Genomic DNA, 56,119 nt, shown 5'->3' on the forward strand with positions numbered 1-56,119 from the left:
CGCGCCAGACAATCCATTTTCGGGCGCGAATGATCGATCCGACAGGACATACCATGCCCGCTAACTGATCAGAAAAAGCGTGATCGCCGGGAACAGAACCAACAAAACCACGCGTGCAAGATCGGACAGAACGAAATAGCCGATCGCCTTGTAGGTCTCGACAATTGGCGTTGTGCTGTCCATCGTGTTGATAACGAACAGGTTCATGCCGACTGGCGGTGTAATCAATCCGACCTCGACAACAATCAGAACGAGAATTCCGAACCAGATGGCGACATGTTCGGCACTCATGCCGAAATCAAGAACAAGGATCACCGGATAGAAGATCGGGACAGTCAGCAATATCATCGACAAGCTGTCCATGAGGCAGCCGAAAATCAGGTAGAAAACAAGGATCAGCGACAGCACCGTCCACGGGCTGTAACCCTGGCTGACGACCAGGTTGGACAATTCCTGCGGAACCTGGGTCAACGCGAGAAATCCGTTATAGAACCCGGCCCCCAATATGATGAAGAAAACCATGGCCGTCGATCTGGCGGTAACGATGAAGCTGTCGATGAGCGACGCCCATGTCAGACCCCCGTTGATCAGCGCGATTGTGCCGGTTCCGAACGCCCCGACGGCCGCACCCTCGGTGGGTGTGAACCAGCCCAGATAGATGCCCCCAACGACCATTCCGAAGACGACAAGTACCGGCCACACATTGACAAGCGCGCGGAACCGGTCCGCCATCGGCACAGGTGGGCGTGTGCCCGCCGCATCCGGATGCAATCGCACATAGATCGAGATTGCGATCACGTATCCGACTGCGGCCAAAACCCCCGGTATCACGGCTGCCAGAAACAGTTTGGCGATATTCTGCTCGGTCAGGATTGCGTAGATCACCAGAACGACCGAGGGCGGGATCAGGATGCCCAGTGTACCCCCCGCGGCCAATGTCGCGGTCGAGAACCCACCCGCATAGCCATATTGCCTGAGTTCGGGCAAAGCGACGCGACCCATTGTGGCCGCGGTCGCAAGGGAGCTGCCGCATATGGCGCCAAACCCAGCGCAGGCGCCGATCGCAGCCATCGCAACACCGCCCCTCCGGTGACCGAGAAACCCTTCGGCGGCTTTGAACAGGGCCGAGCTCATCCCTCCGAGAGTTGCGAAATGCCCCATGAGAAGGAACATGGGCACAATTGTCAGGGAGTAGGAGGAAAATGTCGAATAGGTCTCGCTCTTGAGCCGGGCAAAAGCGATATTGGTCGACCCTGTCACCACCGTCAGCCCGACCAATCCAACAAGAAACATGGCTAGCCCGATCGGAATCCGCCCCAGGATCATCAACATCAAGGCAGGAAAGGACAGGACGCCGATTTCCAGAGGGCTCATGCCTCAGCCTCCGTATCGACCGGAATGATGCGCCGGCCCAAAAGGAACTCGGTTGTCCGGACAGCCGCCATATAAATGCCCGCGACCGCCGCCATAACCGCTCCGAACAGGCTGGCGGCATAGGCCCACCAGATGGGAAATTGCAGAAGAAACGTGGTTTCGCCGTAACTCCGTTTGGACAGCATGCCCTCATAGAGCCGCCAGGCGATCAGGATCAGCACCCCGGCAAACAGAATTTCGGTAATCATGCGCAGGAAACGGTTCACGCGCGCCGGGAGACTTCGCGTTATGATATCCACCGAAGCGTGCCCGGACGTTATCTGACATAGAGGAAGCGAAGCGAAAATGGCAAAGGCGACACCCGCCTCGACCAGTTCGAAATCGCCGAGGATCGGCCCGACGCCGAGGTCCAGAAACCACTGAGACAAATCCGGAAAGTAACCGGCAAACCAACCGTGAAAGAATGTGTTCAACGCCCGGCCCAACACGGAAAGGCAGGTGACGATGATAAGGAACGCCAGAACAAGGCCGCCCAGAATAGCCAGTGCGCGAGCAAGTCGGTCAATCGTTCTGTGCATGGAAAGTTTTCCCAAAGTCCTTTGGCCAGGCGGATTGTTCGCCGTGCCGGCGTGCCGGCACGGCGTTCGGTCCTAGTTGTACTCGGCCATCAGTGCCTTGGCCTGGTCGATAAGGGCCTGCCCATCGATGCCCTTGTCGTTCATTTCGGCAACCCATGCCTCGTAAACCGGGGCCGCTGCGTCTGCCCACACCGCCGATTGCTCCTCGTCCAGGGTGACAATGCTGTTGCCGTTTTCAACCGCCAACTCACGCGAAGGGGCGTCATAGTCCTGCTGGGTTCCGCCGGCGAAGACCGAGAACTTGAGCCCGGAAGCTTCGTCAATCACTGCTTTCAGGTCATCCGGCAGGCTGTTGTACTTGTCGTGGTTCATCGCTAGAACAAAGGTGATTGTGTACATCATCGGGCCGGTGAATTCGGTGTGATTATCGACCAGTTCCGGCACTTTCAGCGCCTTTGTGACCTCCCAGGGGATGGTGGTACCGTCGATCACGCCCTTGGACAACGCCTCGGGCACCGCCGGAACCGGCATCCCGACAGGCGTCGCACCGAGTTCCTTGAGCAATGCGTTGACCTGCCGAGAGGCGCCCCTGATCTTCATTCCGTTGAAGTCCCCCGGCGTCAGGACCGGCTTGTTGGCGTGGATGACGCCGGGCCCGTGCACCCAGACACCCAACACCTTGACATCCTTGAACTCGGTTTCGGCCATATGTTCCTGCATCATCTGCCAATAGGCCGATGAAGCGGCGCGGGCGTCGGTTACCAGAAACGGCAGTTCGAAGACTTCTGTCGATGGGTACCGCCCCGGAGTGTAACCGACGACGTTCCAGGTTATGTCAATCACGCCGTCGATCACCTGATCGATCAGCTCCGGCGGCTTGCCCCCCAATTGCATCGACGCAAAGCGCTGTATCTCGATGCGACCATCAGAGGCCTCCTCGATTTCATCCGCCCATACGTCGATGATCTTGCTGGGAATCGTTGCCTGCGCCGGTAGAAAGCTCTGCAGATTGAACGTGTATTCGGCGGCCATCGCCGAGCCGGATGTCGCGACTGCCAGGGCCGTGCCTGCGACCAGGCCCCGGATTGAGTTGAAAACGGTCATGTTATTTCCTCCCTTGACCTTGGTGATCGGCACCACCAGCCCCCGGAATTTCCTAGGCGCCGGATGGTGCGGTTGATGTCGTTCGATTGAGACGCCGGGCCGAACCGGCTGGTCACCTCGTGCGTGGCGTCTGCCTCATGCGCTGTTGCCGCGACTGCGATCTGGTCCGGCGTCACCCGTGCGATGTCGCGCCCCACGCCTCGGCTGCGGCCCGCGATCAATGTCGCTTTTTCTTCCAAAAGACGCTTCGCCAAGTTCACAGCCTTCCTTCAGATTTCAGTGTCCTCACCGCATTCCCAACAGGTCAGTCAGAGACTGGAAGACCCCGCTGAATGATTCACGGATTGCGCGGCTCACTAAATACGTATATAAGTACTACAATACTTTTAATGGAAACGGAAGTGGTTTGGGAGGCGACCTTCGTGACACAACAAAACCACTACAACGCTGCCCAGGTGATGGTGGACCGCAATGTCACCAGAGGGTTTGGAAACAAATACGCTTTTGTCGACCCAGACTGTTCCTTGACTTATGCGCAGTTGCAGACCGCAACAAATCAGGTTGCCAATCTTCTGACCGGGCTGGGAATTCGCCGCGAGACACGTTTGGCCATTCTGATGCTGGACACGGTGGATTATCCCTGCGTGTTTTGGGGGGCAATACGGGCCGGGATTGTTCCGGTATGCCTCAACACGCTGCTTACGGCGGACCAGTATCTCTACATGCTCGACGACAGCCGCGCTGAGGCATTGTTCGTTTCCGAACCGCTTCTGAGTGTGGTCGAGCCGCTGTTCGAGCAGCTTCCGTTCCTTCGGCACGTGATCGTGGCAGGCGGGGGCGATCACCCGCGCTACCCGGATCTGCACGCGTTGATGGCCAAGGCCGGGGACGATTTCGAAACCGCCCGGACACATCCCGACGAAACCGCCTTCTGGCTCTACTCCTCAGGCTCGACCGGCGCGCCCAAGGGTGTCCGGCACGTTCATACCAGCCCCGCATATGTCGCGGATACCTACGGGCAGAACGTGCTGGGCATTCGTCACGACGACATTTGTTTCAGCGCAGCCAAGCTCTTTTTTGCATATGGGCTGGGGGCAAGCATGGCGATCCCGATGTCGGTCGGGGCGACCACGGCCTTGCTGCCGGACCGGCCCACGCCCGAAACGGTTCTGGGCATGCTGCACCGGTTCAACCCAACTTTGTTCTTTGGCGTTCCGACGCTTTACGCCGCGATGCTGGCAGACCCCTCCTGCCTGCCCGAGAACGGCTCGGATCGACTGCGTTTGTGCATTTCCGCTGGCGAAGGACTGCCCGAAGACGTCGGAAGGAACTGGAAACAGCGCATGGGCGTGGACATTCTCGACGGCATCGGATCGACAGAGATGTTGCATGTCTTTCTGTCGAACCGGCCGGATGACATCCGCTATGGGACATCGGGCCGTGCGTTTCCGGGTTACGAGTTACGCCTTGTCGATGATGACGGCAACGACGTCGAAAACGGCGAATTGGGCGAGCTTCTGGTCTCGGGCGGATCGGCCGGCGACGGCTATTGGAACCAGCGCACCAAGTCCCGAGCCACTTTCATGGGTGAGTGGACCCGGACCGGTGACAAATACGTGCGCGACGATGAGGGGTACTATCACTACTGCGGCCGAACCGACGACATGTTCAAGGTCAGCGGCCGTTGGGTGTCACCGTTCGAGGTCGAACAGGCGATCATCTCGCATCCTTCGGTGATCGAAGCCGCAGTAGTGGCGCAGGAGGATGACGAAGGCCTCGTCAAGCCCAAGGCATTCGTCATCCTCAACAATCCGGCCGAGGCAAACGGTTTGCTTGAAGAGCTGAAAGATCACGTGAAAACCTCGATCGGCGTCTGGAAATACCCCCGCTGGGTCATTGCCGTCGATGAACTTCCCAAGACCGCGACCGGGAAGATCCAGCGCTATAAGCTGCGGAGTTGACCCCCGTGCGAAAACCTGAACTACCGGAGAATGCCATGCTTGAAATCGTGATCCTCGGCCGAGGGGGGCAAGGGGCGCAGACCGCAGGCACGCAATTGGCGCAGGCACTGTTTGCGGAAGGCAACTATGTGCAGACATTTTCCACCTATGGCGGCGCGCGGCGGGGAACTCCGGTGACATCGTCGATCCGGGTCGACAGCCGCCCGATCCGGCAGCGCTGCAACATCACGCACGCCTCTGCCCTTCTGTGTTTCGACGACAGTCTGCTGGACGATGCCTTCTTTCGCCAAGCAGCCGAGGGCGCCGTGGTCGTGGTCAATTCCGCCCTGCGGCCCGAGGCGCTGCCTGCCCCCGGCTGCGTTCAGATCATACCCGTGGACGGCAAGGCCATCGCCCGTCGCAACAACATGGGCAAGGTAGTGAACTCGGCGCTTCTGGGGGCCTTCGCGGCAACGCTCGGCAGACCCGGAATCGACACGATGAGCCGGGTTATCGAAGAGACCGCGCCGGCAAAGATACAGGAAAACCTGGCTGCCTGCCGCGAGGCCTATGAACAGCTTCAGCCCGTCGCCGAGGGGGTATAAGAGATGAACGAACTGCTTTCCCCGCTCTGGACCCACCTGACCAGCGAATACCGGATGACCGGTACGTGGCGCAGCGCGTTGCCGAATTATCAGAACCAACCCTCGCCCTGCCTTGGCGCCTGCCCGGTGAATGGCCGGATAGCCGAATGGATCAAGCAAGTCGACGACGGCGATCTTTACGGTGCCTGGGTCACGCTTGCCGACAACAACCCTTTTCCCGCGATTGCGGGGCGGATCTGTCACCACCCATGCGAAACCGCCTGCAATCGCCAATATATGGACGAGGCCGTCGGCATCTGCAGCCTGGAAAGGTTCGTCGGCGATACGGCGCTGACCGAAGGCTGGCAATTTCCCGCACCGCAGGCAGAGTTGGAGTCAACCGTCGCTATTGTCGGCGGAGGCCCTGCGGGTCTGTCTGCCGCTTACCAGCTGCGTCGCCTCGGGTTTCGGGTGTCGCTGCACGAAACAAAAGAAGAGCTGGGCGGGCTGATGCGTTTCGGCATTCCGTCCTATCGGCTCGACAGGTCGGTTCTGGATGACGAAATCGCCCGTGTCGTCGCAATGGGGATCGACTTGCATCTGGGCGTTCCTCCAGTTGATGCGACCACGCTCGAAACCCTGCGAAACACTCATGACGCAGTGTTTCTCGCAACTGGCGCCAGCCTGTCAAAACATCTTCCTGCGTTGGACTATTCGAAACCCTGGGTCGTCGACAGTGCCCGGTTTCTTGCCGCCCCGCTTGCGGATCAGTCCGGACAAACGGGCGCGCGGGTGGTCGTGATCGGCGGCGGAAGTGCAGCGATGGATGTCGCTCGCACCGCCCGTCGCCTGGGCCGCGCAGTCACGGTTGTGGCGCTGGAGGCCGAAGGCCGGCTACCGGCGCAGGCAACCGAGATCAGGGAAGCCTTAGAGGAAGGTGTCGAGTTCATTTGCGCCACGATGATGCAGGCCGTCGAGCCGGGTCCTGACGGTGTCCTGCTGAAATGCGTCCGCGTGAATTTTTCACCCGGCAAATCTCCGGGCGAGGTCAGCCCTGAACAGTTGGACGGCCCTGGATTCGAGATTGTGGCCGACACGATCATCCCGGCCATCGGACAGGATGCCGATCTTGCGCGTTGGGACGGGGTGCTTGACGCCAATGGGCCTGTGATCGGCACAGATGGCAACTGGCAAACCAACATCCCCGGCCTCTATGCCGGCGGCGACGTCGCCAGCATGAACCGGTTCGTCACCCAGGCCATTGGCATGGGAAAGGAAACGGCGCTGGCAATCGCCGCTGCACTTGCCCCTGGCCACCCCCGGCAAGTTGCCGGTACTATGACAGAGGTCGGGTTCAACCGGATCAACACTGCCTATCAGGACAGGCACGGCCGCATTGATCAGCCCATGGCGGATGTCGACTCGCGGCTCGCCAGCTTCAGCGAAGTCCAACAACCTCTCGGCCGCGACGCCGCCAGATCCGAGGCGGCGCGTTGCTTCAATTGCGGCATGTGTATCCAATGCGACAACTGCTATTTCTATTGCCCGGACATGGCGATCACGAAGCTGGAAAACGGCTATGAGGTGAATTCCGACTATTGCAAGGGCTGCGGCCTTTGCGTGGCCGAGTGCCCCACCGGATCCATTCACATGCAGGAGGAAACCTCGCTATGAATGCGCCCAGCTTCACCGAAAACCTGCAACTGCTGAACGGGAACCATGCCGTTGCCTGGGGCGTTCGGCTGGCCGGACCCGACGTGGCGCCGGTCTATCCGATCACGCCGCAGACGCCGATCCTGGAAAAACTCATCGACTTTCAAAGCAAGGGCGTGTTCGGCGCGGAGTTGCTGACCCCGGAATCGGAACATTCCGCAATGGCCGCCGCAATTGCCGCCTCGGCCACCGGGGCGCGGGTCTTTACGGCGACGTCGTCGCAGGGACTGCTGCTGATGCACGAATTGCTCCACTACGCTGCCGGATCACGCACCCCCATTGTCCTGTTCAACGTGAACCGGACCCCGGCGGCACCCTGGGGGTTCTGGCCGGATCAGATCGACAGCCTGTCGCAACGGGACACCGGGTGGGTTCAGCTCTACTGCGAAAGCCCGCAAGAGTCGCTTGATACAGTGGTTCAGGCTTTTCGGATCGCCGAAACTGTCGAGCTGCCGGTCATTGTCAACCATGATGCCTTTTACGTGTCCCATTCCGTCGAACCGGTCAGCGTTCCGGACGCTAATCTGGTCGCGGCGTTTTTGCCGCGCATCGCGCGCGAGAACCGGCTGGGTGACGGCTCGGGCAAATCTCTGGGGGCGCCCATCGACCAGTCGTCCTGGAATCGGACACGACGGGAGATGGATGTCGCAATGAAACGCGTTGAAGCTGTGACCGATCAAACAGGAAGCGAGTGGGGGCAGCTGACCGGACGCCCCTCGGCACCGCTGGAACTCTATCGCTGCGAGGATGCTGAGGTTGTCTTTGTCACGATGGGCAGCATGTGCGGAACTGTCCGTCAGGCGATTGACCGGTTGCGCGACCGCGGTGTGCCGGCGGGGCTTCTCAAGGTCCGGCTGTTCCGCCCCCTGCCCGCCCTGGCGTTGCGCGAGGCGCTGGCCGGCGTTCCCTGCGCAATTGTACTCGACCGCAACTATTCACCGGGTACGGGCGGCATTTTGCATCAGGAGCTGAAGGCTGCGCTGTTCGGCCTGAGGACCCCGCCACGAATACACGGTTTGCTTGCGGGCGTCGGCGGCGTGAACGTGCCGGTCGAACGTATCGAAGAACTGGCGACGGAGTACCGTCAGGCGGAACAGACCCTGGAACCGATCTGGGTGGAGTGAACCGATGAAAAAAATCAACTACCGCGACGATGGGCAATTCTGTTCGGGGCACGTGGCCTGCGCAGGCTGCGCCGAGGCGCTGTCGATGCGCGTCATTCTGAACGCCGTGGGTCAAGACACTGTCGGTGTGGTCGCTCCGTCATGCTCGGCGGTCATTCTAGGCGGCCATCCGATGAGCGCGGCAAAGATTCCCGTTCTGCACGGAACTCTCGAATCCGCCGCCGCCTCGGCCAGCGGGATCAAGCGCGCGCTCAGGGCGCAGGGGCGGGACGACACCACGGTTTTGTGCCTGGCCGGGGACGGCGGCACCTATGACATCGGGCTGCAGGCACTGTCTTCGGCAGCAGAACGCAACGAGGACATTCTTTACATCTGCTTTGACAACGAAGGTTACATGAACACCGGCGGGCAGAAAAGTTCCTCGACCCCGCGCAACGCCGCCACCGGCAGTACACCTTTGGGCAAAACCACCCACAAGAAGAACCTCATCGAAATCCTGGCCGCGCACCGCATTCCCTATATCGCCACGGCAAGCCCCTCGCATCTGAACGATATGGCCGCCAAGGTCGAAAAGGCCCGGTCGATCCGCGGCACCAAGGTCATCATCGTCCTGATCCCCTGCCTGCCCGGGTGGGGGGTTGCCGACGACTCGGCGGTCAAAACGGCGCGTCTGGCAGTCGAAGCCGGAGTGTTCCCGTTGCTGGAAATCGAAGGCGGTGTCGACTATACCCTGACCGAACCGCACAAGAAGCGCCCCATCGACCGCTACCTTTCCGAACAGAAACGTTATCGAAACCTGAGTGAAAAAGGTCGTGCAGAGCTTCAGGCCGAGGTTGACGACATCTGGTCCCGGTTGTCGGCAAGATCGAAGGGACCCCCTGCTTCATGACGCCCACCGCGCGCTGGTGGCATGTTGATGAAATATGAAGGCAACCCGCCCCCTCGATCCGGTAAGGCGCGAAAACCTCAGCTTTCAGCCGATTCAGCCTGACGTTTCGCGGCCTCGGCATTCTTGCGGCGTTCGATCTGCTTCAGCATTGTCGCGATCGTAATGGAACCGTAGGTCGCCATCGATATCTCATTGATTTCCTTCGAGATGTCGAACAAGGCCCATTCTTCACTGGTGGCCTGTGAAGGATCGGCGAGTTTGCACTTTGTGGCAGTGTCCTCAAACAAACTGATGACATCCAGCAGGTTCAAACGCTTCGCGTTTCCGGAAAAGCTGTAGCCGCCGCCCACACCCCGGGTCGCCCGCACGAGACCAGCGCGGCCAAGGGTCATAAGCACCTTGGCCAGGTGATGTGCCGACACGCGGTATTTCCCCCCGATTTCGGCGGCCGACAGCTGACGGTCCGGGTTGGACGCCAGTTCGATCAATGCGTAAATAGCAAGGCGACTGGATTGCTGCACGTTGGCTCCTCTTTAAATTGCTGCAAAAAGTGACTCTTGGTCAATCATCGGCAAGGCTCATCTCGAACTGAAGATAGGGACCAGCCATCATGCCTTCGCTGCGGAAGAAGGACATGTGCAGCGGGTCCTGCCGTCGCACCATCGTCCGCACCGTGCCGATGCCAATCCGCCTGTATTCGTTGCACAATGCCCGAAACAACGCCTCTCCGATTCCCTGTTGGCGGCAGTCCGGATCGACGGACACCGCAAAAATCCACCCGCAGGGTTCCGAACCGAATTCCCAGCTGCGCACCTCTCCCACAATGGAACCGAGAATGCCGGGATGGGCGGACGGATCCTCGGCCTCGCCGACCAGAAAAAATCTCTGGTCAACGTGGCGCGACGCATAACGTTCGAAGATATCCTGCCAATAGTCGGGTTTAGGCTGCCCAGTGATCCGGGCGTCGAGTTCGGTCACTTGTTCAAGGTCTTCCGACGTCGCCTTGCGGATGTGCAAACCGTTTTCCTGAAACCGTTTTTCCGGCATGTCGGCCATGGCGAGTCCTTGATCGTTGACGCGGTTTGTTTAGTAACAGTACCAGAATGCAGATTTTTAACGGACTGGTCCGGATTTGCAACCATTCCGGCACCTGAGTTGTTCGGCGCCACCTGCCCACGCCCCCTTCTATAAACCTTATGACAAAAAATTCCCTATACTAAAGATCCTTTTTTGGTATATTGGTACCGAATTATCGTTATTCATCGAAAACACGGAAAGGTCCCCGGCATGAAGCGCGTCGTTTGCATGAACATAAACGGTCGCAGCGTGGAAGAAGTGGTACCTGACAACCTTCTACTGATCGACTTCCTGCGCGAAAGGCAAGCCCTGACCGGCGCCAAGAAAGGTTGTGACGGCGGCGAATGCGGCGCCTGCACGGTACTCATGGATGGCCAACCCCGCCTGTCATGCCTGACATTGGCGGCCGGATGCGAAGGCGCCGAGATCGAAACCATTGAAGGGCAAGCCAGAAACGGCCGCCTGTCCGCTCTTCAACGGGCCTTTCACGAGAACCTTGGCGTCCAATGCGGCTTTTGCACACCGGGCATGATCATGGCCGCAGAAGCGCTGCTGCGGGATAATCCCGACCCGGATGAAGATGACATCAAATCTGCGCTGAGTGGCAATCTTTGCCGGTGCACCGGCTATGTGAAGATCATCAAGTCCGTTCAGCTCGCGGCGGAGGAGGCAAGGCAATGAACGTTAAGGCCAGGGTCGTCGGACAACCCGTTCCATTGGTGGACGGAATCGAAAAGGTCACAGGCCGGGCGACCTATACTGCCGATCTGGACAGCCGCGACGCGCTGGTTGGCCGCATCCTGCGCGCCCCGGTCAGCCACGGGCGCATTCTGAGCGTGGACACGTCCCGCGCCGAAGCACTGGAAGGGGTTCGGGCGGTCCTGACCGGTCAAGACTGCGACAAGACCTATGGCGTGATCCCTATCGCGATGAACGAATACCCGTTGGCGCGCGACCGCATACGCTATTGCGGTGAGCCGATCGCTGCTGTGGCTGCCACGGATGCGGCCACCGCGGCGCGGGCGCTGGAACTGATCGAGGTCGAGATCGAAGAGTTGATCCCCTGCTATACCCCGGCCGAGGCCAGAGCGCCGGACGCGCCGCAACTGCACGAGGGAAAGCCCGGCAATCTTGAACGCGAGGTTCACCACAGCTTCGGCGACGTCGCGGCAGGTTTCGCAGAAGCCGATCTGGTGCGCGAAGAGACCTTTGACTGTGCCGAGGTCAATCACGCCCAGATGGAACCTCACGCGGCACTGGCCGAATATGACGCCGAGCGGCACAGGCTCACGTTGCACTCTGTAACGCAGGTTCCATTCTACGTGCATTTGATGCTTGCGCGGTGCCTGGATCTGGATACCTCGCGCATCCGCGTTGTGAAACCATTTGTCGGCGGCGGTTTCGGGGCGCGCACCGAGACGCTGAACTTCGAGATCGTTGCGGCGCTGTTGGCCCGCAAGACCGGCGGCAAAGTGATGATGCAGCTCAACCGGGAAGAAAGCTTTCTTACCCATCGGGGCCGGCCCAACACGCAGGTCAGATTGAAAATCGGCATGACCGATGCGGGAAAGATCACCTCGGCAGAATGCGAAGTCGTGATGAATGGCGGTGCTTATGCCGGTTATGGCATCGTCACGATCCTGTATGCCGGGGCTCTTCTGCATGGGATCTACGACATCGGCAACGTCAAGTATGACGGTTACCGCGTCTATACCAACCAGCCGCCCTGCGGTGCGATGCGTGGTCATGGCACTGTCGATGTGCGCCATTCCTTTGAAACCATGCTCGACCGAATGGCCCGCGAACTGAGGCTCGATCCCTTTGCGGTGCGCCGCGCCAACCTTTTGCAGGCACCGATGTTCACCAGCAATGGGCTGATGGTGAACTCTTACGGGCTGGGCGACTGCCTGAACAAGGTCGAGAAGGCCAGCGGCTGGGCCACGCGCAAGGGCAAGCTGGGCGCGGGACGTGGCCTCGGTATGGCCTGCTCGCACTATGTCTCGGGCGCGGCAAAACCTGTTCACTGGACTGGTGAGCCGCACGCCGTGGTGTCAATGAAACTCGATTTCGACGGTGGCGTGACAATTTTGACCGGAGCATCGGATATCGGTCAGGGCTCGACAACGATCGTCGCGCTGGCGGCGGCCGAGGTGATAGGCATCGATCTGGGCCGCATTCGCGTCGTAACCAACGACAGCGTCATCACGCCTAAGGACAATGGTTCCTATTCCAGCCGGGTGACATTCATGGTCGGCAACGCCGCCATCGAGGCTGCCAAAGCCCTGCGCACGAAACTGGTCGACGCGGCATCCGACCTGTTGGACGCGGCCCCGGACGAGGTTGACTGCGAAGGCGAGACCTTTTTTGTCCGGGGAAGCTCGCAGTCCGAGATTTCCTTCCACGATGTCGCCATCGCGGCGCTCGCCAAGGAAGGCACCATCACGGTGAAAGGCACGTTTTCGACCCCGGTCGAGGCGCAGGGCGGCAATCACCGCGGCGGGGCGGTGGGATCGACAATGGGCTTTTCCTATGCCGCGCAAGTCGTCGAGGTCAGCGTCGATCCGGCCACGGGCCAGATCACCGTGGAACAGGTCTGGGCGGCACTCGATTGCGGCTATGCGATCAACCCGCTGGCAGTCGAGGGTCAGATCGAAGGTTCGGTCTGGATGGGAATGGGTCAGGGCCTGTGCGAGGAAACTCACTATATCAGCGGTTTGCCCGCGCATTCCAACCTCACGGATTACCGATTCCCGACCATGGCGGAATCGCCACCGATCGACGTGCAGATTGTCGAAAGCATCGACCCGCTTGGCCCATTCGGGGCCAAGGAGGCCGGCGAAGGCGCGTTGTCGGGTTTTCCACCCGCCCTGGTGAACGCCGTGGCGGATGCCATTGATCTGGACGTGAATTTTCTGCCCGTTACACCCGACCGCCTGCTTGAGGCACTGATCAAGCACCGACGCGCCAATCGCCGCAGGGAGGCCACGACATGACCGAAGTCCTGCCGAATTTCCGGCTCGTGGAACCCGCCACGGTGAGCGAAGCCGTCGCCGCTTTGAGGTCGGACCCCGATGCACGTCTTTGCGCCGGGGGAACCGACATGATCGTACAGCTTCGCAAGGGGCTGGCCGAAACCGGCACGTTGATCAGCTTGTCCGGAATCACCGCCCTGACGGGGATCGAAGAAACCGGGACTGGCTTACGTATCGGTGCCGGGGTCACGCTTGCCGAAATCGCACGGAACCAAATAATCTCCGGCGGCTATCCCGCCATTGCCAAGTCGGCGCAGAGCGTTGCGGCACCAGGCCACCGGCAGGTTGCGACATTGGGCGGCAACCTTTGCCTCGACACTCGCTGCGTATATTTCAATCAGAGCCATTGGTGGCGCAAGTCCAATGGATTCTGTCTGAAATACCGGGGCGACACCTGCCATGTGGCACCACAGGGCAACCGGTGCAGGGCCGCTTTCAGCGGTGATCTTGCGCCGGCGCTGATGGTGCATGAAGCGGAGGTTGAAATCGCGGGCCCCGAGGGCACCAGGCGTCTGCCGCTGAGCGAATTCTACAATGAGGACGGTGCTGCGCATATCAACCTGGAACCCGGCGAAATCCTCGTCGCCGCGCATCTTCCACCGGCCGGACCCTCATCGGACTACGAAAAGATCCGCGTGCGGGGATCCATCGACTTTCCGCTGGCCGGCGTGGCCGTAGCCTGCAACAGAACACCCGACGGAACACACCGCTTCAAGGTCGCGATCACGGGAACCAACTCCAAGCCGGTATTAGTGGACGTTCCGGGCGACCTGCCGGAAGGCGGTTCTTCGGACGAATTCTTCGCCGCTTTGGAAAAAGCGGTTCAAAAAGCGGTATCCCCTCAGCGCACGACAACGATCGCACCGCATTACAGGCGGCTGTCGGTTGCCGCCCTGACGGTTCGGCTGGCGCAGAGGCTGCTATGACCGCCGACGTGCCCGGGTTGTATTGGCGGGCGGTGGACGGGCTTCATGTCGACACTCGCGGCCTGGACCCGCCCGAGCCGATGGTCGCAATCCTCTGGCATATCGAGAAACCGGACCAGACAGGGCCAATCACCATATATCTGGACCGTGATCCGATCTTTCTTTTCCCCGAGTTGGAAGACCGCGGCTGGCAATGGGAGTACAAGATCCGCAATCCGTCCGAGGTGAGGTTGATCCTGAGGGCAAAGCGATGAGCATGCCCGGCAGCTTTCTCGGCGGGGCACGGGACCGTCTGTTGCCGGCTTCAATTCCGTTCCGCTTCTTCCTTTCGGCGGCACTGTTTCAAGTACTGGCCTGGGCTGTGCTGGGTCTGGCAGCCGGCGACGTAGCCGGGTTTCGAGGCGGCCCGGGTCCGACGCTGGCGGCGATACATCTAGCGACATTGGGCGTTCTTGCCATGACCGCAATTGGGGCCAGCTACCAGCTTTTGCCTGTGGTCACGCGCAGGCCGCTGACGCGCGACTGGCCCCCACGTCTGAGCTTCTGGTTGATTTTCCCCGGGATAGGCCTTCTGACCTTCGGCATGGCGCGGGCCGAACCCAACAGCATGATGGCCGGAGCCGTCCTGGTATGTCTGGGCCTTGCGGTTTTTGCTCTGACAACAGCCGACAACCTGCGGCGCGCAGCCGGCATACCGGTCGTTTCCGCACATGGCTGGCTGGCGCAGGCTTCGATGGCCATAGCCGCCCTTCTCGGCATCCTTCTGGTTTGGGATTTCAGTACCGGGTTTCTTGACGATCATGGCAATCTGGCCGTTATTCATATGGCGATCGCCAGCTTCGGGTTCATGGGGGTGCTGGTGCTGGGTTTCAGTCTGATACTGATACCGATGTTCGTTCTGTCCCGAAGCCTGCCGCAGCGGCCCGGCTGGGCTCAGCTGGTTCTGGCGCTTATGTCCCTTTTGCTGTTTTCGATTGGCGTTTGGATCGGCATCCCACTGTTGCTGTGGACGTCTCTGGCCTTCGCGCTCGCTGCGACCGGCTGTTACCTGTGGTTGATGCACACAGCGCTCAGAACCAGCATGCGCAAGCGGCTGGGGCTTCCTTTTGTGCTGATCCGGGCCTCCTGGGCTTTTCTGATGCTGAGCCTGCTGCTGGCCTGTTCGCTATACGCAGGCCTCGGTATCCCAAACGCACCGGCCCTGACAGGATTCGTCATTCTTGCAGGTTGGCTGCTGACCTTTCTGACTGGTGTGCTGCAGCGCATCATGCCCTTTCTCGCCTCGATGCACGCGGCGGACAAATCAGGTTTTCCACCTCTGTTGTCGGACCTGACGGCGGAACGACCGCTCAGGATTCATGCAGCGTGCCATTTCGCTGCCCTCGCGGCCTGTATCACCGGTATTCTGCTGGAAAAGGTACATCTGGTGCAAATAGGGGCGGCGCTTGGAACCGCCGGAGCCATTTCGTTCGGAGTGTTTGCATTGAATGTCGTCCTGCAGCTCGGTCAACCGAAACCCGAGAGCTGACAGCTTTCGTCATCTCCAAACCATCCTCAAAAAACGTAATTGAGTTTATTTCGGTATAGTGGTACTGTTTTATTACTTTATGATTTCCACATCACAGGCACTGAACCATGTCCTTCGCCCGCCGCACCGCCCAGCTTTTGCATGAAGACCATCAGGCAACAATAGCCGTGATTGAAGCTTTAGACCAACTTCTTGCAAAAACTCGAAAAAAGGCGCCTGACACCAATGACCCGAAGGTCCGAAAGACCTTGGAACAGGCCAGTGGCGCACTTGAAGAAGAAGTAAATCAGCACTTTGCGTTCGAAGAAAACGAACTTTTTACCCGACTCGAAGAAATGGGCGACGTCGGGATCGGAGAACACCTGCGCGACGAGCACCGCGCGCTTTCACCATTGGGAAATTCGGTTGCCGAAATGGCGCGCGATGCGTTGGAAAAAGGGTTCAGCGACGAGTCATGGACCAAATTCCGCAACGTGTCCGCCGAGCTTATCGAACGAATGTATGCCCATATCCAAAAAGAAGAAATGGCGTTGGTTCCGGCACTGGAAGACCTGCTTGACCCGGAAACCGACATGGAATTGTCCGCCGCGTATGCCGGCAACCACTTGGAATAGCGAGCCTGAGATATGACGGAAACATTGGTTCAGCCCTACACAAAGCCCCTGTCCCCCAACGACCTGGAGGCGGTGATCGCCATCGACATGGCCGCCTCGGCAACCCCGCGCCGGAGCTACTTCGAAAAAAGGCTACGGGCGGCGACCGACAATCCCCGCGACTATGTCTTTGTAGGCGTTTTCGACAACGATGTTCTGGCAGGTTTCGCGTTCGCCAAACTCGCCAAGGGTGAATTCGGCAAGGCCGGGGCCAGCGCCTCGCTGGATGCAATCGGCGTGGCGCCGGATCACGGGCTTCAGGGCATTGGGCATATGCTGTTGGAAGAGGTCGAAAGGGTTCTGCGCAACAAGGGTGTGACCGAATTGAACAGCCAGGTCGAGTGGGTCCGCTGGCCGCTGCTCAGCTTCTTTGCTCATTCCGGCTTCGGGATGGCACCGCGCATTGTGCTGGCCCGCACCACCCATGAGATGCCGCACGAGCTTCGGAACGATCCGGCCGAGGATGCAATTGAACTCGATTACAGCTCACCCGACGGCGATGCCGGAAACGCTTTGTCGCGCGATCTCTTTCCGGTGCGCTCGATGAAGGCCGCCGACCTTCCCAGGATCATCGCGATTGACGCGGAAAGTTCAGGCACAGAGCGGACCGACTATTTCGCCCGCAAACAGGATGAAAACCTCAACCGAAGTGGAGTCAGGGTGTCGCTGGTGGCCGAGCAGGACGGGTTTCCGGTGGGATTCATCATGGCGAGGGTGGATTTCGGCGAATTTGGCCGGGCCAGCACCGAAGCGGTCTTGGATTCGATCGGCGTCGAACCCGGGTTCCGAACCCAAGGCATTGGTCGGTTCCTGATGGCAAAGCTGGTGGCCAATCTCAAGGTGTTGCAGGCGGAAACCGTGCGCACCGAGGTCGATTGGGACGACACCGCGTTGATCAGCTTTTTCAGTTCGGTCGGTTTTTCTCCCGCCCAACGGATTTCTCTCACCAAAGCACTCTGATTTGCGTTAGTTGATTGTCGGACGCGTGTCTCCGCAGGCCAGATTCCGCGTTGGGGACAGGCGATCAAGCGGGTGCAACGCCCAATGAATGTAGAATGAAAATGACCGGGAACCCTGTTCCCGGTCCTCGAAATTGCCTCCCCAGCTTCCGCCTTAGTGCAAGGCGTCGTATTTTGCCTGCAGCTCCTCTTCGGTTTCTTCCCAATCCGGGTTCGGCACGATGCACGCTTCCGGGCAAACCAGCTTGCACTGAGGCTCATCTTCTTCCCCGACGCACTCGGTGCATTTCATCGGGTCGATGACATAGTAAGGCTCACCCGCGGTGATGGCCTCGTTGGGGCACACCGGCTCGCAGGCGTCGCAGGCGGTACAGGGGTCAACGATCATAAGTGCCATGGATCTGGTCCTCCTATCAGGTTCTCAGGATGCTTTGAGTATCTGGCCGCCGGCCGCGAGTTTCTCGTATCGGAACGCGCCCCAAAGCGCGGCGCCGATGGCCCCGGCATAGATCGAATCCGGGTGGTTCACGACTTCGGCATCGACGCCTTTCATCTTGGCCAGCTGCTCGCGCATGGCCTGGCAAAGGCCCTCGTCCTGCGCCAGGCCGCCGGTCATCATGATCAGGTCGTTCCTGACACCGATGGATTTAAGCAGACGCGCCAGGCGGCTGGCCATCGACAGGTGAATGCCCTTGAGAATGTTGGGCGCGGTGATGCCGCGCGACACCATGTTGATCACGTCCGTTTCCGCCAGAACCGCGCAGATCGACGAGACTTCTTCAGGGTCGTCGGCCTGCATTGACAGGTTCCCGATCTCGTCCTGCGCGATACCAAGATACCGCGCGATGTTTTCCAGAAACTGCCCCGACCCCGAGGCGCACTGGCTGGTCATCTTGTAATTGGTGACCTTGCCGGCTGCATCGGTGATCATCGCGCGCCCGTGCAAGGCGCCGCAATCGAGGATCGCAATCGATTTCGGGTTGAGGTATCGCGCGCCGCGCGCATGCGACGTCATCGAATAGAAGTGGCCGGTGTGATAGGGAATGGCCTCCCCCTCGCCGGTTGTTGCCACATAATCAAGCTCATCCTCCCGAACGCCCGCGTCTTCCAGCGCGTTCTCGAAAGCTTCACGCGAAAGCTGCATCGGGTCTCTTTGACGGATCCGGAGCGTACAGCGTGACAGCCATTCCTCCTTACCGTGTTCCGCCCTGAAGACGGCTACCTTGACCGCGCCAGTGCCTACGTCGATTCCAGCAGTCAGTGTCATGTTTCTAACCCCTCCATGCGGCCCCCGGCAGCGCGCCGGGCGAATTCGGCGGCGCCTAGGGCACCGGTGTAAATCGAGTCCGGATTGATGTTGATGGTCACGTCGCCGTAATTCTCTTTGATAAGCTTTCTCAGTTCCCGCACCGCGGCTTCGTTCTTCGCCACACCGCCGGTAAAGGTCATCTGATCGCATACACCGCCCGAACGCGACAGGATCGAGACCGCCCGCAGGATGATGGCGCGATGCAGGCCGGCCAGAATGTCCTCGCGCTTTTCGCCCAACGCCAGACGGTCCCGCAACTCGGCACCAGCGAACACGGTGCATGTCGAGTTGATGCGCGCGGGTTTTCCGGATTTCATCGCCAGCGGACCCAACTCGTGCAGACCCATGTTCATCTCGTCGGCTATGTAGCCAAGATAACGTCCACACCCCGCAGCGCAGCGATCGTTCATCTGGAAATTCTCGACGATCCCGTTCGCATCGACCTGAATGCCCTTGGTGTCCTGCCCGCCGATGTCCAGCACCGTGCGGGTTTCGGGGTACATCATGTGCGCCCCGAGCCCGTGGCAGAGAATCTCGGAGCGGATATGTTCCTTGGAAAACGGCAAGGTCACACGGCCGTAGCCGGTTCCAACCAGATAACTTTCCTCCAAGTCGATCCCCAGCGCGTTTTCGGCTTTTTTGCCGAATTCGTCCAGAAGGCCGGACTCTTCCATGGCAACCCGGTCGAGGGCGTTCTTGAATTTTTCATTCAAGCTTCCCGAAGGCGGCCGGTTTTCAACGGCGATGATAGACTTGTCGTAGATGTTCAACAGTATGTCATAAGAGATACCGGCGGCACGCCCGACCTCTTCGGCCACGGCCAGATATCGCGAGCCCGCGATATCACGGAAGAAATCCGACTTGCGCTCGGCGTCCGGCGCGTACATGGCCGGTGCTTCTTCGCGCAGGCGGCGAAACACTTCGGCCAGGGCCGACTTCACCTCGGCGCCGATCTTTTCAAACCGTTCGCCGCGCACCAGACGGGTGCAGGTTTCTTCAAGATCGCTAAGCTGCTCCAGGAACTGCTCCAGCCGGAAGGATCGCTCCAACGCGGCAAGAAATTCCTCGACCTGTGCATCAAGCGTACCAGCACCGCCGAATTCCCGTCGGAACAGGGTGAACCGCGCATCAATCTTGGCCTCTTCGGTAGCCACCGAACAGGCAGTCGCATAGTTCGATCTGGAATTGGTGATGCCGCGTCCCAGAACCTGCTCTTCTTCGTCCAGCAACACGGCCTTGGTGGTGGTGGAACCCAGGTCAATTCCAACAAAGGTCTTCATGCCGCCACTCCTTTTCCGCTACGTTTCTGTTCAACCATCTGGAAATAGCTTTCCAGGCGGTTCTTGACGTTGGCCGCCGAGAAATATCGCGGATCGACCAGGTCGGTTTCGATGAAGGCCGCCGGCTTGCCGGTGCGCTTCTCAACCTCACGCATGATCAGAAGCTGCCCCGCCGAGAAGCTGTTGCAGCTTTTGATCGAGTTGATCAAAAGGCCATCGGCTTCGTATTCGTTGATGTAGTCGGCCAACATGTCGATACGCATCGGCAGGCTGCGGTTGGTGTAGACGCCAAGGCAGTATTCCGCGAGTGATTCCAGCGGCCTGTCCGGGTCATGCCGGAAACCGTAATCATAGGTTCCGCCCACCTTGGTATAGCTCGAAGCGACGACCGTGGCGCCTTCTTCGTAGAACATCTTCCAGAACTGGCGGAAAGAGGTGTAGTTTGGCGGCCCTTCGACGACGAGACGATACTTCTCTTCGCCCATCGGCCCGTCCGGCGTGACCGGCCCTAGACCCTTGAGCAGCCGTTCATCCACCTCTTCTCGCAGGAAGCGGTAGTAGTCGATGGCGTCATCCGTGCCCCGGAAGGCGCCAAAGATCGGGCCGATATAGTAGATGCCGCCGAAATAGGCATCGATCGGGGAGGGTTTGTTCTTGGCACTTTGCAGGATATAGACCAGATCGTCTTCGGCCTGCGCCGATTTCTTCAGATATTCACGCAACCGGTCGATGTCGAACTTAACACCGGACACCTCTTCGAGCGTCGGAATCACGTCCTCCTTGAACTGCTTGACCATGTACTGGATCATGTTCGGCGTGACCTTTCCATCCGCCATATACGGCGTCTGCAGGAAGATGGTCGGGCACTTGTACTGCTCGCGCAGAAGCTCGAACCATTTCAGAAAGGTAAAGCACCCGGTATAGGACAGCAGCAGCACGTCCGGGTTCGGCAACTGCTTGCCGTTGGGTCCGATGTTGCCCTTCATCATCATGCCGATGTCGGACTTTACATAGGTGCATACGTCCTCGGAGTGCCCTGCCCGTTCAGCCTCCATGATATAGGCGCCGCTTTGCTTGCGCAGGCCGCTCTGGATCGCGTTTACCTCTGGCAGGTTGTTGACCAGATCGAAACACATGATCAGTTCGTTGAGGTTGCCCGGTACAAAGGTCGAGGCGACTTTGTCACCGTTTTTCGGAGCGTTGGTCAGCCTATCGTAGTGGTTGGCCATCATCTCCTTCTGCTTGAGCATCGAAGCGTCCTTGAGGACATCCTGAGGCTGCGCCTTGACGACTGGCTGTCTCATGCTGCACTCCACAATTTGATTGAATCCACAAACGTCCCGGCCTGCTCGCGAATGGGCTGCATCTGGCCGGAATTTTCGGCGTATTTGAACGCGATGTAGGGGACGTTCGCATCCTTCAGCACGTTCTGAAGAATCGGGCGGTCCAGCAGTGCGGGATCGCAGAAACTGGTCGAGGCAAAGATCACGCCCTCGGCCCCGGTATCGCGCACCGCGCGCACCAGGAACTGGCCCTTCTCTTCCTGGTTCGGCTCATATTTCGCCGCCGTCGACATGGAACGGTGCAAGAACGCCTGACTGAGGTTGTGAACCGGATCGCCTTCGGTGGGAACGTCACCAAGCAGCCAGCGGCTGACCAGGACGAAATCGTCATCCACGATGTAGCAACCGGACATCTCCAGCGACTTGATCAGGTTCAGCGGTGGCTGTTCGCAGAACATGCCGGTCAAGATCACGCGGCTGTTGTCCTTGAGCGGGCGTTCTTCGCTCGAAGCTGCCGCGATATACTCCCGCACAACACGGGTGTGTTCCTCGACCGGCAGGACCAGTCCCGCGCGGATCACCAGGTAAGCTTCGGACGCCGGGGCCTTCCACGGCTGCGCCGCACGTAAGGCATAGAGGTCATTCACGGCGCGGCGGTTCTCGTTATAGACCTCGATTGAGGCGCGAATGTCGTCATCCGTGATTTCGTGGCCTGCGATACCCTCGAGATCGTGCAGGAATTCGCGCATCTCGTTGGTGTAGAATACCCCCCCGACCTCGTCCTGGTAAGTTTGCGGCACGTCGAAATACTTGGAATAGACATCCGGGAACAGCATCTTCCACATGCCGGACAGGTTCCGGATTACATCGCAGATGGACGGAAACAGCATACCGTCCACGAAATCCATCCGGCCCGATACGCCCAGTTCGATGGTCGAGCGGGGGATACGGCAGATGTAGCTTTGGTAATAGGCGTCGCCGTGGATGACTTCGAGGTTGTCGCCACCGCCCATGATGCCCAGCGGCAGCATACCGGCGGCATGGATAAGCTCTCGCGGGACGTAGACGGGCATGTAGCCGATGACCTTGCGGCCCGGCTCCGCCTCTTTCCATTTGCGCGCCGCCGTAAAATTCAGATCCTCATAGAGGGCCTGACAGTGCGCGACAATTTTGGATACAGGTCTGTCAGTCATCTGTTTTCCCACTTTGCTGGGCGTTTCGCGAGGAATGCTTCAAGCCCCTCCACCGCGTCCCGCGTTGACATGAGTTCACCAAGATACAGCGCCTCGACCTCGTCCAGGCGGGCGATAACTTCGCGGCAGTACCCGGCTCTTGCGGCCCGGACCGCCAACCGCAGGCTGGAGGCGCTTTTGGGTTTGAGGTGCGTTTCGACATAGGCGATGGCGGCGACCTCGGGTTCCGGGTCAACGTCATCGACCAGCCCAATCTCGCCCGCCTTTTCGCCGCTGACCGAGCGGCCCGAACACAGAAGATCTTCGGCCCGTGACTGACCGATCCGACCGGGCAACAGGCAGGAGGCGGCCGGGGCGAACACCCCCAGCATCATTTCCGGCTGGCCGAGATTGGCGTCCGGCGCGGCAAAAATCCTGTGCCCGGCCAATGCCACTTCCAGCCCGCCGCCAAGACACTGTCCGCGCACCGCGACCAGAACCGGCACCGGATAGTCCAGCATCCGCCGCACCAGCGCGTGCAACGACTTCAACATCTGCTCACAAACATCCGGCAGGTGCTCCTCGACAGAGGCTCCAAAGCTGAAATGAGGGCCTTCGGCTTCGATCAACACCGCGACCAGATCAAGATTGTCCTGGTGTGCCGCTAGCGCTCCGTCCAGAGCCGCAATCATCTCGGCATCCACGATATTCGCCTTGGGCCGGTTCAGCCGCAGCCGCAGCAGGGTGCCGTCAAGGGCAAGGGTATGTGCAGCAGCCTCGCTCACTTGCGAACCCCCGGCATCATGCTGTCGACATAGTCGGGGGTCCACTTCGCGCCCTCTGCCAGTTCTTTGCGCAGCAGCGCGAAATCAATCTCGCGCCCGACCTCGCGGTCGCCCTCGTTGAAGGCCCGGAAGCCCATGTTGGCCTCGGTCATCATGTTGCCCGCCAGCCAGGCCCGCGAGTTTTCCTTGTTTGCGTTCCAGGCGTTGAGTTTGGGCTTGCGCAGTTCCTCGACTGACTTGGTGGTGCAATCGGGGAAGGTCAGCAGCAGCTTGCCGCACAGTTCCTCGATCTTTTCGTCCAGCGCGGTCAGGTCCATTTCGCCCCTTTTCAACAGAGCCTTGCCCTCGGCCAGCGCCTCTCCGGTCTTCATCTCGCCGTGCTGGATGCGGCCCCATTCATCGGTGACCATGCGGGTCTCGACCAGCGGGTTGGCAATGTATTTTCCGTCGACCTTCAGGCCCGGAACGATGTCGGTCAGGATGCCCAGCCGCATCGCCTTCTGCGCGGTGAAGCTCTCGCACAGAACGCCTGAGTTCATCGCCTGCTCGCAACCGATCATCAGCGGCAGGAAATCGGTGGAGCCGCCGATTGCCGCGGAGCCGTGTTTTGGGCCGGCCTGACCGAACCGGGCCATGTCCTGGGCAATAGAGAAATCGCAGGCCATGCCGATTTCTTGCCCGCCACCGATCCGCATACCGTTGACACGGCATACTACCGGCTTGTCGCATCCAAGGATCGCCGAGACCATGTCGTTGAACAGCCGCATGTACTGGCGGTATTCATGCGGCCGTCCGGCATAGTATTCCGCGTATTCCTTGGTGTTGCCGCCGGTGCAAAACGCCTTGTCCCCCATCGCAGTGAACACCACCGCATTCACGTCGCGCATGTTCGAAGCCGCCCGGAAGGCGAGGATCACCGCCTTGACCATATCCGTTGTGTAGGAGTTGTACTGTGCCGGGTTGTTCAGAATGATCCAGGCGTTGTAGAGTCCCTCGGCAATCGAACCGTCCGGCAACCTGGCAGGCCGTTTTTCAAAAATCACCTGATCGGTGATACCCTCGCGCGTAGCTTCAGACACCAGATCGTGCGAAACGAAATCAAACTTGGCGTAATTCATTGTGTGTCTCCTTTACAGCCCGGGCACGAGGATCTGGCGCCGGGTCACCTTTCCGTCATGGACGGTCCGGAAAATCTCATTGATGTCTTCGAGCGATTTTTGCTCGACAAAGGGCATGAGCTTGACCTTGCCGCTCATCACCAGTTCCAGCGCGCCGGGGTATAGTTCCGGCGGACATCCCCAGTTGCCCAGCAGGCGGGCGTGAAAGGCCATGAGGTTCGACAGCCGCACCTCAAGCTTGTCCATGGTGAACCCCACCACGCACATGGTGGCCCCGTGATTGAGCAGGCTAAACGCAGTCTGCTGACCGACGGCGGTGCCGGAACATTCCATGATGATCCATTCGGTGCCGCGCAGTGCATTTTCCTTGGCGAAACCCGCGATTGCTTTTTTCAGAGCCCGCGCATCATACTCCCGCGCATTCAACGCAAGCGACGCTCCACAGCCCTTTACGGCTTCCAGTTTTTCCGGAACCACGTCGATGGCGACGACGGTTGCACCCATTGCCGCAGCGACCTGAACGGCATAGCCGCCAACACCGCCAACGCCGTTGACGATCACAAGATCTCCGTCGCCGATCCCGGCCTGCACAGCCGCCTGATACGGCGTGGTGAGCGCATCCGCGACCACGGACACATCCGCCAATGTAAGACCAACGGCTGCAAGCCTGTCTGTGTCGACCGGGCACAGTCCGCGCGCGGGAACGGTGATGTGGCTGGCAAAGCCGCCCTGGATATCGTTGCCCGGCATCTTCTGCTTTCGGCAAATGGTGCCCTTGCCGCGCCGGCAAAGATCGCATTCACCGCAGGGCATAACCGCGGGAACGATCACTGGTTCGCCGATCCACTCCCTGGCCCCCTCGCCTGCCTCGGTAACGACACCGCTGATTTCATGACCAAGCGCAAGCGGAAGCGCGTGATTGGTACGGACACCGTCGTAGTAGTACCCCAGGTCTGTGTGGCACACGCCGCAGCCCGACACTTGGACAACCACTTCGTCAGGGCCGGGCTTTTCAAGCGCGAACTCCACCTTCTCCAACGGCTTGTCCGGCGAAACCATCATCCATCGTGTCGGCATTTCCGCCCTCCTGATTTGTGCCCAAACGTCGTGTTGACAGCACTTGCATTCTCTATTACCGTAAATTGGTACTCTATTACCTATTTTAGGTCAACAAAGAAAATCGACAATCCGGGAACAATGGCGGAAGTGAATATGACCAGCCCCATCAATCACGCAAAAAACATTTCCTTTGCAATTGTCGGCAGCGGCGGAGCAGGCGCGATAACCGCAGGGTCGATCCTGCTGGAAGCGGCAGGCAAAACCGGCTGGTACGGGTTGCTCAACCGTTCGGTCGGGCCTCAGATTCGCGGCGGTGAGGCGGCCGCACTGGTACGCCTATCAACCACGCCAGCAGCCTGCATGTCCAAAAACTTCGACATCCTTGTCGCCATCGACTGGAAAAACGCGGATCGGTTTATCAGCGCCATGCCGGTTGCCACCGGCGGGCTGGTGATCTGCGACCCTGCCGCAGGCGACCCGCCAAAAGCGGTGCGGGATGCGGAATGCACCATCATCCAATGCCCGATTGGCGAAATGGCCAAGTCCATTTCCGGTGGACGCGAGAACATGATCGCAATAGGGCTTGTCGCCCACCTGGTCGACCTTCCCCCGGAAGAGGTCATGAGCGTCGTCGCCGCAAAGCTGAGCAGCAAGGGAGAGGCCGCGATAGAAATCGGGCGTGCCTGCATCCAGGCCGGAAGGGAAGCTGCCGCAGGATTTGAGTACAAAACCTCCCTAGCTACACCGACGGCGAAGACGGACGAACGCTGGCTGATCACCGGTAACGAGGCGGTCGGTCTTGGCGCCCTTCGCGGCGGCATCCGGTTTGCCGCTGCCTATCCGATCACTCCGGCGACCGAAGTTCTAGAATACCTCGCGCCCGCGCTGGCCTCGGTCGGAGGCGCATTGGTGCAGGCCGAAGACGAGCTTTCCTCGATCAACATGATCATCGGCGCCTCGTTTGGCGGCCGCCCTTCGATCACCGCCACATCCGGGCCGGGCCTGTCGCTCATGATGGAAAGCCTCGGCCTGGCCGCGGCGTCTGAGACCCCAATCGTTGTCGTTGACGTGATGCGGGTTGGCCCTTCAACCGGCATCGCGACCAAGTCCGAACAATCCGATCTCAACATCGCGGTATACGGGTTCCACGGCGACGCGGACCATGTGGTTGTGGCACCGCTTGGAGTAGCGGATTGCCTGTTTACCGCGCAATGGGCGGTGCATATCGCCGAAACCCTGCAATCACCGGTCATCCTGCTGTCCGATCAATCCATCGGTCAGTCCCGTGTACTGATCGACAAACCGGCAGAAGTTAGTTTCCTGACCCGGCGCAAGACCTTCGAGGAAACCGGAGAAGCCTACAAGCGGTACGCCCTGACCGCGGACGGTGTGTCGCCGATGTCCCTGCCCGGCCAACCTGGCGGCCAGTACACGGCCGACGGCCTGACGCATACCGAACGCGGCACGCCCTCGAGCACCAAGCGCGACCAGAGAGAGCAGATGGTAAAACGCCGCTGCAAGATCGAAGGCTTCGACTATGGCGACCACTGGGGCGTGACCGAGGGTGAAGACGGCTGCGATACTGTCATTCTGACCTGGGGGTCATTGACCGGAGCTGTGCGTGAAGCCCTTGATGAATTGGCCAAAAGTGGAATTTCCGCGCGTCTGGTTTCGCTGCGCCAGATCCTGCCGTTTCCCGTCAGGTCGCTGGAAGCCGCGCTTGCCGGAGCCAAGCGGGTTCTGTTTGTCGAACAGAGCTTTTCCGGCCAGTTCTATCGCCATGTACGCGCCCATATCGACCTGCCCTTCGAGGTCAGGATGCTCAACCGAGAGGGGCCAGACGTCATCGGCCCCGATGAAATTGCCACTCAGATCCGGGAATGGACAGAACAATGAACGCGCCCGATTTCAAAGCCAGCGACTTCAAATCCGACATCACACCGATCTGGTGCCCCGGATGCGGGGACTTCCACGTCCTGATGTCCATCACCAAGGCGTTGGCCAAACTCGGCCAGCCGCCCGAGCAAATCGCAGTGGTGTCCGGCATCGGATGCTCGTCGCGAATCCCGGCCTATACGAATTGTTACGGATTTCACGGGGTTCATGGCCGGTCGCTGGCGGTGGCCGCCGGCCTTAAGGTTGCGCGTCCCGACCTGACCGTTCTGGCGATGAGCGGTGACGGCGACGGATTTTCCATCGGCGGCAACCATTTCCTTCACGCCTGCCGTCGCAACGTGGACATGACCTATATCGTGATGGACAACCGGGTCTACGGAATGACCAAGGGACAGCCCTCACCGACCACCGAACCGGATTGGGACAGCGCCCTGTCGCCTGGCGGCACCGGCCTGTCGCCGTTTCACCCGCTGGTGATCGCACTGGCCTCGGGCGCCAATTTCGTTGCCCGCGAGTTTTCCGGCGACATCAAGGCCTGCACCCAAACCATCGTCGAAGCGATCAATCATCCGGGGTTCTCTTTTGTCGAAATCCTCAGCCCCTGCGTGACCTTTCGTCCGGACGAACGGGAGTGGAAGAACCAGGTTCACCTTGCGAGTGTTCCCGAAACCGACGATCCGGCGCGGGCGGCACGGCGCATCATGACCGATGACGGCATGAACACCGGCATCCTCTATCGGGGTCGCCGCAAGCCTTATTTCGCCTCGGTTTCGGATGAAGCGGGTGACCTTTCGCCCTTGGAACAGGCATTTACGATCTGAACCTCATGCGACTTTCGAAAAACGTGGGGCCGCCCTTTGGGCGGCCCTGTGACTTGATGGGTGGCATTTGCCTGTTCGGGTCAGCGCAGATCCAGCACTCGCACTGCCTTGCCTTCTGAGCGAGGAATTTCTCCCGGTTTCTTGATCGAAACAGCACAGCTTACGCCGATGGTCGATTTGATGTGGTGGCGCACTTCAGCAGCCTTCGCGGCCAGCGTCTGTTGGTCCTGCCCCGCATCCGGCGGCACCTCGACATCCAGGCTCATGGCATCCAGCGGTCCATCCTTGAAAAGTTTGATCTGGTAGTGCGGCGCCAGGCCGGTCAGCCCCAACAACACCGCTTCGACCTGAGACGGATAGACGTTTACACCACGAATGATCATCATGTCGTCATTGCGTCCGTCCACGCGCAGGATGCGCACATGCGTGCGCCCGCAACTACAGGGCTCGTCGCTGAGGCGGGTGATGTCCCGAGTGCGATAGCGGATCATCGGCATCGCTTCCTTGGTCAGCGTGGTGATCACCAATTCTCCGGTCTCTCCCATTGGCAGGGGCTCCATCGTCTCGGGATCGACGATCTCGAACAGGAAATGGTCCTCCCACCCATGAAGGCCATCGCGTTCTGTATCGCATTCGCAGGCAACACCGGGACCCATGATCTCGGACAGACCGTAGACGTCGACCGACTTTATTCCCAGTCGCTGGTCCAGCTCGGCCCGCATCTGGTTGGACCACGGTTCTGCGCCAAACAGTCCACGCCGGACCGGCAGGCTGGCGATGTCCACGCCCATCTGATTGGCCACTTCGGCGATGTTGAGCGCATAGGACGGGGTCGAACACAGGATGCCGGGCGCAAAATCCCTCAGCAGCGTCACCTGCCGTTCTGTGCCGCCACCGGATATCGGCACCACCACACAGCCAAGCCGTTCCGCCCCATAATGCGCGCCCAACCCGCCGGTGAACAGACCATAGCCATAGGCATTGTGCACCAGATCTCCGGGGCGGATTCCCGCAGCGCCCATCGAGCGCGCCATCAGCCCGGCCCAGATATCCAGATCGTTCAGGGAATAGCCCACAACCGTCGGCTTGCCGGTGGTGCCCGAGGAGGCGTGAATACGCGCCATCTTTTCCAGAGGCATAGAAAACAGCCGGAACGGGTAGTTGTCGCGCAGATCGGTTTTCACAGTAAAGGGAAAGTGCCGGATATCCCCGAGGGTTTTCAGTTCGGCGGGCGTGACACCCGCCTCATCGAACGCGGCGCGGTAATGCGGCACGTCTGAATAGGCGCGCTCCAGTGATCTACGCAGGCGAACCAGCTGCACCTCCGCGATCTCGCTGCGCGACATCGTCTCCGCCTCTCGATCATACATGAAACCGGGATCAATTTGGTTCGATACCAGCATGCCGACATTCCTCCCTGAACTTCTTCCCGTCCAACCCGCCGGATCAGGCTCTGGTCCACCCCGGCTGGACACCCTGACTGCTGTTTCCGGCGCCCCGAGCGGGCATCTTGTTGATTGCATAGCCTTGTGTGAAACCAGCCCGCGTTATCAGCTGATGCTTGAAAGCCCATCCTGTGACAGCCGTGCCGAGACCCGCCAGCACCAGTGTGGGGCCCAGGCCGTTGGGCACAACGGCTGCCAGCAAAGTCAATGCGGCCAGGACGGCCTGCGGCTGCGCCAACAACCCGGCCTTCATTCCATCAAGCGCCTTGAAGGTCCCGGTAGGGGCACCCGCGCGGCCAAGTTCCCCGCGATACCGTTTCCACGTCGCGTATCGCAGGACGACCAAGACAAGAAGAACAGGGATCAGAACGCTGCCAACAGTTTGGCCAGCCCCGTACACCACAGCCAGAACAGCGAGGATGCCCACCCCTTCGGTCAGTCCCGTGGTAAAGATCACGGGAACGATGGCCGGTTGACGCCATGCGGGTATTCCTTTTGCGGCGAGCAGGATGCGGGCCTGACAATACAAGAAGACCAGCCCGCTAACGGCGGCCAGACCCCCTAAAACCGGCGAGGCGAGCCACCAGGCGAACGCTCCGAACCCGAAAAATGGCACTGCCGCCATAGCCTCGCGCGTCATCCAGCTTGTCGGGGCGTTGAGAAATACGTTCAGGAGGCGCGACGGCCGCCCGATTTCGAGCAGGACGCAGAACAGACCAACAGCGACAAACGCCAGCGCCACCAGGACAGCAGGCCAGATAACCGGCGCAAATACCCCCGCAAACATGGCCGTTGCCAGCAAACCGGTACCGGTGCCGCCACAAATGAAATTGGCGGCGGCCCGCCAGTCCCAATTCGTCTGGGCCTTCGGTGAAACCGCAGCCATCCCCACTGGCTCGGCCACCATCGGCACTGCATCGGAACACGCCCCGTCGTCGATGTCGCCATCGTAGAGGTAGTAGATGTTGGGGCCGTTTCCCAACTCCTCATGCATCCGAAAATGGCGCTTTTCGCGCAGTAGCGTCGACACGTTGCTGTCCGGATCATCCAGATCCCCCATCTGCAACGCCCCCGAAATGCATGACGCCACACATGCCGGCGTCGCCTCCTGATCGACACCGGGGACAAGGCCGCGCGCCAACCCCTCGTCGATGCGTTCGACGCAAAGTGTGCATTTCTGCGCCACGCCAAGGCGGGCCGGATCGTGGCGTACCGATTCATGCCGCATCTGCTTGCCGCCATAGGCAGCGTTTGGATCGTCGACCCGGAACCGGGCCTGATACGGGCAGGACACCGCGCAATAGGCGCATCCGATGCACAGGTCATAGTCGATTGTGACGATGCCGTCTTCGCGCTTGCGTGTCGCGGTCGACGGGCAGGCCGTCAGACATGAGGGTGTTTCGCAGTGCATGCACCCGACCGGCAGAAACGCCCGGTTCACGGCAGGGAATTCTCCGGTTTCAAAATCCAGAACCTTGCGCCACTGCACGCCCGGTGCGGTGGCGTTCGCGTGTTTGCATGCCGAGGTGCAGGTCTGGCACCCCACGCAACGGTTCAGGTCGGCGACAATGGCCCAGGTTGTCATTTGCCCGCCTCCATTGCATTGCCACTCGTCTTTCTCACCGCCACCCGCACCAAATCGGCTCCGGACCCGGTCGCATCGGTCAGTTCCAGCGACATGGGCGTCAGGCTGTTCATGCTGGGGGTGTTGAGATCTTTGGCAAACGGCGTTTTCCAATGATCGAACTGACCGATCATCAACAGAGTGTCCGGCCGAATGCCGTGGCGCAGAATTACTGCGCCCGATGTACTGCCGGTCGGAGAATAAACCTCGACCCGGTCGCCTTCGGCAACTCCGAGCTTCGTCGCCGCCTGCGGGTTCATTACCACTCCGCCATGGCCTGCAACATTGGCCGCAACCTCGTGGATCATCTGGATACCAGCATTTCCGCCCCAGGAATACTGCATTGATCGGGCCGTCAGCAGCCAGAACGGATAATCACCGATCCTAACGTCATATTGTTGCTCGATCGCGGTTTCCCACATAGCCTGAAGATCCTGAAAATGCGGCAGCGCCTCGTATTCTTTCAGCTGCCGATCCCACCAGGTGATACCCATTTCGTGCAGGCGGTTCCCAAGTTCCTGCCCGATCCGCAGCAGACGCTCCTGATATGGGAGTTCAAATCTGAGGCCCTTTTCGACCATCGCCGGGTACAGGTACCAACGCTCCTTCGGGAACCGCACGGTCCGGAATCCGTGTTCGCGAAAATAGTCGAGTCCCTGGCTTTCCACCCCATCAGTCAACTCCGCGCTGGCCGCGCGGCAGGCACTGTTCCAGATGTCCTCGACAGAGTGTTCCGCCGCCGGATCAAGCGAGAAATCGTAGTTCTCACCGAACAGCCGAATGCCTGCCGCACCCTTGTTGATCGCCCTGTTATATTCTTCCAGCAGTCCAACGCCCTTAGCCAGCTGCGTCGCGATCCAGGTGAAATCCCGCGCCTCCCCCATGGGCTTCGCTGCCGGGTCACGCAGCGCAAAGCCCTGATGCTCCCAGAACTGCTCGACATATTTCGATCCGCCAATCCGGATGAGTTGCAATCCCTCCAGATCGGTGCATTCCGGCAGCAAAACATCTGCCATGTGGTTCGTTTCGTCCATCGTGTAGGCGAAACTGACAGTGAAGGGAAAATTGGCGATCGCCTCGCCTACTGCACTGGTATCCCAGAAGGAAATCACCGGGTTGGTGCGATAGACGAACCAGACATCGGGCGGCGTCGGTGCCGGCAGGTGGTCAAACCCCTGCTTCTGGGCCATCCACGCCAGATGCGTTGGCCCCAGCGCCTGCGACCAGGGCGAATTCGCCGCCAATGGGATAAGGGTGCTGTGCGCGTGGCGCGACCCTGAGGTTTCGTTGAATTCGCCCTTCCGGGTCGGATTCATCGGGTAATTCATGAACCCATCAGGTCCCGGCACGACACTGGACCACCGATTATCCGCGGGACGGTTCAGACGAACGGTGGTGCCCAAAGTCCCGCCCGGGACTTCCAATCCACCTATCAGCACCGCCATCAGAGTGCGCGCCCAGGCGCATTCATAGCCACCCCAGCCATTGCTGACGGTCTTGCCCAGCGAGATCGCGACCGGCCGGAATGGCATGGTACGACCGTCAATCTCGACCGTTTCGCCGACATGAGCATGCGCGAGGTAGTCCAGAGCCGTCTTGCGGATCGTTTCCGCAGGAACATCACAAATACCAGAGGCCCATTCCGGGCTGTAGGGTTCGATGTGATCCACAAGCCGGCCAAAGGCGGTCTTGCAGGTCACCGCATCATGCTGCCACGTCTTGTCGTCCGGCCCGATTTCAACACCCGATACGACAAATTCACCATCAAGGGCCGGTTCGATCCCTTCGGTGTCGAACGTGACGGCCCTTTCCGAGGCCAGATCCCAGATCAACGGCTTGTGCGACTCCGGGTCGCGCAGATAGAAACCATTGGGCGCAACAAGATAGGGTGAAGAAGAGCGCTCTTTCAGAAACGGGACATCCAGCCTGCCCCGCTCCACCTCGTGCAACAGAACATGCAACAGGGCGAACATGAAAGCCGGATCGGTTTTGGGACGGATCGGCACCCATTCGGCGGAACATGCACCGGTAACGGACAGATGCGGCTCGACCTGCACTCGTTTGACCCCGCGGTCCCTTGCATCCGCATGACGGCGCACGCCGCACACGCCGCCCGAGGCTTCGACATTCGCACCGAACGAGATGATCATCTCAACCATCGGCGTATCCGGCGACACCGTGAAGGCCCGATGCCAGAACTCGCCATAAAGGTGCTCTGAGTGATAGCATTTTACGCCTTGGCCGCTGCCAAAGCTCATGTCGATCGACCCCCAGGCTTTCAGAAATGCCGGGAACGTGCCCATATAGACGGTCGATGTGCCACCACCGCCAAAACTGGCGGCAACTCGTGGAAATCCGCTTTCGTCGGTCAGACCCTTGTTCCGGGCCTCATTCAGCTTCCCACAAATCAGTTCCAGTGCCTCTTCCCAAGTGGCCGGGCGGAACCCAGGGTCTTGATCCCTGCCTTTTTTGGGGTTGGTCCGGATCATCGGAGTCATGATGCGGTTTGGGTTATTGGTCTTTTGAATCAGCCCGAACGCCTTGACACAGACCTTTCCATGCGCAGGGTGCACCTCCGCGGCCGACCCGTTCGGCCGGATCTGAACCGGAACGCCATCCACCACGTCAACCTTCATCAGATCCGGTCCGGCAACGCATTGATAGCAATAGGACGAAACGCTTTCCGTGACCGGCGGTGCAGAGGTTTTCATCAAACTACCCTTTCAGCTCTCCGTCAGTCTGGTTGCTTTTTGACGAAGTCTCTCCCGGGTTTTGTCGACATCCACGATGAAGCGCTCATGTCTGCCTTTGCAAATCGTGTCGAGAGCATCTTTGGCGACCACGTCGAAGACCACTTTGCGCCCCTCCACCTCTGTTACCGAAACGGATACTGTCACTTCCATTCCAAGCAGCGTTGGCGCGGTATGGGCGATTGATACGACTGTACCAACCGAATCCTGCCCGTCGGGCACAATTCCCACGATGAGATCACGGCACGTATGTTCAATGTCGCGCACTAGCGAGGGTGTCGCATATACCCGACAATCCTCGCCCATAAAGTCTATGGTGCGTTCCACGTCGACAACAATTGTCCGCGTTTCAAGCACACCAACAGTCAGGTTCTCAGGCATTTTTCACCGCCACCGCTTAATTTATGTAATTCGGTACCAGCTTACCTATTTAACAAAAAAATTCCAGAGGTTTTTTTGAAGCGGTGCCTTCAAAGGATTCCGGCAAGTTTTGACGCCCCGAATTTCTGCTCCCATGCCAAGGTCTCAGCCTGATTTGAACTGAGATTTCCGCTTCGTAGCCGCAGCAAAAAATAGTGATCGCGATAAAGGCATCGCGGATTACGGGCACACAGAAGACATCCGAACCCTGGCGGCAGGGTTTCGCCAAATTGCTTTCAGTCGGCCGAGTTCTGTCCGTTGGAGAACACAATGCCCCAATGGTCGGTTTTTTAACCCGGCGATCCCTGTTCAGCTAGTTGCCAACTCGATCGCTCGGGGCCAAATCAGTTAACTCGAACTATCGACCCCGACCTTGAAATGGGAAAGCAACATCAGGGCGCTTTCCGCGGACGGCATCAATTGCGCCGTCAGCCTGGAGAGAGTTTCGAAGTCTTTCCGATTAAGACTTTGAAACATTATGTTGTTCACCTGGTTCTGAATTCCGGCCAGTCGAGAGATCCGTTTTCTGGCGGCTTCGGTTTCCCTGAGGCGCACTTTTCTCCGGTCTTTGCTGTCGACGACTTTGTCCACCAGACCCAGACGAACAAGTGCATTTACCGAGGTGGTGACAAAAGACCCCGAGAGGTGCAGGTGTGCCGAAACAGTCTTGATGTTCACGTCCTGGGTTCTGGCCAGATGCATGATCGACGTGAGGATCATATACTGTGGCGGTGGAAGACCCACGATATTTGCGTGCCCTTCGATTACGGATTTCATCCGGGACGAAAACGCGATGGTGTCGAAAATATACTGGCGGAAAGCCACGTCCGTACCGTCGATCAACAGCTCATCCCGATCCACCATCAAATGGATGCCCTGGGTTTTATCCTTCTTTGAACTTGCCAATCCTCAGCTCCTGTTCTGGTCAGACAGAACAATTTTACCTTGGTAAAAAAGTTTTTTCAAGCTTATGAAATAGTGAATCCTGGGGCTGAATGCCTGACTGTTGATGAGCATTGCCTTGACTTCTCCTTGTTTGCAGGTTTCGCGTTCAGATCCCGTCCATGCCAAATTTAAGTGGCTACAAAACCCCAACCAATGGCGATTGGACGAAACCGGCCTTCAGTTTGACCTTTGGAATGAACGTGTGAAAATGTAGGCATGGTCGATGAATGAAGGTCAAAATTTTTCCATTACCTTTGCTAACAAGGTTATTGACAAATATAAAATGATGATCAATCATTCTACATGCCCATCAATGTGAACCGCCGTGCCAAAATTTCGGCAGACGGTTCACCCCAGCGCCGCGGGTCGCGGTCGCACGACAGGGAGGGAATGATCAAATGCAAATCTCAATATGGCACCAGATCCGAATTGCGGTCACCTTGATCGGAGGCGCCACCGCGGTCGGGGCCGAAACTCAAATCGTGCACGACGCAGAATTCGTTCGTATGGAACAGGAGTTCGGGGGCCAATGGGCCAATGACGCCAAAGCTGTGCGGCAACGCCTGGCAGATCTGGAAATCCGCTTCGGCAAAAAGCCCAACATCGTGTTCATTCTGGCCGATGATGTCGGATACACCGAACTTGGCAGCTATGGCGGCGGAAAAATTCGCGGCGCTCCGACGAACAATCTCGACCAAATGGCGGAAGAAGGGATGCGTTTCCTTTCGTTTTATTCCGAGGTCGAATGTTCGCCATCGCGCGGGGCGGTACTGACTGGCCGCCACCCAATCCGCAACGGGGTCTATAACATCACCTTACCTGGTGAAAGCGGCAGCGGCCTGCATGGTGACGAGGTTACCATCGCCGAACTCTTGTCCGACGCCGGCTACTACACGGGGTTCTTCGGTAAGTGGCATCTGGGGGACGATGACGGAAACCATCCGACAGAACAGGGTTTCGATGAGGCCGAATGGTCCGAAGGCAACCCTCCCTGGTGGGTGAACAACAAGAACGCATCCAAAGATGACGACATTGGCGGCTTTTCTCAACGCGCGCTTATGTATTCTCCGGGGCCGGAAGGATTTCCATACGACACCGGCGGTGTGATGCGCGCAAAAAAAGGGGAAGAACCTCAGCTCGTCTACGAATACTCGATGGAGAAGTACAACACCTATGACTCCGACGTTGCCGACCTCGTGATTGATTTTATCGAACGGCGCGCCGATTCCGAACAACCGTTCTTTGTGAATTTCTGGGGCAAGGGAAATCATTTCTGGGGCGCGCACCCTGATTTCCGCGATACTCCGGCTGAAACAAATACCTCAGCGCAGATGGTGGAACATGACTACAATGTCGGTCGTGTGCTGAAAACCCTGACGGATCTTGAGATTGAGGAAAACACGCTTGTGATCTGGAGTTCGGACAACGGACCCATGTACACGGTGCACCCGCATGGAGGTTATTCGTTGCTACAAGGCGGCAAAGGAGAAACCCGTGAAGGGGGTATCCGGGTTCCGGCAATTGCGTGGTGGCCGGGCATGATCGAACCGGGACAGGATCCGCTGGATCTTGTTCAGATCACCGATTGGTTTACCACCTGGGCCAGTGTTGCAGGTGTTCTTCAGGATGTGCCCGCGGACCGCGTAATAGATGGTGTGGATCAGTCCGGGCTACTCCTGATGGGCGAAGGCAAGGGCAGGCGAGACTATGCGTTTCACTACAATCGAACCAGTCTGGAAGCCGTGCGAAAGGATCAGGTCAAGCTTAACCTGAAACCCCGCAATCCTGATTTTCACTTTTACGAAGTGTTCAATATTTACCATGATCCGGCGGAACGGTTTCCGAATGAAGCACAAAACGGTATTTGGGCAGGACCCGGGATTACAAAGATGATCCAGGATCACATGGCGCTGATCGAGGAATATCCGCACCGGCAAACGAAAAGCTTCTACCGGAACTTCGACACATCATTCGACCCCCAACGCAGCCCCGTTTACACGCCGGGCAAACAGGTGGAATGGTAGAGTAACGCGCCAAAGTTCCATCCGGAAAACCCGGTCCGAACATGGATGGATGCCGAAAGTTCAGCAGGAGCAGAAAATCCGGTCAAACGGTTTGGGCGAGCAACTCAGGCGGAAAGCGGTGCATTTGCCGAACGGTATAAATCGGCTTGTGGGTAAAGCCGTGTGTGTTGGCACATCAGACCGGCACTGCAAATTCATGCAGTGCCGGTCTGATGCTTGACAGTACCGCTCAGGCGGTTGTTCCTTTCAGACGAATTGCCGAACCCAAACTGCCGGCGCAGACACCAACGACAATGGCGATTGCCAGATCGATGGCATCCAAGTGCGAAAACCGAAACCCGGCAAATACCAGCGTCCCGATCACACCGACCAGGCCGCCCATGACGGCACCCAGCCAAATCTGGCGTGTCATCATACCCAGCGCCAGACCCAATACACCCGGCAGGCCGAGGACATTGGCGCCGATGGTTCCCAAAATATCAAGCATGTCTTGCCCCTTCTCAATCCGTCCGTGTGGTCAGGAATGACCGGATCTCGTCACTATCCGCTGCTGCCTGTTGATGCACCGATCCGGAGGGCTCCGATTTCAGCGCTTCGGTGACGTTCTGGTATTCCTCAAGGTAACCCGGCGGCAAACTGTGGGCGATGCCCTGGTGACAGTCGATGCAGGTCATGTTTTCGTCGATCGCGCGCTGGTGTTCCGAAGCGGCGCGGGTTTCCTGGATGGTGAAATCCATGTAGTCAAAGTTGTGGCAGTTTCGGCATTCCCGGCTGTCCGACGCCTTCATCTTTTTCCACACGGCCGAGGCCATGCTCAGACGATGGTCTTCGTATTTCTCGGGCGTGCTGATCGTGCCTGCCAACTCGTGATAGACGTCCTTGACCGCCATGATCTTGGCCTTGATCTTGTGGTTCCACTCGTCCGGCACGTGACAGTCCGAACAGATCGCGCGCACGCCGGAATAGTTGTTATAGTGGACGGTCTCACGATACTCGCCCAGGTTTGTTTCCATCGTGTGGCACGAGGTGCAGAATTCCTCGGTATTGGTCAGTTCCAGCGTCCAGTGGAAGCCGCCCCAGAACAGGATACCGGCCAGAAAGCCCGCGAGGACGAGAAAACCGGTGCTGAACATGACCGCCGGTGACCAGAACCCGTTCCACAGGCGGCCAATCCAGCCACGTTTTTCGGGGGAGTCTGCCATATCGGTGCTCCTTTCAATCTTGTGTTGGATTAGTTGCCTGAGGACGGCTGAAAGACGTTATCGACCAGCGCCGGCGAATCCGCCTGAGGCACGTGGCACTGATTGCAGAAATACCGGGTGCCTGCGACCCGATCCAGTTCGTTGCCCTCGCGATCCAGATAGTGGGTCATCGACAGGGTCGGCGCGTTTCTCTCGCCCGCTTTGGTCCAGTCATGGCAGGACAGGCACTGGTTGACGCGCAGGTCGATCTGATATTGTTCGACCGAATGCGGGATCAAAGGCGGTTGCTGGCGATAGTTCCGCTGAATCCGCCCCTCGACATTGCGATGGATCTGATCAAGCGGCACCGGTTCGTCAACCTCGGCACCGCGCAACGTGTCGACCGATTGGGCCAATGCATATCCGAGACTTCCAACAAGGGTTGCGACCGCGAGGGCGCTGGTAAGTGCAAAAGTCTTCATTGAGTTTCTCCGTTTCTTGCTTAGGCCGCGCGACCGGCCTCGGATGGGTTGTGTTTCTGATTTCGGCGCTTCGGCCGGGCCGGGCTGGATCTGGAATCGAAGCGGTGGGTGAACTGAAAGACATCGGGCGCGCAGACATCGACGCAGCGGCCACAATTGGTGCAGTCGGGACTGAGGATCAGCGGCGTTGAGCCCTCTTCGCCTCTGAGCGCCGGAGTGATCACCTGCATTTCGGGGCAGACGGCAAAGCAATCCATACAATCGTCGCAATCGGCACGGTTGATGGCCGAAACACGCAACAGTGATCGGGTGCCCAGCAGACCATAGAACGCGCCCACCGGGCATAAATGCCCGCACCAACCTCGCCGAGACACCACGAGATCAAAGATGAAAACCGCGATCACGAAGGCCCAGGCAAACCCCATTCCGAAAATGAGACCTCGATGAACCATCGAGATCGGATTCACCACTTCCCAGGCGATGGTGCCGGTGAGCGCCGAAACCGCGATCACCATGGCAAGCACGTAGTATTTCGTTGCGCGCCTGGGCTGCCAGCCTTTTTGCAGGCCAAGGCGTTCATGCAGCCAATGCGCGGCGTCCGTCACCGGGTTGATCGGGCAAACCCAGCTGCAATAGACGCGGCCGCCAATCAATGCATAGACGATGCCCACGATCACCGCACCGATGAGCGCGGTAGCTTCGGGCCAGTGCGATGCAAAAACCGACTGAACCGTCACGAACGGATCGGTCAGGGGCAAAACACCGAATGTGAGCGACCCGGCCAGGTTCCCCTTGACCCACCAGATGCCGAACCAAGGGCCCATCAGGAAAATGAACAGAAAAAACAGCTGAGCCGCCCGCCGCAACAGCAGGTATTTGTGCGCCTTCAGCCAACCTTTTTCGGCGATGGCCTCGTGACCGATGGGGCTGAACGTTTTTTCGCTCATTGCCCTGACCCCCCAGTGCCTGGCAGGGAAAAGCTGGGCGCAAAGCCCCCTTCCATGCTGGGATCGGGTATCGGCTCGGAAATATAGCCGCCCGGTGCCGCAAGATTGTCGGTGCCCGGACCTGGCAGGCGATCCGGCAGGTCGATCAGATCGTCGACCAGCGGGTTCCGCTCTTCCCATCCGAGTTTGTAGTGCTCAGCCGACTGAGCCGTCGCCAGGCGGCGCGGCAACACCTTGATGGCCGCCTCTTCCGGCAACACGCAGGCCTTTTCGCATTTCCCGCAGCCGGTGCAGGCTTCCGAATGCACGACCGGCATGAAAATCGCGTGATGCCCGGACCTTTCGTTGTGCCGGACCTCCAGCGTGATTGCCTCGTCGATCACCGGGCACACGCGATAGCAGACGTCGCATCGCAGCCCAAGCGCATTCAGGCAACGCTCTTCGTCGATTAATACTGCAAGCCCCATATCTGCATCGTCGATATCGGTCAGCCCCTTGTCGAGAGCACCGGTTGGGCAGGCGGCAACGCAGGGAATATCCTCGCACATCTCGCAAGGCACATCGCGGGCAACGAAATACGGCGTACCGGTCGCGGCGCCGTCGACGCCGAGCTCGGCCAGTTTCAGGGTGTCATAGGGGCAGTCCCGAACGCACAATCCGCACCGGATGCAGGCGGCAAGAAACTCTTTTTCCGCCAGGGCGCCGGGCGGGCGCAATGCCTGCGCCGGTAGGGCGCGTGCGTCTGTCGCAACATAAGCCAGGCCAAACCCGCACACCGCACAGCCCGCCGTCGCACGGGCCGCATCCTGCAGGAAACGGCGCCGGTCGACAGACCTGGGTTGGCTGTTGGAATTGGCAGGCATGGCCCTGTCCCTTGCGAATGGTGGTCAGGCGGAGCGCTTACGCGCGCTCCACCTTGCAGGCGCATTTCTTGAAGTCGGTCTCTTTCGAGATTGGACAGGTGGCATCAAGCGTCAGCTTGTTGATCAGCTGGCCCTCGTCGAACCACGGCACGAACACCACGCCGCGCGGCGGCTTGTTGCGGCCCCGGGTTTCGACCCGGCTTTGCATATCGCCCCGGCGCGAAGAGATGGTGATTTCCTGGCCACGTCGCAGCCCACGGTCCCGGGCGTCCTCGGGGTGCATATAGACAACCGCCGACGGGAAAGACCGATGCAGTTCGGGAACCCGCCGTGTCATCGACCCGGAGTGCCAGTGCTCAAGCACGCGACCGGTCACAAGCCACAGGTCGAACTCGTCATCCGGCACTTCCGGCGCCGGCTCGTACGGGGCGAAAATGATGTTCGCCTTGCCATCCGGCTTACCGTAGAATTGAACGCCCTTGCCCTCTTCGACATAGGGATCATAGCCTTCGCGGAAGCGATAAAGGGTTTCCTTGCCGTCCACGACAGGCCAGCGCAGACCGCGCGCCTGATGGTATGTGTCGAACGACGCCAGATCGTGCGCCTTGCCGCGTCCGAAATCTGCATATTCCTCGAACAGGCCCTTTTGCACATAAAAGCCGAAATGCTCGGATTCGGCGTTGTTGAACCCCTCGGCGGTTTCCGTCAGCGGGTATTTGTTGATCTTGCCGTTTTCAAACAGAATCTCGTACAGCGTCTTGCCGCGATATTCCGGCTTTTCGGCGATCAACTCTTCGGGCCAGACCTCTTCGACCTTGAAACGCTTCGCGAATTCCATGATCTGCCAGACGTCTGAACGCGACTCGCCCGGTGCATCCACTTGTTGCCGCCAAAACTGGGTGCGGCGTTCGGCGTTGCCATAGGCGCCTTCCTTCTCGACCCACATGGCAGTCGGCAGAATCAGGTCCGCCGAAAGGGCGGTTACGGTCGGATAAGGATCGGACACCACAATAAAGTTTTCCGGGTTGCGATAGCCGGGCAGGCCTTCTTCCAGCATGTTGGGCGCGGCCTGCATGTTGTTGGTGCATTGCACCCAATATGCGTTCAGGTCGCCATCCTTCAGCTTGCGGTGCTGCAACACGGCGTGGAAACCCGGTTTGGGCGGGATCGTACCTTTCGGCAGGCCCCATTTCTCTTCGGCGATATCGCGGTGTTTCTCGTTCATCACCACCATGTCGGCAGGCAGGCGGTGAGCAAAAGTGCCGACCTCGCGCGCGGTACCGCAGGCCGACGGCTGGCCGGTCAGCGAGAAGGGCGAGTTGCCCGGCTCCGAGATTTTACCCACCAGCAAATGCACGTTGTACATCAGCGAATTCACCCAGGATCCGCGGGTGTGCTGGTTGAAGCCCATGGTCCACAGGCTCATCACCTTGCGGTTCGGGTCCGCGTATTGCTGCGCCAACTGTTCCAGCTTACCGGCAGGAACTCCCGACAATTCCGAAACTCTTTCCACGGTGTATTCGCTGACGGCCTCGGCATATTCTTCGAAGCTGATCGGCGTCAGTTTGCCATGGTTACCTTCGTGCGCCGGGTTTTCCGCTGCCTGTTCCAGATCGTGGGTCGGGCGCAGGCCATAGCCGATATCGGTCGCCGTTTTGGTGATATTGACGTGGTTCTTGACGAATTCCTCGTTCACCGCGCCGTTCTGGATGATGTAATTGGCGATATAGTTCAGGATCGCCAGGTCGGTCTGTGGCGCAAAGATCATGCCGTTGTCGGCCAGTTCGAACGAACGGTGTTCGAAGGTCGACAATACGTGTACCTCGCAGCCCGGCTTGGTCAGGCGGGTGTCGGTCAGGCGCGACCACAGGATCGGGTGCATCTCGGCCATGTTCGAACCCCACAGCACGAATGTGTCCGCATGCTCGAAGTCGTCATAGCAGCCCATGGGCTCGTCGATTCCGAATGTACGCATAAAGGCCGCCACGGCAGAAGCCATGCAGTGGCGTGCATTCGGATCGATGTTATTCGAGCGCAGGCCCGCCTTCATGAACTTGGCGGCAGCATAGCCTTCCCACACCGTCCACTGGCCCGACCCGAACATGCCAACGCTGGTCGGCCCCTTCTTGGCCAGGGCCTCTTTCCATTTCTGCGCCATGATGTCGAAGGCTTCGTCCCAGCTTACAGGCTCGAACTCGCCTTCCTTGTCGAAAACGCCGTTGGACTTGCGCAAAAGCGGCGTGGTCAGGCGGTCCTTGCCATACATGATCTTGGACAGGAAATAGCCCTTGATGCAGTTCAGGCCCCGGTTCACCGGTGCTTCGGGATCGCCCTGGGTCGCAACCACACGGCCATCCTTGACACCGACCAGAACCGAACAGCCTGTACCGCAGAAGCGGCAGGCGGCCTTGTCCCAGCGGATATCGGGGCTTGGAAGCTGCGCTCCTGCCTTTTCAGGCAACGTAATGCCGGCCGCGGAAGCGGTGGCGAGGGCAGCACTTGTTTTCAGAAACGCACGGCGGGATGCGGAAGCGGTCATCGATATGGTCTCCCAGAGTTCAGTGTTGGGTCTGTGAAGTGCTCTCTTGGTCAAGCTCTTCAAAATGGTGGTAGGTCAGCGTGACATTCAGCACGCCGGGAATTTGGTGCAGGGCCATGATCTGGTCCGAGGCTCTTTCACTTGCGGTATCCTCGACGGTCACCACGACGCGCCCGTCCTCGTGCGCGTGCACTTCGCCGCCTTCGGTCGCGTCGATCGCCTCGATGACGCTTTGGGTCATGGCGGGCATGGTATGCACCAGGCAGCCGCAGATGTTTGTCATGGGCGAATCTCCTGACCGGTATGGGGTTGGATAAGCGTGATGGCGTTGGCCGGGCAACTTGCAACGCAGGCGCCGCACCCGTTGCAGGCCGCGTCGTCGATCAGCGGCTCGGCGCTGCCACCGACACGAAGTTGGAATCGGATCGCTGACTGTTCGCACTGATCCTGGCAGGTGCGGCAGTTCACGCGGTTCAGAGACAGGCAATTGTCGGAAATCGCGGCTTGCCAAGGCCACGGTGTATCCGGTTTCAGCGCGCCGGGTTCGCAGGCTTCGATGCAGGCACCGCAAAACGTGCAGGCCCTGCGGTGGACATCGACGACGGGGAACCCGTTTTCACCTGCTATTATGATCGCCTGCGGACAAGACGCCGCGCATTCCCCGCAGCGTGTGCAGGTTTCCAGAAACGCGGCCTCGGCACCAGCGCCAAACGGGCGCGGTACTGGCGCGGGGTTCATGCTTCCGCGCAGGAAATTGCGTCTCGTCGTGTGGCTGGTCATTGTCTTCGGCTCGCGCCAGATTGGCTTTGCTGACGTCTCTGTACTCTGCAAGCATGTTCCAAACTTTGACCGAGATCAATTGATTAGCGAACTAAATCGGCAAGTTCCTGTACCCTGCCCGTGATCCTTGCCCAATTTCACATTAGACGCCTTGCCAAAACGCACCTGTCCGGAACTTTTCGCCGCCAGTCACCGGGGTTTTGCCCCCGGATTCGTACGGTGTCAGCCCTTCGTGGCGGCCAGTTCGGCCAGAGTCACGAACAGTTTGGTTGCGACGGCCATGTCCTGAACCGATATCCATTCCAAAGGACCGTGTATATTCTGCATCCCTGTGAAAAGGTTGGGAGTCGGCACCCCAAGCTCGGTCAGACGCGAGCCGTCAGTGCCGCCGCGAATCGGAATTGAAACCGGTTCGACGCCGATTTTTCGGCTGGCCGCAAAAGCCAGATCCACCGGCGCCATATCCTGTTCCAGCCAATAGCGCATGTTGCGGTACTGCGGCGTTATCGCGCAGTCGATTCTTGCGCGCGGCTCCGAGGATTGAACCACATCGCAGATCTGCCGCAACAACCGCCCCTTGGCTTCAAGCCCGTCCAGCTCGAAATCCCGCAGGATCAGCTTGATCTTCATCTCTGCCGCGCCCCCGGTCATGTCGGTCGCGTGGATGAAACCTTCGCGCTCTTCGGTCACCTCGGGCGTCATCGTCGATTGCGGCAGCATCGAAATGATCTTGGACGCGAGATGTATGGCATTCACCAGCTTTCCCTTGGCCCAGCCGGGGTGAATGGACACGCCTGACACGGTGATCTCCGCGGCGTCCGCGGAGAAACTCTCATACTCGATCTCTCCGACAGTGCTGCCATCGAATGTATAGGCGAAATCGGCAGCCAGATCGCCAGGCAGCCGGTCATCCACGCCACGCCCGATTTCCTCGTCGGGGGTAAAGGCAATCCGGATGGGGCCATGGGGTATCCGGGGGTTTTCCTGCAGATGGCGCGCGGCGGTCATGATAATCGCCACGCCGGCCTTGTCATCCGCCCCCAGCAGGGTCGTACCCGACGCGGTCACGAGGTCATGCCCGACCTTTCCGGACAGGACCGGATATTCCTCGGGTGACAAAATGAGAGACGGATCATCCGGAAAACTGATGTCGCCGCCGTTGTAACCCCTGATCACCCTCGGCTTGACACTGCTTGCCCTGAATTGCGGTGCGGTGTCGACATGGGCCAAAAACCCGATGGTCGGACCGGGAGCGGTTGCCGGAACCGTAGCCAGGACAACGCCGTATTCCGTCAGTTCGACATCCTGAGCGCCCATCCCCTCCAGTTCGGCCTGAAGCAGGCGCAGAACATCAAACTGGCATTCGGTACTGGGTGAACCCGGCGAATCCGCGTCGCTTTGGCTGTCGATCGCCGCATAGCGGACAAGCCGGTCCTCAAGTTCCTGCTCGAATTGCATCTGCGTCCCGCCCCCTTTTGCCTTTCGCGAACAAAGGAGCTTTGTGAACAGTCAAGTCAAGCCCCTGCCCCCGGTACGGCAACAAATCGTTGACTGCGTTTTGTTTAATCATGAAAGTGATATTGGTACGCATAAAAGCACTCAATACGGGGAGGAGACAATGAAACGCAGAGACTTCATGAAGATCGGCGCCACGGGCGCGGCGGCCGCAACGCTGGCCAGCCCGGCGGTCGCGCAGGACATCCGGCAATGGAAAATGGTCACGGCCTGGCCCAAGAACCTGCCGGGACCGGGCGTCGCGGCTCAGATGCTGGCGGACCGGATCACCAACCTGTCGGGCGGGCGGATCGAAGTTAAACTCTTCGCCGCCGGAGAACTTGTGCCGGGGCGGGGCGTGTTCGACGCGGTCTCGGAAGGAACAGCCGAACTTTACCATGCGGTTCCGGCCTATTGGGGGTCCAAGTCCAAGGGGATTCTGCTGTTCGGTTCCCAGCCTTTCGGCCTGAGGGCCGACGAGCAGTTCGGCTGGCTGTATCATGGGGGTGGTCAGGCGCTTTATGACGAAATGTACGGACGCTTTGGGCTAAAGCCGTTTCTTTGCGGCAATTCCGGCCCGCAATGGCAGGGCTGGTTCCGTGACGAGATCAACACCGTGGATGACCTCAAGGGACTCAAGTTCCGCACCACCGGACTTGCCTCCGAGATGTGTTCCAAACTCGGCATGGCCGTTCAGGCCATGGGCGGGCGCGACATGTTCCAGGCGTTACAGACAGGTGCTCTGGATGCCGGGGAATTCATCGGGCCGTGGACAGACAGCGCGCTGGGGTTCTTTCAGGTCGCCAAGAACTACTATTGGCCAGGCGTCGGCGAGCCGTCATCGGCAGAGGAATGCGCAGTCAATCTGGAAGTCTATTCCGAGCTTCCGGACGATCTGAAACAGGCCGTCAGTTTTGCCTGCGAAAGCCTCTATAACCCTGTCTGGACCGAATACACGACCAAGCACGCGCAGGCGCTTGCGGCCATGGTCGCGAACGAGGGCGTGCAGGTCCGGCAATTGCCGGACGACGTAGTCGCAGCCATGGGCGTCGCCGCTGCCGGGGTCATGGAAGACCTTGCCAATGACGACGACGAACTGGTGCGCCGCATCACCCAGAACTTTCTGGATTACCGCGATTCCGTTGGCTCTTATATGACCTACGCGGATAACGGCCAGATGAATGCCCGTGCAAGCGTTCTGGGCTTTTGAGGCATTGGGCGAGTAACCTGAACCGATGCGTGTCCGGACGCATCGGTTCTTTTTGAGGTGGTCATGACGCGGCTTATCGAAACGCTGGATGGCATCAATCGCGCAACTGGCATGGTGATACGGTGGTTCGCCCTGGCGATGCTGCTGATCCAGTTCGCGATTGTCGTTGCGCGCTATGCATTCGGCTTCAGCACCATCGCGACACAAGAATCGGTGCTGTATCTGCATTCGGCCCTGTTCATGCTGGGTGCGGGTTACACGCTTTTGGTGGACGGTCACGTTCGCGTCGACATTTTCTATGCCAGGCTCGGGCCAACCGGCCGCCGGCGCGTCGATCTCGCGGGCCATCTTTTCCTGCTCATGCCTGCAATGATCATGGTTTTCTACTGGTCCTGGCCAGCAGTGCGAAACTCGTGGAAAATTCTGGAAGGCCCGATTTCGGTCGGCGGAATAAAGGCCGTATTTCTTTTGAAATCGCTGATACCACTTTTCTGCGCACTTGTCCTGCTGCAATCCGTGGCCTGCGTTCTGCGGCTTTTGGCGGAAAGGCCGCGCGATGGCTGAATACCTCGACCTGATCATGTTCGTGGCTTTGGTCGCCATCATTCTTTCGGGCTTTCCGGTGGCGTTCAGCATCGCAGGCACCGCCATTCTGTTCGCCCTGCTGGGCTGGTTGCTTGGCGTGATGGATCTGTCGCTGCTCGGTGCGATGTCGCAGCGTATCTATGGGCTGTTGACCAACAATGTCCTGATTGCAATTCCACTGTTCGTCCTGATGGGAGCGATCCTTGAAAAGAGCCGGATCGCCGAGGATATGCTGGACACGATGGGCCGGTCCTTTGGCCAGCTCAGGGGCGGGCTGGGCATCTCGGTGATATTGGTCGGCATGCTGCTGGCCGCGTCGACCGGAATCGTGGGTGCGACGGTTGTTGCGATGGGTATGATCGCCCTGCCCTCGATGCTGCGGGCGGGGTATGATCCCCGCGTCGCCTCGGGCATCGTCTGTTCCGCCGGAACCCTGGGGCAGATCATTCCGCCCTCAACTCTGCTGATCATCCTGTCGGATGTGGTGTCGAATGCCTATCAGCAGGCCCAATACGAACTTGGCAAATTTTCCATCGAAACAATCTCGGTGGGTCAGATATTTGCCTCGGCCCTGCTTCCGGGCCTGACGATGGTTGCCCTCTATATCCTCTATGTTCTCGTTCGCGGGGCGCTACGCCCCGACGATCTGCCGCCTTCTCCCGGGAATGGCCGCAAACCCGGACTGCGCGAAGTATCCCGCGCCATTCTGCCCGCAATCCTGCTCATCCTCGCGGTATTGGGCGCAATCCTCAGTGGTATCGCTTCGCCGACCGAAGCGGCCTCGGTCGGCGGCATTGGCGCCGCGCTTTTGGCCGCCGAAAGGACGGGTGAGCGCAAGCGGCTTTTGCTCGTCGGGGTTGCCGCGCTGGCCGCCCTTTCGCTGGGCGCGGGGCTTTTCCCGGTACGGTTTCAACGCAGCGACCTGACCGGATTTGAGGCCGGCATCGGGGTGGTCTATCTGGCCCTGACCGCCGTCGGCGGCGCATCTGTTCTTTCTGCAATCCGCTCGCTTGCTGCCCACAAGATCATACAACCAGCTCTGACCTCGACCCTGACGATGACCTCAATGATCTTTGCGACGATCCTTGCCGCCGGAATCTTTTCTCTTGTGTTCATCGGGCTGGGTGGCGAGGAACGTGTCGCGGCAATTCTGCAGGAACTCCCGGGCGGAGCCAATGGCGCGCTTCTATTCTGCATGCTGTTCATCTTTGTTCTCGGCTTTTTTCTGGATTTTGTCGAAATCTCGGTGATCGTTCTGCCACTCGTACTGCCGACGCTAATCGTCATGGGTCACGATCCGATCTGGCTTTCGGTCCTGATCGCAATCAACCTGCAAACATCCTTTCTGACACCACCTTTCGGCTTTTCGCTGTTCTATCTGCGAGGGGCGGCACCGCCCGAGGTGACGACCGCGCACATCTATGCCGGGGTAGCACCTTTCATCCTGCTTCAGGCCGTAGCGGTCGCAATCATCTGGTTCGTGCCGCAAATCGCGACAGTCCTGCCCACCCTTCTGTTTTGACGGCGTTCCGGCCGGATTCGCCGGCTTGAAATTGGTTGCGGTTGACAAATCCCGTTCATTTAATTAACAAGTGAAGTAATTGGAGGAACCATGCCGCACTTCAGCATCGAATATTCCAGAAACCTGGAGCGCATCGTCGACATCGCGGCCTTGTGCAACACGCTTCGGCTAGCGGGAATTGAAACAGGCGTTTTTCCTCTGGCGGGGATTCGGGTGCGCGCCTACGCCTGCGACTTCTGGTCGATTGCGGACGGTGACCCGCAACACGGCTTTGTCGACATCTCGATCCGCCTGCGGGCGGGCCGCGCGCACGAGATCAAAAGGGACGCCACAGAACACATATTCCGGGCCGCCCACGACTTTCTCACACCAGCCATGGCGCAACACTCGATCGCCCTGTCACTGGAGATGCGCGACATAGACCCGGATCTTTCCGCAAAGACCGGCACCATCCGTGATCATCTGGAGCAACAAGAATGACCGCACTCGACAACAATCTCGCGAAACTTGACAGCTACCTTTCCCGCTTTCGCGAAACCGGCATCCGCAACCGGATCGCGGGGCAGGACCGCGACGGATCGGGCGGCGTGTTTCAAACCATATCGCCGGTCGACAAATCGGTCATCTGCGACGTCGCCCATGGCACCGCCACCGACATCGACGCGGCGGCGCAGACGGCAGCGAACGCATTCACGGACTGGCGCGACATGGCCGCGACCGAGCGGCGAAAAATCCTGCTTAATATAGCCGATGGCATCGAGGCCCGGGCCGAAGAAATCGCCCTGTGCGAATGCTGGGACACCGGCCAGACCCTGCGCTTCATGTCCAAGGCGGCGCTGCGCGGGGCCGAAAATTTCCGCTATTTCGCCGATCAGGTTGTGCAGGCCCGTGACGGCCAGCACCTGAAATCACCGACGCTGATGAACATCACCACCCGCGTACCTATCGGCCCAGTTGGCGTCATCACCCCGTGGAACACCCCATTCATGCTGTCCACGTGGAAAATCGCCCCCGCGCTGGCCGCGGGCTGTACCGTCGTGCACAAACCCGCCGAGGCCAGCCCCCTGACCGCTCGTCTGTTGGTCGAAATAGCCGAACAGTCGGGACTGCCGCCCGGTGTTCTGAACACGGTCAACGGCTTTGGAGAGGAAGCCGGCAAACGGCTGACCGAGCATCCGCTAATCAAGGCCATCGCTTTTGTCGGCGAAAGCCGCACCGGGTCGATCATCACGAAACAGGGCGCGGACACGCTCAAACGGATGCATCTGGAACTGGGCGGCAAGAACCCCGTGATCGTCTTTGACGACGCCGATCTCGAACGTGCGCTGGATGCAGTGATCTTCATGATCTACTCGATCAACGGCGAGCGCTGTACCTCGTCATCCCGCCTTCTGGTACAGGACACCATCAAGGAAAAGTTCGAGGCCAGGCTGGTTGAACGCGTGAACAACATCAAGGTCGGCCACCCGCTTGATCCGGCCACCGAAATCGGCCCACTTGTGACCGAGGAACATTTCGACAAGGTGGCCTCTTATTTCGACATCGCGAAAACCGACGGCGCCACCATCGCCGCCGGCGGGACCACTGTCGGTGACACGGGGTATTTCGTCCGCCCTACCCTTTTCACCAACGCCACCAACGACATGCGCATCGCGCGCGAGGAAATCTTTGGCCCCGTCCTGACGTCGATCCCCTTCTCGACTGAAGACGAGGCGCTGCAAATGGCCAATGACACGCCCTATGGCCTGACAGGCTATGTCTGGACCAACGACCTGACCCGCGCCCTGCGCTTTACCGACCGACTCGAAGCTGGGATGATCTGGGTCAATTCGGAAAACGTCCGCCACCTGCCAACACCGTTCGGCGGGGTCAAGGCCAGCGGCATTGGCCGCGACGGCGGCGACTGGAGCTTTGAATTCTACATGGAACAGAAACACATCGGTTTCGCGACCGGCCAGCACAAGATCACGCGCCTGGGCGCCTGACTTTCAGCGATCCAAAGGGAGTAGCACACATGGGAGAAATCGTACTCGCAGCCAAGATGACCCACGTTCCGACGATGCTGATGTCGGAACAGGAAGGCCCCATCAAGGGCAAACGTCAGACTGCCATCGACGGTCATCGTGAAATCGCCCGCCGCGCCAAGGCGCTTGGGGCCGATACGGTGGTGATCTGCGACACGCATTGGGTGATCAACGCAGGTTTTCACATCAACGCCAATACCGAATTCGAGGGTCTTTTCACTTCGAACGAGTTCCCTCAATTCATCCAGAACCTGCCCTATTCCTATCCGGGCAATCCCGAGCTGGGCGACGCAATCGCCAAGATCGCATCCGACAAGGGCGTCTATACGCTGGCTCACCACCTCGACAGCCTGGAACTGGAATACGGCACTCTGGTTCCGATGCGTTTCATGAGCCGCGAGCACGACATGAAGGTCGTATCGGTCGCCGCCTGGGCGACGGTGCACGACCATTCCGAAAGCCGCGTCATCGGCGAGGCCATCCGCGAAGCGGTCGAGGCCAGCAACAGCAAAGTGCTGCTGGTCGCATCCGGTTCACTCTCCCACAAGATCTGGGCAAACAAGGACTATGCCGCCAATAACGGCACCTTCACCATCAGTTCCGAGTTCAACCGGCAGGTCGACCTGCACGTGCTGGAGATGTGGAAAAACGGCGATCATGCGACCTTCCTCAAGATGCTGCCGGAATACGCACAATACTGCTGCGGCGAAGGGTCGATGCACGACACTTCGATGCTGTATGGCGCACTCGGCTGGGACGCTTATGCCGGCAAATGCGAGGTGGTGACCGAATACTTCCCCTCTTCCGGCACCGGGCAGACCAACGTTATCTTTCCGGTCAACTGACAAGGGCGCACCATGCGATTTGCAAGCTTCACCGCCGACGGCAAACCGTTTTACGGTGCGATCACCGACCGCGGCGCGGTGGCACTGTCGCCGGACTTTGCTGAGTGGCCCACGCTTCTGGATGTCGTCCGGGACGGCGGTCTGGACCGGCTCGAAGCCGCCGCGCAAGGCCGCACCGTCACTCATACCGATTTCACCTATGACATCCCGTTGCCCGACGCGCCGCGCATCCTGTGTGTCGGGGTCAACTTTCCCGACCGCAATGCCGAATACAAGGATGGCAGCTCGCAACCGAAATACATGTCGCTGTTTCCGCGATTTGCCAGCGGCTTCACGGCGCACGGTCAGCCCCTGATCCGGCCGCCCGAAAACCACACGCTGGACTATGAAGGCGAGGTCGCGATCGTCATCGGCAAGGCAGGCCGCCGCATTCGGGCCGACGATGCCTATGACCACATTGCCGCCCTGACGCTGTGCAACGAAGGCACCATCCGCGACTGGGTCAGGCACGCGAAATTCAACGTCACGCAAGGCAAGAACTGGGACAGATCAGGCGCGCTTGGCCCCTGGCTTGTCCCATTCCGCGATGCCGCCCAGCTGGACGAGGCGCGGATCGTGACACGGGTGAATGGCGAGGTGCGGCAGGACGACACCCTGAACCGGATGATGTTCCCGATCCGCGAAGAAATCGCCTATATCTCCACTTTCATGACGCTGCAGCCCGGCGACATCATCGTTACCGGCACGCCGACCGGAGCCGGCGCGCGGTTCGATCCGCCGCGCTATCTGAAACCCGGCGACGTGGTCGAGATCGAGGTTAAGGGCATCGGCACCCTGCGCAACGGCGTGGCGGACGAACAGCCATGACGCCGCAGGACCACACCCGCGCTGCCGCCGATCTGCTGACCGCCGAGCGGGACCGTACCCAGATCGGCCTGCTCAGCCTGCGCCATCCTGGCATGACCATGGACGACGCCTATGCTGTGCAGAAAGAGATCCAGCGCGCCAAGCTGGCGGAGGGCCGCAAGGTGATCGGCTGGAAGATCGGCCTGACCTCCAAGGCGATGCAATACGCGCTGAACATCGATATTCCCGACAGCGGCATCCTGTTCGACGATATGGCCTTCGAAAGCAGCGCGACAGTTCCCAAGGGGCGTTTCATTCAGCCCCGGATAGAGGCCGAGATCGCATTTGTCATGAAATCCGCACTCGGCGGTACGAACGTTACGCGCGATCACGTGACCGCCGCGACCGACTATGTCGCACCCGCGCTTGAAATCCTAGACACGCGCATTCTGCGCACCGATCCCGAAACCGGCACCGCCCGCAACGTCTGTGACACGATCAGCGACAACGCCGCCAATGCCGGGATCGTTCTGGGCACCGAACGGCACGCCATCGACGCCTTCGACCTGCGCTGGGTCGGTGCACTCACCTTTCGCAACGGCGAGATCGAGGAAACCGGGCTGGGCGCAGGGGTCCTGAACGATCCTGTCGAAAGCGTCGTCTGGCTGGCCCGGCGCATGGCCGAGTATGGCCAGAATATCGAGCCCGGCCACATCATACTCTCGGGCAGCTTCATTCGACCGGTGGAATGCCCTTCGGGGTCCGAAATCCATGCGGATTTCGGCAACTTCGGCTCGGTCGATATCGGATTTGAGTGAAAGCGCCTGTTACTTCTCGGCAGCCGTGACGATGATTTCGACCCGCAGCGTGTCGCGCGCCAGCTTGGCCTCTCCGCAAGCGCGTGCGGGGGCGTGGCCCTGGGGCACCCAGGCATCCCAGACCGCGTTCATCTTGGCGAAATCAGCCATATCCGCCAGCCAGACAACCGCTTGCAAAATCCGGGTTTTGTCAGAACCTGCCTGTTCTAGCAGCGCCTCGACCCGGGACAGGCAGTCACGCGTCTGGTCCGTGACGGTATTGCCTTCCCCGACCTGACCGCACAGGTAGATGGTGCCATTGTGCTTGACGATCTTGCTCATGCGCTGGCCGGTTTCGATGCGGGTGATGGTCATTCCAATAGCTCCAGATTTTTCTGGCTCTATGGACCTTGCAATGCCACCGGTCAATGCGAATTGTGCCCTGATCCGCACTCACGGATCAGGGCAATATCTATCAACTGTAGCGATAGGGCCGTCCTGCTTTTTGCATATCGGCGTTATACTGCTTGAAGATTTCAACCACCTTCGCCTTGGTTTCAGACTCGGCGGCAATCTCATCCCAGAATTTTGTCGCCGCTGCTTCGACCTGCGCCCATTCCTCGTCCGGAATCGAAGTGAGCTGCATCTTGGTACCATTGACACGCAGCGATGCCTCGCCGCCCCAATACCACCACTGACGGTAATAGTGTGACTGCTCGCAGCACACCTTGAACAGCAGCTTCAGATCCTCCGGCAGTTCTTCCCAACGTTCATTGTTGGCAAAGAAATGCCCGATCCATGCACCCGAAATGTTGTTGGTCAGGAAGTAATTGGTCACATCCGCCCAGCCGACGGTGTAATCTTCGGTGATCCCCGACCACGCGATCCCGTCCAGTTCGCCGGTCTGAACCGCGACCTCGATATCCTCCCATGGCAGTGTAACGGGCACCACACCGAACTGGCTGAGGAATCGGCCCGCGGTCGGGAAGGTGAACACGCGTTTGCCCTGCAGGTCGGCCAGCGAGTTGATCGGGTCCTTGGTGGCGAAGTGGCACGGATCCCATGATCCTGCACTGACATGCTTGACGCCGACCTTAGCGTATTCCTCGGCCCAGATTTCGTTCAGCCCGTACTGGTTGAACAGAACCGGCACATCCAGAGAATAGCGGGACGCAAACGGGAAATACCCCCCGAAAACAGTCACTTCGGTCGGCGACGCCATCGAATCGTCATCCGACTGCACCGCGTCGATGGTGCCGCGCTGCATGGCGCGGAACAGTTCGCCCGTGGGCACCAGCTGATCGGCATAGAACAGCTCGATCTGCATTCGATCGCCGGCGATCTGGTTGAACAGGTTGATCGCCGGATCGACCACATGCTCGGCCAGAGCTGGCCCGGCATAGGTTTGCATCCGCCACTTGATCGTCGATTGAGCCAACGCCGGTGCGGCCAGCGAGGCCGCCGGGACAACGGCTGCCCCTTTCAGAAACTTGCGTCTTGTCGTCATTTTCTCTCTCCCAGTTGAAATTAACGAATTGCTCTCCCCCGCCCCGGTTCGATCCGGGATCACTTGTTGTAAACAACTTCCGGCAGCCACAGCGCGATCTGTGGGAACATCATGATAATCGCCAGCGCCAGTGTCATCACAAGCACGAAGGGCAGGATCGATCCATAGATGTCGCGCAGTGTGATCTCGGGCGGCGCCATGGCGCGCATCAGGAACAGGTTATACCCGAAGGGCGGTGTCATATAGGCAATCTGCGTGGTGATCGTATACAACACGCCGTACCAGATCAGATCAAAGCCAAGCGCCTGCACCAGCGGCACGTAAAGCGGCGCGACGATCACCAGCATCGCGGTGTCGTCAAGGAATGTGCCCATGACGATAAAACTCAATTGCATGAGGATAAGGATCAACCACGGGCTCAGTCCCAGACGCTCTGTAAACAGGTTCTCGATGGCGCGAACCGCCCCCAAACCATCAAACACCGCGCCAAAGGCCAGAGCCGCCAGAATGATCCACATGAACATGCACGAAATGCCCAGCGTGGAGCGTACCGATGTCTCGAACACCTGCCGGTTCATCCGCCCCTTCAGAACGGCGGCGACAAAGGCTGTCAGCGCCCCGATGGCCGAGCTTTCCACCAGCGAGGTCCAGCCGTTCACGAAAGGGACCATCATCGCCGCGAAGATCACCAGTGGCAGGACACCCGCAAAAAGCAGCCGGTATTTCTCCTTCATGAAGACATCTTTGTAGAAGGCCGGGTGCTTGCGAGTGACAAAGGACAGCGCACCGATCAACGCACCGACGCCGATCGTGGCCTTGGCCGAAAGTACGCCAAAACCCAGCAGCACCGGCAAAGCGAGCACCCCCAGCAAAGCGAGATAGTTCAACCGCAACGGATGATCTATGACCCGTTCGTATTCCTCAAGGTTTTCGCGGTCCATCGCCCGTCCCAGCGCCGGGTTCAGTTTGCATCGAATGGCGATGTACAGAATAAACAGTGTCGCCATCATCAGCCCCGGAATGACACCGGCCAGCCACAACTGCCCCACCGGCTGCCGGGCGATCATCGCATAGAGCACCAGCAC

Annotated in this window: 54 protein-coding genes (1 of these 54 only partly in view); 23 read left to right on the forward strand and 31 right to left on the reverse strand. The window is 59.4% G+C overall.

The genetic code is table 11. The features are described 5' to 3' along the window. Positions 1–60: 60 nt before the first annotated feature. From ACR0AO_RS14670 to ACR0AO_RS14685, 4 genes are all read right to left on the reverse strand, one after another. Positions 61–1,374: a TRAP transporter large permease gene (locus tag ACR0AO_RS14670; RefSeq protein ID WP_480604819.1), complete on the reverse strand. Its 1,314-nt coding sequence runs from the start codon at positions 1,372–1,374 to the stop codon at positions 61–63. Beyond that, positions 1,371–1,952: a TRAP transporter small permease gene (locus tag ACR0AO_RS14675; RefSeq protein WP_480604821.1), complete on the reverse strand. Its 582-nt coding sequence runs from the start codon at positions 1,950–1,952 to the stop codon at positions 1,371–1,373. The genes ACR0AO_RS14670 and ACR0AO_RS14675 overlap by 4 nt, the downstream gene beginning before the upstream one ends. 72 nt (positions 1,953–2,024) lie before the next feature. Further along, positions 2,025–3,056, reverse strand: a complete 1,032-nt coding sequence (locus ACR0AO_RS14680) for a TRAP transporter substrate-binding protein (RefSeq protein WP_480604823.1) — start codon at positions 3,054–3,056, stop codon at positions 2,025–2,027. Next, positions 3,053–3,310 carry a hypothetical protein gene (locus tag ACR0AO_RS14685; RefSeq protein WP_480604825.1) on the reverse strand — a complete coding sequence of 86 codons (258 nt, stop codon included), beginning with the start codon at positions 3,308–3,310 and terminating at the stop codon, positions 3,053–3,055. Before ACR0AO_RS14685 ends, ACR0AO_RS14680 begins: the two co-directional genes overlap by 4 nt. A gap of 168 nt (positions 3,311–3,478) precedes the next feature. On the opposite strand from ACR0AO_RS14685, the gene ACR0AO_RS14690 reads away from it, so the two are divergent. From ACR0AO_RS14690 to ACR0AO_RS14710, 5 genes are read left to right on the forward strand one after another with little or no spacing between them, the layout of a single operon-like run. Continuing rightward, positions 3,479–5,017 (forward strand): benzoate-CoA ligase family protein, encoded by a 1,539-nt coding sequence (locus ACR0AO_RS14690; protein WP_480604827.1) that lies wholly within the window; start codon positions 3,479–3,481, stop codon positions 5,015–5,017. A gap of 35 nt (positions 5,018–5,052) precedes the next feature. Further along, complete coding sequence (locus ACR0AO_RS14695) at positions 5,053–5,601, forward strand: 2-oxoacid:acceptor oxidoreductase family protein (protein WP_480604829.1); 549 nt, start codon at positions 5,053–5,055, stop codon at positions 5,599–5,601. 3 nt (positions 5,602–5,604) lie between these two features. After that, positions 5,605–7,254, forward strand: a complete 1,650-nt coding sequence (locus ACR0AO_RS14700) for an NAD(P)-binding protein (protein ID WP_480604831.1) — start codon at positions 5,605–5,607, stop codon at positions 7,252–7,254. Next, on the forward strand, positions 7,251–8,417 hold the full coding sequence (gene porA / locus ACR0AO_RS14705) for a pyruvate ferredoxin oxidoreductase (protein ID WP_480604833.1): 1,167 nt from the start codon (positions 7,251–7,253) through the stop codon (positions 8,415–8,417). The genes ACR0AO_RS14700 and porA overlap by 4 nt, the downstream gene beginning before the upstream one ends. Positions 8,418–8,421: 4 nt before the next feature. After that, a complete protein-coding gene (locus tag ACR0AO_RS14710) occupies positions 8,422–9,306 on the forward strand; it encodes a thiamine pyrophosphate-dependent enzyme (RefSeq protein WP_480604835.1) in 885 nt (294 codons plus the stop codon). A gap of 77 nt (positions 9,307–9,383) precedes the next feature. Here the strand turns inward: ACR0AO_RS14710 and ACR0AO_RS14715 are convergent, their stop codons facing one another. Beyond that, the gene (locus ACR0AO_RS14715; RefSeq protein WP_480604837.1) at positions 9,384–9,827 is read right to left on the reverse strand and encodes an Rrf2 family transcriptional regulator; all 444 of its coding nucleotides are present in this window, start codon (positions 9,825–9,827) and stop codon (positions 9,384–9,386) included. 40 nt (positions 9,828–9,867) lie between these two features. Continuing rightward, the gene (locus ACR0AO_RS14720; RefSeq protein WP_480604839.1) at positions 9,868–10,362 is read right to left on the reverse strand and encodes a GNAT family N-acetyltransferase; all 495 of its coding nucleotides are present in this window, start codon (positions 10,360–10,362) and stop codon (positions 9,868–9,870) included. A gap of 231 nt (positions 10,363–10,593) precedes the next feature. On the opposite strand from ACR0AO_RS14720, the gene ACR0AO_RS14725 reads away from it, so the two are divergent. The 7 genes from ACR0AO_RS14725 to ACR0AO_RS14755 all read left to right on the forward strand — a co-directional run bounded on the left by ACR0AO_RS14725 (position 10,594) and on the right by ACR0AO_RS14755 (position 17,482). Next, the gene (locus tag ACR0AO_RS14725) at positions 10,594–11,064 is read left to right on the forward strand and encodes a (2Fe-2S)-binding protein (protein WP_480604841.1); all 471 of its coding nucleotides are present in this window, start codon (positions 10,594–10,596) and stop codon (positions 11,062–11,064) included. Beyond that, the gene (hcrA, locus tag ACR0AO_RS14730; protein WP_480604844.1) at positions 11,061–13,376 is read left to right on the forward strand and encodes a 4-hydroxybenzoyl-CoA reductase subunit alpha; all 2,316 of its coding nucleotides are present in this window, start codon (positions 11,061–11,063) and stop codon (positions 13,374–13,376) included. The genes ACR0AO_RS14725 and hcrA overlap by 4 nt, the downstream gene beginning before the upstream one ends. Then, complete coding sequence (hcrB, locus tag ACR0AO_RS14735) at positions 13,373–14,341, forward strand: 4-hydroxybenzoyl-CoA reductase subunit beta (RefSeq protein ID WP_480604846.1); 969 nt, start codon at positions 13,373–13,375, stop codon at positions 14,339–14,341. Before hcrA ends, hcrB begins: the two co-directional genes overlap by 4 nt. Further along, on the forward strand, positions 14,338–14,595 hold the full coding sequence (locus ACR0AO_RS14740) for a DUF2249 domain-containing protein (RefSeq protein WP_480604848.1): 258 nt from the start codon (positions 14,338–14,340) through the stop codon (positions 14,593–14,595). Before hcrB ends, ACR0AO_RS14740 begins: the two co-directional genes overlap by 4 nt. Further along, positions 14,592–15,869, forward strand: coding sequence for a hypothetical protein (locus ACR0AO_RS14745; protein WP_480604850.1), 1,278 nt, complete (start codon positions 14,592–14,594; stop codon positions 15,867–15,869). Before ACR0AO_RS14740 ends, ACR0AO_RS14745 begins: the two co-directional genes overlap by 4 nt. Before the next feature lie 107 nt (positions 15,870–15,976). Beyond that, positions 15,977–16,483: a hemerythrin domain-containing protein gene (locus ACR0AO_RS14750; RefSeq protein ID WP_480604852.1), complete on the forward strand. Its 507-nt coding sequence runs from the start codon at positions 15,977–15,979 to the stop codon at positions 16,481–16,483. A gap of 12 nt (positions 16,484–16,495) precedes the next feature. After that, a complete protein-coding gene (locus ACR0AO_RS14755) occupies positions 16,496–17,482 on the forward strand; it encodes a GNAT family N-acetyltransferase (RefSeq protein ID WP_480604854.1) in 987 nt (328 codons plus the stop codon). A gap of 153 nt (positions 17,483–17,635) precedes the next feature. Here ACR0AO_RS14755 and ACR0AO_RS14760 read toward each other — a convergent pair whose 3' ends face one another. The 8 genes from ACR0AO_RS14760 to had are packed head-to-tail and all read right to left on the reverse strand — an operon-like array spanning position 17,636 to position 25,505. After that, positions 17,636–17,878 carry a YfhL family 4Fe-4S dicluster ferredoxin gene (locus tag ACR0AO_RS14760; protein ID WP_480604857.1) on the reverse strand — a complete coding sequence of 81 codons (243 nt, stop codon included), beginning with the start codon at positions 17,876–17,878 and terminating at the stop codon, positions 17,636–17,638. A 24-nt stretch (positions 17,879–17,902) separates the two neighbouring features. Continuing rightward, a complete protein-coding gene (gene bcrD, locus ACR0AO_RS14765) occupies positions 17,903–18,748 on the reverse strand; it encodes a benzoyl-CoA reductase subunit D (RefSeq protein WP_480604859.1) in 846 nt (281 codons plus the stop codon). Next, a complete protein-coding gene (bcrA, locus tag ACR0AO_RS14770) occupies positions 18,745–20,070 on the reverse strand; it encodes a benzoyl-CoA reductase subunit A (RefSeq protein ID WP_480604861.1) in 1,326 nt (441 codons plus the stop codon). The genes bcrD and bcrA overlap by 4 nt, the downstream gene beginning before the upstream one ends. Continuing rightward, the gene (bcrB, locus tag ACR0AO_RS14775) at positions 20,067–21,374 is read right to left on the reverse strand and encodes a benzoyl-CoA reductase subunit B (protein ID WP_480604863.1); all 1,308 of its coding nucleotides are present in this window, start codon (positions 21,372–21,374) and stop codon (positions 20,067–20,069) included. Before bcrB ends, bcrA begins: the two co-directional genes overlap by 4 nt. Further along, complete coding sequence (gene bcrC, locus ACR0AO_RS14780; protein WP_480604865.1) at positions 21,371–22,546, reverse strand: benzoyl-CoA reductase subunit C; 1,176 nt, start codon at positions 22,544–22,546, stop codon at positions 21,371–21,373. The genes bcrB and bcrC overlap by 4 nt, the downstream gene beginning before the upstream one ends. Then, the gene (locus ACR0AO_RS14785; protein ID WP_480604867.1) at positions 22,543–23,310 is read right to left on the reverse strand and encodes a cyclohexa-1,5-dienecarbonyl-CoA hydratase; all 768 of its coding nucleotides are present in this window, start codon (positions 23,308–23,310) and stop codon (positions 22,543–22,545) included. Before ACR0AO_RS14785 ends, bcrC begins: the two co-directional genes overlap by 4 nt. Then, positions 23,307–24,428, reverse strand: coding sequence for a 6-oxocyclohex-1-ene-1-carbonyl-CoA hydratase (gene oah / locus ACR0AO_RS14790; protein ID WP_480604869.1), 1,122 nt, complete (start codon positions 24,426–24,428; stop codon positions 23,307–23,309). Before oah ends, ACR0AO_RS14785 begins: the two co-directional genes overlap by 4 nt. Positions 24,429–24,440: 12 nt before the next feature. Then, entirely contained in the window at positions 24,441–25,505 is a 1,065-nt protein-coding gene (gene had, locus ACR0AO_RS14795) for a 6-hydroxycyclohex-1-ene-1-carbonyl-CoA dehydrogenase (RefSeq protein ID WP_480604871.1), read from the reverse strand. 135 nt (positions 25,506–25,640) lie between these two features. Between had and ACR0AO_RS14800 the strand changes: the two genes are divergently transcribed. Continuing rightward, on the forward strand, positions 25,641–27,383 hold the full coding sequence (locus ACR0AO_RS14800; protein WP_480604872.1) for a 2-oxoacid:acceptor oxidoreductase subunit alpha: 1,743 nt from the start codon (positions 25,641–25,643) through the stop codon (positions 27,381–27,383). Beyond that, the gene (locus ACR0AO_RS14805) at positions 27,380–28,204 is read left to right on the forward strand and encodes a 2-oxoacid:ferredoxin oxidoreductase subunit beta (RefSeq protein WP_480604874.1); all 825 of its coding nucleotides are present in this window, start codon (positions 27,380–27,382) and stop codon (positions 28,202–28,204) included. The genes ACR0AO_RS14800 and ACR0AO_RS14805 overlap by 4 nt, the downstream gene beginning before the upstream one ends. Before the next feature lie 80 nt (positions 28,205–28,284). Here ACR0AO_RS14805 and ACR0AO_RS14810 read toward each other — a convergent pair whose 3' ends face one another. From ACR0AO_RS14810 to ACR0AO_RS14830, 5 genes are all read right to left on the reverse strand, one after another. Next, complete coding sequence (locus ACR0AO_RS14810) at positions 28,285–29,607, reverse strand: phenylacetate--CoA ligase family protein (protein WP_480604875.1); 1,323 nt, start codon at positions 29,605–29,607, stop codon at positions 28,285–28,287. Positions 29,608–29,650: 43 nt separating this feature from the next. After that, a complete protein-coding gene (locus ACR0AO_RS14815; protein ID WP_480604877.1) occupies positions 29,651–31,234 on the reverse strand; it encodes a DmsC/YnfH family molybdoenzyme membrane anchor subunit in 1,584 nt (527 codons plus the stop codon). After that, the gene (locus ACR0AO_RS14820) at positions 31,231–33,984 is read right to left on the reverse strand and encodes a molybdopterin-dependent oxidoreductase (protein WP_480604879.1); all 2,754 of its coding nucleotides are present in this window, start codon (positions 33,982–33,984) and stop codon (positions 31,231–31,233) included. Before ACR0AO_RS14820 ends, ACR0AO_RS14815 begins: the two co-directional genes overlap by 4 nt. Before the next feature lie 12 nt (positions 33,985–33,996). Further along, on the reverse strand, positions 33,997–34,404 hold the full coding sequence (locus tag ACR0AO_RS14825; protein WP_480604881.1) for a thioesterase family protein: 408 nt from the start codon (positions 34,402–34,404) through the stop codon (positions 33,997–33,999). A 387-nt stretch (positions 34,405–34,791) separates the two neighbouring features. Beyond that, complete coding sequence (locus tag ACR0AO_RS14830) at positions 34,792–35,349, reverse strand: MarR family winged helix-turn-helix transcriptional regulator (RefSeq protein WP_480604883.1); 558 nt, start codon at positions 35,347–35,349, stop codon at positions 34,792–34,794. A gap of 437 nt (positions 35,350–35,786) precedes the next feature. Here ACR0AO_RS14830 and ACR0AO_RS14835 point away from each other — a divergent pair, with 437 nt between their 5' ends. Beyond that, positions 35,787–37,412 carry a sulfatase-like hydrolase/transferase gene (locus tag ACR0AO_RS14835; protein WP_480604885.1) on the forward strand — a complete coding sequence of 542 codons (1,626 nt, stop codon included), beginning with the start codon at positions 35,787–35,789 and terminating at the stop codon, positions 37,410–37,412. Positions 37,413–37,641: 229 nt separating this feature from the next. Here the strand turns inward: ACR0AO_RS14835 and ACR0AO_RS14840 are convergent, their stop codons facing one another. From ACR0AO_RS14840 to pepT, 9 genes are all read right to left on the reverse strand, one after another. Next, positions 37,642–37,899, reverse strand: coding sequence for a hypothetical protein (locus ACR0AO_RS14840; protein ID WP_480604888.1), 258 nt, complete (start codon positions 37,897–37,899; stop codon positions 37,642–37,644). A 13-nt stretch (positions 37,900–37,912) separates the two neighbouring features. Further along, complete coding sequence (locus ACR0AO_RS14845) at positions 37,913–38,614, reverse strand: NapC/NirT family cytochrome c (RefSeq protein WP_480604889.1); 702 nt, start codon at positions 38,612–38,614, stop codon at positions 37,913–37,915. 29 nt (positions 38,615–38,643) lie between these two features. Then, a complete protein-coding gene (locus ACR0AO_RS14850; protein WP_480604891.1) occupies positions 38,644–39,075 on the reverse strand; it encodes a nitrate reductase cytochrome c-type subunit in 432 nt (143 codons plus the stop codon). Positions 39,076–39,095: 20 nt separating this feature from the next. Continuing rightward, positions 39,096–40,022 carry a quinol dehydrogenase ferredoxin subunit NapH gene (napH, locus tag ACR0AO_RS14855; RefSeq protein ID WP_480604893.1) on the reverse strand — a complete coding sequence of 309 codons (927 nt, stop codon included), beginning with the start codon at positions 40,020–40,022 and terminating at the stop codon, positions 39,096–39,098. After that, positions 40,019–40,885: a ferredoxin-type protein NapG gene (napG, locus tag ACR0AO_RS14860; RefSeq protein WP_480604894.1), complete on the reverse strand. Its 867-nt coding sequence runs from the start codon at positions 40,883–40,885 to the stop codon at positions 40,019–40,021. Before napG ends, napH begins: the two co-directional genes overlap by 4 nt. 37 nt (positions 40,886–40,922) lie before the next feature. Further along, positions 40,923–43,424 (reverse strand): nitrate reductase catalytic subunit NapA, encoded by a 2,502-nt coding sequence (gene napA, locus ACR0AO_RS14865; RefSeq protein ID WP_480604896.1) that lies wholly within the window; start codon positions 43,422–43,424, stop codon positions 40,923–40,925. A gap of 19 nt (positions 43,425–43,443) precedes the next feature. After that, positions 43,444–43,707, reverse strand: a complete 264-nt coding sequence (locus tag ACR0AO_RS14870) for a chaperone NapD (protein ID WP_480604897.1) — start codon at positions 43,705–43,707, stop codon at positions 43,444–43,446. Next, positions 43,704–44,204, reverse strand: coding sequence for a ferredoxin-type protein NapF (gene napF / locus ACR0AO_RS14875; protein ID WP_480604899.1), 501 nt, complete (start codon positions 44,202–44,204; stop codon positions 43,704–43,706). Before napF ends, ACR0AO_RS14870 begins: the two co-directional genes overlap by 4 nt. Before the next feature lie 222 nt (positions 44,205–44,426). Further along, positions 44,427–45,662, reverse strand: coding sequence for a peptidase T (pepT, locus tag ACR0AO_RS14880; protein ID WP_480604901.1), 1,236 nt, complete (start codon positions 45,660–45,662; stop codon positions 44,427–44,429). Between the two features lie 160 nt (positions 45,663–45,822). Between pepT and ACR0AO_RS14885 the strand changes: the two genes are divergently transcribed. The 8 genes from ACR0AO_RS14885 (at position 45,823) to hpaH (ending at position 53,548) form a co-directional block, all read left to right on the forward strand. After that, positions 45,823–46,908, forward strand: coding sequence for a TRAP transporter substrate-binding protein (locus ACR0AO_RS14885; RefSeq protein ID WP_480604903.1), 1,086 nt, complete (start codon positions 45,823–45,825; stop codon positions 46,906–46,908). A gap of 63 nt (positions 46,909–46,971) precedes the next feature. Then, a complete protein-coding gene (locus ACR0AO_RS14890) occupies positions 46,972–47,472 on the forward strand; it encodes a TRAP transporter small permease subunit (protein WP_480604905.1) in 501 nt (166 codons plus the stop codon). Continuing rightward, positions 47,465–49,015, forward strand: coding sequence for a TRAP transporter large permease (locus ACR0AO_RS14895; protein WP_480604907.1), 1,551 nt, complete (start codon positions 47,465–47,467; stop codon positions 49,013–49,015). The genes ACR0AO_RS14890 and ACR0AO_RS14895 overlap by 8 nt, the downstream gene beginning before the upstream one ends. A 90-nt stretch (positions 49,016–49,105) precedes the next feature. Beyond that, positions 49,106–49,495 carry a 5-carboxymethyl-2-hydroxymuconate Delta-isomerase gene (locus ACR0AO_RS14900; protein WP_480604909.1) on the forward strand — a complete coding sequence of 130 codons (390 nt, stop codon included), beginning with the start codon at positions 49,106–49,108 and terminating at the stop codon, positions 49,493–49,495. Continuing rightward, positions 49,492–51,000, forward strand: a complete 1,509-nt coding sequence (gene hpaE / locus ACR0AO_RS14905) for a 5-carboxymethyl-2-hydroxymuconate semialdehyde dehydrogenase (RefSeq protein ID WP_480604911.1) — start codon at positions 49,492–49,494, stop codon at positions 50,998–51,000. The genes ACR0AO_RS14900 and hpaE overlap by 4 nt, the downstream gene beginning before the upstream one ends. Before the next feature lie 29 nt (positions 51,001–51,029). Further along, positions 51,030–51,884 carry a 3,4-dihydroxyphenylacetate 2,3-dioxygenase gene (hpaD, locus tag ACR0AO_RS14910; protein ID WP_480604913.1) on the forward strand — a complete coding sequence of 285 codons (855 nt, stop codon included), beginning with the start codon at positions 51,030–51,032 and terminating at the stop codon, positions 51,882–51,884. A gap of 12 nt (positions 51,885–51,896) precedes the next feature. Then, positions 51,897–52,751, forward strand: a complete 855-nt coding sequence (locus ACR0AO_RS14915) for a fumarylacetoacetate hydrolase family protein (RefSeq protein ID WP_480604915.1) — start codon at positions 51,897–51,899, stop codon at positions 52,749–52,751. Further along, entirely contained in the window at positions 52,748–53,548 is an 801-nt protein-coding gene (gene hpaH, locus ACR0AO_RS14920; RefSeq protein ID WP_480604917.1) for a 2-oxo-hept-4-ene-1,7-dioate hydratase, read from the forward strand. Before ACR0AO_RS14915 ends, hpaH begins: the two co-directional genes overlap by 4 nt. Positions 53,549–53,557: 9 nt before the next feature. On the opposite strand, the gene ACR0AO_RS14925 is transcribed toward hpaH, so the two are convergent. From ACR0AO_RS14925 to ACR0AO_RS14935, 3 genes are all read right to left on the reverse strand, one after another. Continuing rightward, positions 53,558–53,902 carry a RidA family protein gene (locus tag ACR0AO_RS14925; RefSeq protein ID WP_480604919.1) on the reverse strand — a complete coding sequence of 115 codons (345 nt, stop codon included), beginning with the start codon at positions 53,900–53,902 and terminating at the stop codon, positions 53,558–53,560. A gap of 100 nt (positions 53,903–54,002) precedes the next feature. Beyond that, positions 54,003–55,034 (reverse strand): TRAP transporter substrate-binding protein, encoded by a 1,032-nt coding sequence (locus ACR0AO_RS14930; RefSeq protein ID WP_480604921.1) that lies wholly within the window; start codon positions 55,032–55,034, stop codon positions 54,003–54,005. A 59-nt stretch (positions 55,035–55,093) separates the two neighbouring features. Continuing rightward, a protein-coding gene (locus tag ACR0AO_RS14935; protein ID WP_480604923.1) for a TRAP transporter large permease crosses the window boundary here: on the reverse strand, positions 55,094–56,119 show its 3' portion. 480 nt of this gene lie beyond the right edge of the window; 1,026 of the gene's 1,506 nt are visible here — the last part of the coding sequence; its start codon lies off the right edge, out of view; it ends in the stop codon at positions 55,094–55,096.

It is taken from the genome of Ruegeria sp. AF8 (assembly GCF_056541825.1).

What these genes read in the sequence shown, in the direction of transcription:
- ACR0AO_RS14670 (WP_480604819.1), bottom strand. Translation starts at nt 1,374, where the DNA reads ATGAGCCCTCTGGAAATCGGCGTCCTGTCCTTTCCTGCCTTGATGTTG.
- ACR0AO_RS14675 (WP_480604821.1), bottom strand. Translation starts at nt 1,952, where the DNA reads ATGCACAGAACGATTGACCGACTTGCTCGCGCACTGGCTATTCTGGGC.
- ACR0AO_RS14680 (WP_480604823.1), bottom strand. Translation starts at nt 3,056, where the DNA reads ATGACCGTTTTCAACTCAATCCGGGGCCTGGTCGCAGGCACGGCCCTG.
- ACR0AO_RS14695 (WP_480604829.1), top strand. Translation starts at nt 5,053, where the DNA reads ATGCTTGAAATCGTGATCCTCGGCCGAGGGGGGCAAGGGGCGCAGACC.
- ACR0AO_RS14700 (WP_480604831.1), top strand. Translation starts at nt 5,605, where the DNA reads ATGAACGAACTGCTTTCCCCGCTCTGGACCCACCTGACCAGCGAATAC.
- porA (WP_480604833.1), top strand. Translation starts at nt 7,251, where the DNA reads ATGAATGCGCCCAGCTTCACCGAAAACCTGCAACTGCTGAACGGGAAC.
- ACR0AO_RS14710 (WP_480604835.1), top strand. Translation starts at nt 8,422, where the DNA reads ATGAAAAAAATCAACTACCGCGACGATGGGCAATTCTGTTCGGGGCAC.
- ACR0AO_RS14720 (WP_480604839.1), bottom strand. Translation starts at nt 10,362, where the DNA reads ATGGCCGACATGCCGGAAAAACGGTTTCAGGAAAACGGTTTGCACATC.
- ACR0AO_RS14725 (WP_480604841.1), top strand. Translation starts at nt 10,594, where the DNA reads ATGAAGCGCGTCGTTTGCATGAACATAAACGGTCGCAGCGTGGAAGAA.
- hcrA (WP_480604844.1), top strand. Translation starts at nt 11,061, where the DNA reads ATGAACGTTAAGGCCAGGGTCGTCGGACAACCCGTTCCATTGGTGGAC.
- hcrB (WP_480604846.1), top strand. Translation starts at nt 13,373, where the DNA reads ATGACCGAAGTCCTGCCGAATTTCCGGCTCGTGGAACCCGCCACGGTG.
- ACR0AO_RS14740 (WP_480604848.1), top strand. Translation starts at nt 14,338, where the DNA reads ATGACCGCCGACGTGCCCGGGTTGTATTGGCGGGCGGTGGACGGGCTT.
- ACR0AO_RS14745 (WP_480604850.1), top strand. Translation starts at nt 14,592, where the DNA reads ATGAGCATGCCCGGCAGCTTTCTCGGCGGGGCACGGGACCGTCTGTTG.
- ACR0AO_RS14750 (WP_480604852.1), top strand. Translation starts at nt 15,977, where the DNA reads ATGTCCTTCGCCCGCCGCACCGCCCAGCTTTTGCATGAAGACCATCAG.
- ACR0AO_RS14755 (WP_480604854.1), top strand. Translation starts at nt 16,496, where the DNA reads ATGACGGAAACATTGGTTCAGCCCTACACAAAGCCCCTGTCCCCCAAC.
- ACR0AO_RS14760 (WP_480604857.1), bottom strand. Translation starts at nt 17,878, where the DNA reads ATGGCACTTATGATCGTTGACCCCTGTACCGCCTGCGACGCCTGCGAG.
- bcrD (WP_480604859.1), bottom strand. Translation starts at nt 18,748, where the DNA reads ATGACACTGACTGCTGGAATCGACGTAGGCACTGGCGCGGTCAAGGTA.
- bcrA (WP_480604861.1), bottom strand. Translation starts at nt 20,070, where the DNA reads ATGAAGACCTTTGTTGGAATTGACCTGGGTTCCACCACCACCAAGGCC.
- bcrB (WP_480604863.1), bottom strand. Translation starts at nt 21,374, where the DNA reads ATGAGACAGCCAGTCGTCAAGGCGCAGCCTCAGGATGTCCTCAAGGAC.
- bcrC (WP_480604865.1), bottom strand. Translation starts at nt 22,546, where the DNA reads ATGACTGACAGACCTGTATCCAAAATTGTCGCGCACTGTCAGGCCCTC.
- oah (WP_480604869.1), bottom strand. Translation starts at nt 24,428, where the DNA reads ATGAATTACGCCAAGTTTGATTTCGTTTCGCACGATCTGGTGTCTGAA.
- had (WP_480604871.1), bottom strand. Translation starts at nt 25,505, where the DNA reads ATGCCGACACGATGGATGATGGTTTCGCCGGACAAGCCGTTGGAGAAG.
- ACR0AO_RS14800 (WP_480604872.1), top strand. Translation starts at nt 25,641, where the DNA reads ATGACCAGCCCCATCAATCACGCAAAAAACATTTCCTTTGCAATTGTC.
- ACR0AO_RS14805 (WP_480604874.1), top strand. Translation starts at nt 27,380, where the DNA reads ATGAACGCGCCCGATTTCAAAGCCAGCGACTTCAAATCCGACATCACA.
- ACR0AO_RS14810 (WP_480604875.1), bottom strand. Translation starts at nt 29,607, where the DNA reads ATGCTGGTATCGAACCAAATTGATCCCGGTTTCATGTATGATCGAGAG.
- ACR0AO_RS14815 (WP_480604877.1), bottom strand. Translation starts at nt 31,234, where the DNA reads ATGACAACCTGGGCCATTGTCGCCGACCTGAACCGTTGCGTGGGGTGC.
- ACR0AO_RS14820 (WP_480604879.1), bottom strand. Translation starts at nt 33,984, where the DNA reads ATGAAAACCTCTGCACCGCCGGTCACGGAAAGCGTTTCGTCCTATTGC.
- ACR0AO_RS14825 (WP_480604881.1), bottom strand. Translation starts at nt 34,404, where the DNA reads ATGCCTGAGAACCTGACTGTTGGTGTGCTTGAAACGCGGACAATTGTT.
- ACR0AO_RS14835 (WP_480604885.1), top strand. Translation starts at nt 35,787, where the DNA reads ATGCAAATCTCAATATGGCACCAGATCCGAATTGCGGTCACCTTGATC.
- ACR0AO_RS14840 (WP_480604888.1), bottom strand. Translation starts at nt 37,899, where the DNA reads ATGCTTGATATTTTGGGAACCATCGGCGCCAATGTCCTCGGCCTGCCG.
- ACR0AO_RS14845 (WP_480604889.1), bottom strand. Translation starts at nt 38,614, where the DNA reads ATGGCAGACTCCCCCGAAAAACGTGGCTGGATTGGCCGCCTGTGGAAC.
- ACR0AO_RS14850 (WP_480604891.1), bottom strand. Translation starts at nt 39,075, where the DNA reads ATGAAGACTTTTGCACTTACCAGCGCCCTCGCGGTCGCAACCCTTGTT.
- napH (WP_480604893.1), bottom strand. Translation starts at nt 40,022, where the DNA reads ATGAGCGAAAAAACGTTCAGCCCCATCGGTCACGAGGCCATCGCCGAA.
- napG (WP_480604894.1), bottom strand. Translation starts at nt 40,885, where the DNA reads ATGCCTGCCAATTCCAACAGCCAACCCAGGTCTGTCGACCGGCGCCGT.
- napA (WP_480604896.1), bottom strand. Translation starts at nt 43,424, where the DNA reads ATGACCGCTTCCGCATCCCGCCGTGCGTTTCTGAAAACAAGTGCTGCC.
- ACR0AO_RS14870 (WP_480604897.1), bottom strand. Translation starts at nt 43,707, where the DNA reads ATGACAAACATCTGCGGCTGCCTGGTGCATACCATGCCCGCCATGACC.
- napF (WP_480604899.1), bottom strand. Translation starts at nt 44,204, where the DNA reads ATGACCAGCCACACGACGAGACGCAATTTCCTGCGCGGAAGCATGAAC.
- pepT (WP_480604901.1), bottom strand. Translation starts at nt 45,662, where the DNA reads ATGCAATTCGAGCAGGAACTTGAGGACCGGCTTGTCCGCTATGCGGCG.
- ACR0AO_RS14885 (WP_480604903.1), top strand. Translation starts at nt 45,823, where the DNA reads ATGAAACGCAGAGACTTCATGAAGATCGGCGCCACGGGCGCGGCGGCC.
- ACR0AO_RS14890 (WP_480604905.1), top strand. Translation starts at nt 46,972, where the DNA reads ATGACGCGGCTTATCGAAACGCTGGATGGCATCAATCGCGCAACTGGC.
- ACR0AO_RS14895 (WP_480604907.1), top strand. Translation starts at nt 47,465, where the DNA reads ATGGCTGAATACCTCGACCTGATCATGTTCGTGGCTTTGGTCGCCATC.
- ACR0AO_RS14900 (WP_480604909.1), top strand. Translation starts at nt 49,106, where the DNA reads ATGCCGCACTTCAGCATCGAATATTCCAGAAACCTGGAGCGCATCGTC.
- hpaE (WP_480604911.1), top strand. Translation starts at nt 49,492, where the DNA reads ATGACCGCACTCGACAACAATCTCGCGAAACTTGACAGCTACCTTTCC.
- hpaD (WP_480604913.1), top strand. Translation starts at nt 51,030, where the DNA reads ATGGGAGAAATCGTACTCGCAGCCAAGATGACCCACGTTCCGACGATG.
- ACR0AO_RS14915 (WP_480604915.1), top strand. Translation starts at nt 51,897, where the DNA reads ATGCGATTTGCAAGCTTCACCGCCGACGGCAAACCGTTTTACGGTGCG.
- hpaH (WP_480604917.1), top strand. Translation starts at nt 52,748, where the DNA reads ATGACGCCGCAGGACCACACCCGCGCTGCCGCCGATCTGCTGACCGCC.
- ACR0AO_RS14925 (WP_480604919.1), bottom strand. Translation starts at nt 53,902, where the DNA reads ATGACCATCACCCGCATCGAAACCGGCCAGCGCATGAGCAAGATCGTC.
- ACR0AO_RS14930 (WP_480604921.1), bottom strand. Translation starts at nt 55,034, where the DNA reads ATGACGACAAGACGCAAGTTTCTGAAAGGGGCAGCCGTTGTCCCGGCG.